The 55,799-nt window shown below is 39.7% G+C and carries 52 protein-coding genes; 29 read left to right on the plus strand and 23 right to left on the minus strand.

Going from position 1 to position 55,799, the window contains the following annotated elements:
* Positions 1 to 108: 108 nt before the first annotated feature.
* From hemF to I6F66_RS16885, 6 genes are all read right to left on the minus strand, one after another.
* Positions 109 to 1,059 carry an oxygen-dependent coproporphyrinogen oxidase gene (gene hemF, locus I6F66_RS16860; protein WP_197209491.1) on the minus strand — a complete coding sequence of 317 codons (951 nt, stop codon included), beginning with the start codon at positions 1,057 to 1,059 and terminating at the stop codon, positions 109 to 111.
* A gap of 1 nt (position 1,060) precedes the next feature.
* The gene (locus tag I6F66_RS16865) at positions 1,061 to 1,624 is read right to left on the minus strand and encodes an L-threonylcarbamoyladenylate synthase (RefSeq protein ID WP_197209492.1); all 564 of its coding nucleotides are present in this window, start codon (positions 1,622 to 1,624) and stop codon (positions 1,061 to 1,063) included.
* Between the two features lie 25 nt (positions 1,625 to 1,649).
* On the minus strand, positions 1,650 to 2,225 hold the full coding sequence (locus I6F66_RS16870) for a type I DNA topoisomerase (protein WP_166421555.1): 576 nt from the start codon (positions 2,223 to 2,225) through the stop codon (positions 1,650 to 1,652).
* A 114-nt stretch (positions 2,226 to 2,339) separates the two neighbouring features.
* On the minus strand, positions 2,340 to 2,813 hold the full coding sequence (locus I6F66_RS16875) for a DUF494 family protein (protein WP_197209493.1): 474 nt from the start codon (positions 2,811 to 2,813) through the stop codon (positions 2,340 to 2,342).
* A gap of 1 nt (position 2,814) precedes the next feature.
* Positions 2,815 to 3,906 (minus strand): DNA-processing protein DprA, encoded by a 1,092-nt coding sequence (gene dprA, locus I6F66_RS16880; protein ID WP_197209494.1) that lies wholly within the window; start codon positions 3,904 to 3,906, stop codon positions 2,815 to 2,817.
* A gap of 31 nt (positions 3,907 to 3,937) precedes the next feature.
* Positions 3,938 to 5,056, minus strand: coding sequence for a LysM peptidoglycan-binding domain-containing protein (locus I6F66_RS16885; RefSeq protein ID WP_197209495.1), 1,119 nt, complete (start codon positions 5,054 to 5,056; stop codon positions 3,938 to 3,940).
* A gap of 117 nt (positions 5,057 to 5,173) precedes the next feature.
* On the opposite strand from I6F66_RS16885, the gene def reads away from it, so the two are divergent.
* The 4 genes from def (at position 5,174) to trkA (ending at position 9,406) form a co-directional block, all read left to right on the plus strand.
* On the plus strand, positions 5,174 to 5,677 hold the full coding sequence (gene def, locus I6F66_RS16890) for a peptide deformylase (protein ID WP_197209496.1): 504 nt from the start codon (positions 5,174 to 5,176) through the stop codon (positions 5,675 to 5,677).
* A 24-nt stretch (positions 5,678 to 5,701) separates the two neighbouring features.
* Entirely contained in the window at positions 5,702 to 6,655 is a 954-nt protein-coding gene (gene fmt, locus I6F66_RS16895; RefSeq protein ID WP_197209497.1) for a methionyl-tRNA formyltransferase, read from the plus strand.
* Entirely contained in the window at positions 6,648 to 7,943 is a 1,296-nt protein-coding gene (gene rsmB, locus I6F66_RS16900; protein ID WP_197209498.1) for a 16S rRNA (cytosine(967)-C(5))-methyltransferase RsmB, read from the plus strand. Before fmt ends, rsmB begins: the two co-directional genes overlap by 8 nt.
* A gap of 86 nt (positions 7,944 to 8,029) precedes the next feature.
* Positions 8,030 to 9,406 carry a Trk system potassium transporter TrkA gene (gene trkA / locus I6F66_RS16905; RefSeq protein ID WP_004335170.1) on the plus strand — a complete coding sequence of 459 codons (1,377 nt, stop codon included), beginning with the start codon at positions 8,030 to 8,032 and terminating at the stop codon, positions 9,404 to 9,406.
* An 81-nt stretch (positions 9,407 to 9,487) separates the two neighbouring features.
* Here trkA and I6F66_RS16910 read toward each other — a convergent pair whose 3' ends face one another.
* The 8 genes from I6F66_RS16910 to I6F66_RS16945 form a co-directional block, all read right to left on the minus strand.
* On the minus strand, positions 9,488 to 9,703 hold the full coding sequence (locus I6F66_RS16910; RefSeq protein ID WP_007584177.1) for an EF-hand domain-containing protein: 216 nt from the start codon (positions 9,701 to 9,703) through the stop codon (positions 9,488 to 9,490).
* A gap of 77 nt (positions 9,704 to 9,780) precedes the next feature.
* Complete coding sequence (locus tag I6F66_RS16915; protein WP_004335174.1) at positions 9,781 to 9,993, minus strand: calmodulin; 213 nt, start codon at positions 9,991 to 9,993, stop codon at positions 9,781 to 9,783.
* Positions 9,994 to 10,132: 139 nt separating this feature from the next.
* Entirely contained in the window at positions 10,133 to 10,345 is a 213-nt protein-coding gene (locus I6F66_RS16920; RefSeq protein ID WP_004335175.1) for an EF-hand domain-containing protein, read from the minus strand.
* 464 nt (positions 10,346 to 10,809) lie between these two features.
* Complete coding sequence (locus I6F66_RS16925) at positions 10,810 to 11,469, minus strand: flagellar brake protein (RefSeq protein ID WP_165729282.1); 660 nt, start codon at positions 11,467 to 11,469, stop codon at positions 10,810 to 10,812.
* 44 nt (positions 11,470 to 11,513) lie between these two features.
* Complete coding sequence (locus tag I6F66_RS16930; RefSeq protein WP_121953916.1) at positions 11,514 to 12,965, minus strand: TrkH family potassium uptake protein; 1,452 nt, start codon at positions 12,963 to 12,965, stop codon at positions 11,514 to 11,516.
* Positions 12,966 to 13,061: 96 nt separating this feature from the next.
* Positions 13,062 to 13,676 (minus strand): YigZ family protein, encoded by a 615-nt coding sequence (locus I6F66_RS16935; RefSeq protein WP_008171987.1) that lies wholly within the window; start codon positions 13,674 to 13,676, stop codon positions 13,062 to 13,064.
* 88 nt (positions 13,677 to 13,764) lie between these two features.
* Positions 13,765 to 15,087, minus strand: coding sequence for a Xaa-Pro dipeptidase (gene pepQ, locus I6F66_RS16940; protein WP_197161599.1), 1,323 nt, complete (start codon positions 15,085 to 15,087; stop codon positions 13,765 to 13,767).
* A gap of 149 nt (positions 15,088 to 15,236) precedes the next feature.
* On the minus strand, positions 15,237 to 17,123 hold the full coding sequence (locus tag I6F66_RS16945; RefSeq protein ID WP_165729280.1) for a transglycosylase SLT domain-containing protein: 1,887 nt from the start codon (positions 17,121 to 17,123) through the stop codon (positions 15,237 to 15,239).
* Between the two features lie 193 nt (positions 17,124 to 17,316).
* Here I6F66_RS16945 and fadB point away from each other — a divergent pair, with 193 nt between their 5' ends.
* From fadB to tusA, 3 genes are all read left to right on the plus strand, one after another.
* Positions 17,317 to 19,476: a fatty acid oxidation complex subunit alpha FadB gene (gene fadB / locus I6F66_RS16950; protein ID WP_165729279.1), complete on the plus strand. Its 2,160-nt coding sequence runs from the start codon at positions 17,317 to 17,319 to the stop codon at positions 19,474 to 19,476.
* 4 nt (positions 19,477 to 19,480) lie between these two features.
* Positions 19,481 to 20,650, plus strand: a complete 1,170-nt coding sequence (gene fadA / locus I6F66_RS16955) for an acetyl-CoA C-acyltransferase FadA (RefSeq protein ID WP_007584192.1) — start codon at positions 19,481 to 19,483, stop codon at positions 20,648 to 20,650.
* 316 nt (positions 20,651 to 20,966) lie between these two features.
* The gene (gene tusA, locus I6F66_RS16960) at positions 20,967 to 21,206 is read left to right on the plus strand and encodes a sulfurtransferase TusA (RefSeq protein ID WP_007377644.1); all 240 of its coding nucleotides are present in this window, start codon (positions 20,967 to 20,969) and stop codon (positions 21,204 to 21,206) included.
* Between the two features lie 7 nt (positions 21,207 to 21,213).
* Here the strand turns inward: tusA and I6F66_RS16965 are convergent, their stop codons facing one another.
* The 8 genes from I6F66_RS16965 to dnaA all read right to left on the minus strand — a co-directional run bounded on the left by I6F66_RS16965 (position 21,214) and on the right by dnaA (position 31,671).
* Positions 21,214 to 21,909: a hypothetical protein gene (locus I6F66_RS16965; protein WP_197142508.1), complete on the minus strand. Its 696-nt coding sequence runs from the start codon at positions 21,907 to 21,909 to the stop codon at positions 21,214 to 21,216.
* A gap of 66 nt (positions 21,910 to 21,975) precedes the next feature.
* A complete protein-coding gene (locus I6F66_RS16970) occupies positions 21,976 to 22,425 on the minus strand; it encodes a hypothetical protein (RefSeq protein WP_197142510.1) in 450 nt (149 codons plus the stop codon).
* A 75-nt stretch (positions 22,426 to 22,500) separates the two neighbouring features.
* Positions 22,501 to 24,570, minus strand: coding sequence for a glycine--tRNA ligase subunit beta (gene glyS, locus I6F66_RS16975; RefSeq protein ID WP_197161615.1), 2,070 nt, complete (start codon positions 24,568 to 24,570; stop codon positions 22,501 to 22,503).
* Between the two features lie 2 nt (positions 24,571 to 24,572).
* Positions 24,573 to 25,475 carry a glycine--tRNA ligase subunit alpha gene (gene glyQ, locus I6F66_RS16980; protein ID WP_007584197.1) on the minus strand — a complete coding sequence of 301 codons (903 nt, stop codon included), beginning with the start codon at positions 25,473 to 25,475 and terminating at the stop codon, positions 24,573 to 24,575.
* Between the two features lie 141 nt (positions 25,476 to 25,616).
* Entirely contained in the window at positions 25,617 to 28,043 is a 2,427-nt protein-coding gene (gene gyrB, locus I6F66_RS16985; RefSeq protein WP_197209499.1) for a DNA topoisomerase (ATP-hydrolyzing) subunit B, read from the minus strand.
* Positions 28,044 to 28,055: 12 nt separating this feature from the next.
* A complete protein-coding gene (gene recF / locus I6F66_RS16990; protein ID WP_197209500.1) occupies positions 28,056 to 29,150 on the minus strand; it encodes a DNA replication/repair protein RecF in 1,095 nt (364 codons plus the stop codon).
* Between the two features lie 15 nt (positions 29,151 to 29,165).
* Positions 29,166 to 30,269, minus strand: coding sequence for a DNA polymerase III subunit beta (dnaN, locus tag I6F66_RS16995; RefSeq protein WP_010555149.1), 1,104 nt, complete (start codon positions 30,267 to 30,269; stop codon positions 29,166 to 29,168).
* Positions 30,270 to 30,282: 13 nt separating this feature from the next.
* Positions 30,283 to 31,671 (minus strand): chromosomal replication initiator protein DnaA, encoded by a 1,389-nt coding sequence (gene dnaA, locus I6F66_RS17000; RefSeq protein ID WP_010555148.1) that lies wholly within the window; start codon positions 31,669 to 31,671, stop codon positions 30,283 to 30,285.
* 518 nt (positions 31,672 to 32,189) lie between these two features.
* On the opposite strand from dnaA, the gene rpmH reads away from it, so the two are divergent.
* The 20 genes from rpmH (at position 32,190) to glmU (ending at position 51,298) form a co-directional block, all read left to right on the plus strand.
* Positions 32,190 to 32,324, plus strand: coding sequence for a 50S ribosomal protein L34 (gene rpmH, locus I6F66_RS17005; protein WP_004335215.1), 135 nt, complete (start codon positions 32,190 to 32,192; stop codon positions 32,322 to 32,324).
* A gap of 7 nt (positions 32,325 to 32,331) precedes the next feature.
* A complete protein-coding gene (gene rnpA, locus I6F66_RS17010; RefSeq protein WP_007377653.1) occupies positions 32,332 to 32,754 on the plus strand; it encodes a ribonuclease P protein component in 423 nt (140 codons plus the stop codon).
* 129 nt (positions 32,755 to 32,883) lie between these two features.
* A complete protein-coding gene (yidD, locus tag I6F66_RS17015) occupies positions 32,884 to 33,159 on the plus strand; it encodes a membrane protein insertion efficiency factor YidD (protein ID WP_197209501.1) in 276 nt (91 codons plus the stop codon).
* Positions 33,160 to 33,167: 8 nt separating this feature from the next.
* Positions 33,168 to 34,805 (plus strand): membrane protein insertase YidC, encoded by a 1,638-nt coding sequence (gene yidC / locus I6F66_RS17020; protein ID WP_165729273.1) that lies wholly within the window; start codon positions 33,168 to 33,170, stop codon positions 34,803 to 34,805.
* Between the two features lie 135 nt (positions 34,806 to 34,940).
* On the plus strand, positions 34,941 to 36,305 hold the full coding sequence (gene mnmE / locus I6F66_RS17025; RefSeq protein WP_007584209.1) for a tRNA uridine-5-carboxymethylaminomethyl(34) synthesis GTPase MnmE: 1,365 nt from the start codon (positions 34,941 to 34,943) through the stop codon (positions 36,303 to 36,305).
* Positions 36,306 to 37,411: 1,106 nt separating this feature from the next.
* The gene (mioC, locus tag I6F66_RS17030) at positions 37,412 to 37,861 is read left to right on the plus strand and encodes an FMN-binding protein MioC (RefSeq protein WP_024591277.1); all 450 of its coding nucleotides are present in this window, start codon (positions 37,412 to 37,414) and stop codon (positions 37,859 to 37,861) included.
* 428 nt (positions 37,862 to 38,289) lie between these two features.
* Positions 38,290 to 40,179, plus strand: coding sequence for a tRNA uridine-5-carboxymethylaminomethyl(34) synthesis enzyme MnmG (gene mnmG / locus I6F66_RS17035; protein WP_010555145.1), 1,890 nt, complete (start codon positions 38,290 to 38,292; stop codon positions 40,177 to 40,179).
* A 15-nt stretch (positions 40,180 to 40,194) separates the two neighbouring features.
* Positions 40,195 to 40,815 carry a 16S rRNA (guanine(527)-N(7))-methyltransferase RsmG gene (gene rsmG / locus I6F66_RS17040; protein ID WP_007585988.1) on the plus strand — a complete coding sequence of 207 codons (621 nt, stop codon included), beginning with the start codon at positions 40,195 to 40,197 and terminating at the stop codon, positions 40,813 to 40,815.
* A 14-nt stretch (positions 40,816 to 40,829) separates the two neighbouring features.
* Complete coding sequence (locus I6F66_RS17045; RefSeq protein WP_004335235.1) at positions 40,830 to 41,615, plus strand: ParA family protein; 786 nt, start codon at positions 40,830 to 40,832, stop codon at positions 41,613 to 41,615.
* A 20-nt stretch (positions 41,616 to 41,635) separates the two neighbouring features.
* Positions 41,636 to 42,559 carry a ParB/RepB/Spo0J family partition protein gene (locus I6F66_RS17050; protein ID WP_197181269.1) on the plus strand — a complete coding sequence of 308 codons (924 nt, stop codon included), beginning with the start codon at positions 41,636 to 41,638 and terminating at the stop codon, positions 42,557 to 42,559.
* Positions 42,560 to 42,701: 142 nt separating this feature from the next.
* The gene (locus I6F66_RS17055; protein WP_165729265.1) at positions 42,702 to 43,082 is read left to right on the plus strand and encodes an ATP synthase subunit I; all 381 of its coding nucleotides are present in this window, start codon (positions 42,702 to 42,704) and stop codon (positions 43,080 to 43,082) included.
* Positions 43,083 to 43,097: 15 nt separating this feature from the next.
* Positions 43,098 to 43,955: a F0F1 ATP synthase subunit A gene (gene atpB / locus I6F66_RS17060; protein ID WP_197209502.1), complete on the plus strand. Its 858-nt coding sequence runs from the start codon at positions 43,098 to 43,100 to the stop codon at positions 43,953 to 43,955.
* Between the two features lie 61 nt (positions 43,956 to 44,016).
* Complete coding sequence (atpE, locus tag I6F66_RS17065) at positions 44,017 to 44,259, plus strand: F0F1 ATP synthase subunit C (protein ID WP_007585980.1); 243 nt, start codon at positions 44,017 to 44,019, stop codon at positions 44,257 to 44,259.
* A 41-nt stretch (positions 44,260 to 44,300) separates the two neighbouring features.
* Positions 44,301 to 44,771, plus strand: a complete 471-nt coding sequence (atpF, locus tag I6F66_RS17070) for a F0F1 ATP synthase subunit B (RefSeq protein ID WP_004335264.1) — start codon at positions 44,301 to 44,303, stop codon at positions 44,769 to 44,771.
* A 16-nt stretch (positions 44,772 to 44,787) separates the two neighbouring features.
* Complete coding sequence (gene atpH / locus I6F66_RS17075; protein WP_007585978.1) at positions 44,788 to 45,321, plus strand: F0F1 ATP synthase subunit delta; 534 nt, start codon at positions 44,788 to 44,790, stop codon at positions 45,319 to 45,321.
* Positions 45,322 to 45,335: 14 nt separating this feature from the next.
* Complete coding sequence (gene atpA, locus I6F66_RS17080) at positions 45,336 to 46,877, plus strand: F0F1 ATP synthase subunit alpha (RefSeq protein ID WP_007585976.1); 1,542 nt, start codon at positions 45,336 to 45,338, stop codon at positions 46,875 to 46,877.
* A gap of 60 nt (positions 46,878 to 46,937) precedes the next feature.
* The gene (gene atpG / locus I6F66_RS17085; protein ID WP_007585974.1) at positions 46,938 to 47,798 is read left to right on the plus strand and encodes a F0F1 ATP synthase subunit gamma; all 861 of its coding nucleotides are present in this window, start codon (positions 46,938 to 46,940) and stop codon (positions 47,796 to 47,798) included.
* Positions 47,799 to 47,831: 33 nt separating this feature from the next.
* Positions 47,832 to 49,217 carry a F0F1 ATP synthase subunit beta gene (gene atpD, locus I6F66_RS17090; RefSeq protein ID WP_007585971.1) on the plus strand — a complete coding sequence of 462 codons (1,386 nt, stop codon included), beginning with the start codon at positions 47,832 to 47,834 and terminating at the stop codon, positions 49,215 to 49,217.
* 13 nt (positions 49,218 to 49,230) lie between these two features.
* Positions 49,231 to 49,653 carry a F0F1 ATP synthase subunit epsilon gene (locus I6F66_RS17095; protein ID WP_007377666.1) on the plus strand — a complete coding sequence of 141 codons (423 nt, stop codon included), beginning with the start codon at positions 49,231 to 49,233 and terminating at the stop codon, positions 49,651 to 49,653.
* Positions 49,654 to 49,939: 286 nt separating this feature from the next.
* The gene (gene glmU / locus I6F66_RS17100) at positions 49,940 to 51,298 is read left to right on the plus strand and encodes a bifunctional UDP-N-acetylglucosamine diphosphorylase/glucosamine-1-phosphate N-acetyltransferase GlmU (protein WP_197209503.1); all 1,359 of its coding nucleotides are present in this window, start codon (positions 49,940 to 49,942) and stop codon (positions 51,296 to 51,298) included.
* A gap of 27 nt (positions 51,299 to 51,325) precedes the next feature.
* On the opposite strand, the gene I6F66_RS17105 is transcribed toward glmU, so the two are convergent.
* On the minus strand, positions 51,326 to 52,168 hold the full coding sequence (locus I6F66_RS17105; protein WP_165740119.1) for a LytTR family DNA-binding domain-containing protein: 843 nt from the start codon (positions 52,166 to 52,168) through the stop codon (positions 51,326 to 51,328).
* Positions 52,169 to 52,312: 144 nt separating this feature from the next.
* Here I6F66_RS17105 and I6F66_RS17110 point away from each other — a divergent pair, with 144 nt between their 5' ends.
* Positions 52,313 to 53,542 carry an acyltransferase family protein gene (locus I6F66_RS17110; protein ID WP_197209504.1) on the plus strand — a complete coding sequence of 410 codons (1,230 nt, stop codon included), beginning with the start codon at positions 52,313 to 52,315 and terminating at the stop codon, positions 53,540 to 53,542.
* Positions 53,543 to 53,625: 83 nt separating this feature from the next.
* On the plus strand, positions 53,626 to 55,419 hold the full coding sequence (locus tag I6F66_RS17115) for a choice-of-anchor I family protein (protein ID WP_197209505.1): 1,794 nt from the start codon (positions 53,626 to 53,628) through the stop codon (positions 55,417 to 55,419).
* Positions 55,420 to 55,799: the final 380 nt, after the last annotated feature.

Raw genomic sequence — 55,799 nt, forward strand, 5'->3', positions numbered from 1 at the left:
GCTTAAGTTACAAGCCATCCTGGAAGGCTACGATTTAGCAAAATCTCTTGAGCCAGACTTGTGATCAAGAGACAGCTAATTAGCGCCATTTTGATTACTGTATAATTATTATAATTGCCATTCTCTGGCTATCAGCTCACTTGGCTGACTAGTTAACCACTCTTGCGGGCGTAAGTAATACTGATATAGATTAGCTTCTGGGCTACTTGGCTCTGGTTTATAGTTATATTCCCAGCGTGCAAGTGGTGGCATAGACATTAATATAGACTCTGTACGCCCGCCACTTTGTAGCCCAAACAACGTTCCTCTATCCCACACTAGATTAAACTCAACGTAGCGTCCGCGACGATAAAGCTGAAAATCACGTTGTTGCTCTGTGTATTCATCATTTTTGCGACGTTCTATAATTGGTAAGTAAGCATCTAAAAAGCCATTCCCCACCGATTGCATAAACGCAAAGCTCTTTTCAAAGCCAAGTTCGTTTAAATCGTCAAAAAATAAACCGCCTACTCCGCGCGTCTCATCTCTGTGCTTTAAATAAAAGTACTCGTCGCACCATGTTTTGTATTTTGGATAAACCTCGCTGCCAAATGGCGCACAAATATCGTGAGCAACTTGATGCCAATGCTGTACGTCTTCTAATACTGGATAGAAAGGAGTGAGATCAAACCCGCCACCAAACCACCATATTGGCTCTTCGCCTTCTTTTTCGGCTATAAAAAAGCGCACATTGGCATGACTTGTTGGTACATGAGGATTTTTTGGATGGATAACTAACGACACACCACATGCATGAAAGCTTCGCCCTGCAAGCTCTGGTCTATGTGCTGTTGCAGAGCCTGGCATTGAAGCGCCAAATACATGAGAGTAATTAACTCCACCTTGCTCTATTACAGTACCATTTGTAGTTACACGCGTACGACCACCACCGCCTTCGGCTCGCTGCCAGTTATCTTCTATAAATTTAGCGCTGCCATCTGCGGTCTCTAAACCTTGGCAAATGGTGTCTTGCAAAGCCATAAAGTATGCTTTTACTTGATCTAATAATTCGCTTTGCATATTAACCTCTAAATATTTTGCCAGTCATGGCGTCTTTTATTGTGCTTGGCTGAGTATTACCACCTAACGGTTCGTCAACGTAAAAACCAACTTGCTCTGCAAATTGCGCTTTAGCTTGCTCAATACTAATAACAGTTTTTTGCCCTGTTAAGTTTGCACTGGTTGATACTAGCGGCTTACCAAACTCTTGGCATAAACGTTTTACTGTTGGATGGTTTGTTACCCTTACTGCAATGGTATCAAACTGCCCAGTTAACCATTTAGGCGTATTTTTAGAAGCAGGCATAACCCATGTAATTGCTGCAGGCCAACTGGAAAAAATATCAGCGCGTTTATCCATTGGTATTTTTGCATCGTCTACGTATTTTAATAACTGCCCGTAATTATCAGCAATTAAAATAAGCCCTTTTTCAACTGGACGCTGCTTAATAGCTAATAGCGCTTCAACGGCTTGTTGATTATCTGGATCGCAACCTAAACCATATACAGCTTCTGTTGGGTATAAAATAACTTCGCCTTGCGTTAAGCATGTTATTGCAGTGGGCGTATTTGAAAGGTCTGACAAAGTAGTCTCCAGATATAATTAAACGTTATTCAGTTGGGGCGAGCTTATGCATGCAACTTTTTTGTGGGCATTGCAATAATGTACCGTTTGCCATATTTCTTTCTATGACGATTGGCCAATTACATTGTGGGCAAGGGTGTTCGACCGGTTTGTTATTAAGTGTGTATTTACAACTTGGGTAGCAATCACAAGAGTAAAATACTTTACCAAACTTATTACTACGCGCAACTAAATGACCTTTTTTACATTTTGGGCAGCTAGGCAAAGTGTCTTCGCTTTGTTTTTCTTCATTTTCGTTAGCAATGTAATGACACTCTGGATAACCCGTACATCCAATAAACATACCGTAGCGACCATTTTTAACCACCAGCGGTTTGCTACACTCAGGACATGCTGAATCTTCTAATATTTTGATTTCATTACTATCGTGATGTGCCAACGGTCTAATAAAATCGCATTTAGGATAACTTGCGCATCCTAAAAAAGGGCCTGATTTACTATTGCGGATCACTAACTCTGAACCACACTGTGGGCATATCTCGTATTCTTTTTCGAGGGCGTGCTTGTTCGCCGAGAAAAGCGAATGGTCGATTTTACTCATAGTGATCCTAATAGGTTGGTGAATTTTCGCCTAATATACCCAAACCACTTAAAGATACAAGCAATGCTGTGCTTATCCGTTTAAGTAATTTGAGTACAATCAAGATAATTTACTCTAATGAAGAAGTTCGCTGGGTTCATCAAAAATCAAATCTTCCATTTGCTCATACGCCTCCTCAGAGCCAGGAACATTAAACAAAATCATAAGCACAATCCATTTTAAATCCTCTAAGCTTATGTTTGTTTTATCGAGTGAGGCTAAACAGTCCATTACCATTTCACGAGTCACATTGTTAATAACGCCTATTTGCTCAATAAACATTAAAAAGCCACGACACTCAGCACTGAGCCTTTGGCACTCGCTATCGGTAAATATACGCACTGCATCTTTAGGGTTAGCTATTAAATAAGGAGATTCGTCACTGTGTTGTAAGTCGGCCAGTTGCTCTAGCCAATCGAGGGCTTTAAATATCTCAGGCTTATTAAAACCTGCGCGTAATAACTCATCGGTTAGCTCATTTTGCTCGGCAAATATATCCGCTTCGCTATGAATGTAATTTTCAAAAAGATATAAAAGAATATCAAACATATTACCTTCCTGCGCTTAACTTAATATAACCATCTAGCACGCGCTCAATCTGATCGTCTAATTCTAAATCGAGCAATCTAGCGAGTACTTTGTCTATTGGCCACTGCGTACGACGTACAATGTCGTCTACGCTGGTTACCTCAAAGCCAATACTATTTAAAACCTCGCATTGAGAATTGGCTTGAATCGGTTGCTCTTTATTACCTAAGTTACTGTCGTAAGTAAAACTCACCTCATCAAGAACGTCGGCTACGTTTTCTACTAGCTTAGCGCCTTGCTTTATTAAAAAGTGACTTGCCTGCGCTAACGGGTTTTTAATAGAACCCGGTACTGCAAACACCTCTTTATTTTGCTCAAGCGCATAACGTACTGTTATTAACGAACCGCTTTTAATTTCAGCCTCAACAATAAGCACTCCCAACGATAACCCAGAAATAATACGATTACGACGCGGAAAGTTATGAGCATTAGCCGCCGTTCCTGGTAAAAACTCACTCACCAGCAGGCCGCTTTCTAAAACTTGGTCTGTTAATAGTTTATGGCGTTTTGGATAGTAAATATCAACCCCAGTACCGAGCACTGCTATAGTTTTACCCGTACCAGCAAGAGAGCCCTTATGCGCTGCTCCATCTATTCCCCGTGCCATACCTGAAGTAACTGTAATACCAGCCAAAGTTAACTCGTATGCAAATTCTGAGGCTATTTCAAGCCCGGTGGGTGTCGCATTACGACTTCCTACTATTGCAATTTGCGGCGTAGCTAATAACGAGACATCGCCCCTGCAAAATAGTAATAAAGGCGCGCTGGAAATCTGACGAAGATCCTCAGGATAAAGCGCATCAAAAATACAGACTACGGTAATGCCCTGCTGCGCAATTAATTGCTCATAATGATTTACTTGCTGCCAATTGGTGTTGAGTAAATTACTCGCTTGATTAGCAGTTAATCCAAGCTGTAAAAGCTTGTCATGGGGTAAGTCGAATAGCGACCCAAGGGAATAGTTTGTAGATAATGCTAAAAGGGTTTTTATACCCAACCCTTTACACATATAAAAGGCAAGCCAGTGGGCTAGCTTGCCAGATGACTGATCCATGCTCTCTCCTAGAGCACCGACTCGCTACTTCTTAATGAATAACTGCAATATCTCCAATGCGAATTGGGTGCTGGTTTTTAGTTATTAATGCATAACTTACTTTGTCATACACTTTAAAGACAATTAGCTCGCCAACTTTTTCTTTAGGCATAGTCCACGTTGTATTTTCTTCGTCAGACTCACCACCAAATAATTGGCTTGCATCAGATAAAAGCTTCTCGTATTTACTAGAATCTTCTGGGTAACGAGGGCCACGAGGACCATCAATAACCGTTGGCGATTGACGTTCTAGATCTAATACATGACCTTCTTCTATATTTTTTTCACTGCCTAAGTTTAGCACCACAACATCCATTGTGCTGAATTCTCTAACGTGGCGTGGCGAAGCAATAATATTACCTGTTACAGGCTCAGAGGGACGGTGTATATTAAAGTACGCTGGAAGCATTTGACCTTCCATTGCTGGTATTAAAAAATCACCTTGTTGAATTTCTCGTTTCACCGATTCAACGCGTAACGACGACGGTACACCATTGTGTTCATCACCCGTTCTAAATGCACGTGCGACACCCACGTAAGATGCACGTGTTGCTAATACTTCACCGGTTAGATCTGTGTAAGGGTCACCCTTATGGTAAATGGCATACGCTTTATGAACTTGTAAGTCGCCTTTAGCATATAAAATGTGGCCTAACGTTTGTGTTTTAGTATTTTCGTTAGCACCTAAAATATAAGGCTTACCTTTAATATCATCACTGTTCATTGCTTGCTCGTAACTGATATAAGGTTTAATCATTTCAAGCGGCAAAGTAGTAATAGCATCACGCCCTTTTGGTGTAATCCTCCCTTGAGGAGATAATTTTCTATAGCCTTTATTGATCACTAAACGTGGGTTTCCATCTGCATCGTATATAAGCGCTAATGCATCACCGGGGTAAATTAGGTGCGGGTTGTCAATTTGTGGATTCATTTGCCAAAGTTCAGGCCAGAGCCAAGGCTCATCTAAATAGATGCCAGAAATATCCCAAAGCGTATCGCCTTTTTTTACAACATACTGTTTTGGTGCATCTTTTTTTATTTTAAGTACATCAGCGACTGCGGGGAATGCAGCGCTTAATGTGAGCATGATTGCAAGTAATGGAGATTTCATTGAGCTTCCTTGTATTGTTTTTTCATTATTATTGCCCAAAACCTGTTAAAGGTGAACGCGAATGGCTAAAATAAGAGCATACAATACCCTAAATTAAGCACAAGTGAAAAGGTAACTATGGCTAGGTTAGAAGTTTTAAGATTTCCAGATGAGCGTTTACGTACTATAGCAAAAGATGTTGCACAAGTTGACGACACAGTACGTCAAATTGTAAAAGACATGCTAGAGACAATGTACGATGAAAATGGCATTGGGCTTGCTGCCACGCAAGTAGATATTCATCAACGAATAGTCGTTATTGATGTATCAGAAGAGCGCGATGAGCCACTGGTATTAATTAACCCACAAATTATCAAAAAAGACGGCTCTACCGTTAGCGAAGAAGGCTGTTTATCAGTACCTAACTCGTACGCAAAAGTAGACCGCGCAGAAACAGTAACAGTCGCTGCACTAAACGAAGACGGTGAAGAATTTGTATTAGATGCAGATGAATTACTGGCTATTTGTATTCAACACGAACTAGATCACCTTCAAGGTAAGCTGTTCATTGATTACTTATCTCCATTAAAGCGCCAACGTATTCGTAAAAAGCTTGAAAAAGAAGCCAAGTTTGCAGACTAGTAATAAGCACCTTAGGAAAACTCAGTGACTCAACCATTACGCATTATATTTGCCGGTACGCCGGACTTTGCCGCACGTCATTTACAAGCGCTGATTCAAAGCGAACACCAAATAGTGGGTGTATATAGCCAGCCAGATCGCCCTGCAGGTCGTGGTAAAAAATTAAAAGCCAGTGAAGTTAAAGCGCTAGCGCTTGAGCACGACTTACCGGTTTTTCAGCCTCAATCATTAAAAAATGATGAAGCACTAGCTGAGCTAACAAGCTTAAACGCCGACATTATGATTGTTGTAGCGTATGGCTTAATTTTACCTAAAGCTATATTAGAAGCCCCACGGTTAGGTTGCTTAAATGTGCATGGTTCTATATTACCGCGCTGGCGCGGTGCTGCACCTATTCAACGCGCAATTTGGGCAGGCGACGAGCAAACTGGCGTAACAATAATGCAAATGGATGAAGGGCTAGATACCGGCGATATGCTACATATAAGCCGCTGCCCTATTAGCGCCACCGAAACCAGCGAAAGTTTATATACAAAACTTGCTGAGCTAGGCCCAGACGCGTTGATTGAAACCATTAATAAATCAGCTAATGGTGAGATCACCCCTGAGCCTCAAAATGATGAACTTGCTAACTACGCTAAAAAGCTTTCTAAAGAGGAAGCTAATATCGACTGGTCAATGAGTGCGCTGCAAATTGAGCGAAACATTCGCTCTTTTAATCCATGGCCAGTGTGCTTTACCCAAATGGGTGGGCAAACAGTAAAGATTTATCAAGCGCAGGTTGTGCAGCAATTAGGTAATCCTGGGCAAATTTTATCAAGCGACAAAAATGGTGTAGTAGTGGCATGTGGCGAACATGCTTTATGTATTACGCAATTACAACCGCAAGGTAAAAAACCAATGGCAATTAACGACTTTTTAAATGGTCGTAGTGACTGGGTTACTCCTGGCACAATATTAGGCGAAAACAATGAGTAATGTTCCAAACGTACGAGCGCTGGCCGCTGAAACTTTATATAACGTAGTTGATAAAGGCGCATCGCTTAATCAAGAACTTCCATTTGCAAGCCAAGGCTTGCCGCCTAAAGATAAAGCGCTGCTACAGCAAATTTGTTACGGCGTTTTACGCTACTTACCGAGCCTTGAAAATTACTGCCAACACTTAGTAGAGCAGCCATTAAAAGGTAAACGTAGAATATTTCAGTTTTTATTATACGTGGGTATTTATCAGTTACAGCATATGCGCGTACCACCGCATGCTGCCATTTCAGAAACGGTAAACGCACTGGCTCAACTGCGCGCTTTAGGATTAAAAGGGCTAATAAACGCTATTTTACGTAGTTTTCAGCGCCAACAAGCAGAGCTTGAAGAAAAAGCAAAGCTGATCCCTGTGTGCTTATACAACCACCCAAATTGGTTTATCAAACAAGTTAAAGAAGCCTATCCAGATAGCTGGGAAGATATACTTGCAGAAAACCAACAACAAGCACCTATGTGGTTACGTGTAAATCAATCGCAATTTAGTACGCAAGAATACAGCGATATGCTTAGCGCTAACGACATTGAACACACCTTAAACCCAGACTTTATAGATGGGATTAAGCTTGCCAAACCACGCGATGTATTTTCGTTGCCTGAGTTTGATACGGGTGCATGTTCAGTACAAGATGCAGCAGCCCAACTTGCAGCACGCTTTTTAGAACCTAAAGCAGATGACTACATTTTAGATGCCTGTGCAGCACCTGGCGGTAAAACATGTCATATATTAGAGCTTGCTGATGCTGATGTACTTGCACTTGATAGCGACTCAACTCGCCTTGAACGCGTTAAGCAAAACTTAACGCGTATTGGCTTAGGTGCAGACCTACAATGTGGCGATGCCTCACAACCACATACTTGGTGGGACGAAAAATTATTTGATCGTATTTTGCTTGATGTGCCTTGTTCAGCCACTGGCGTAATTCGCCGTCACCCTGATATAAAATGGTTACGTCGCGCATCAGACATCGAAGACTTAGCTAAATTACAAAGCGATATTCTTGATAGCATTTGGCCACTGTTAAAACCAGGTGGCACATTGGTATATGCTACGTGTTCGGTTCTTCCACAAGAAAACCAACAGCAAGTTGCTAAGTTTTTAGCTAATAACGATGATGTAGAACATATACCTCTACACGAAAATGATACCGTAACAACTCCAGGTTTGCAGTTACTGCCCGGTGAAAGTGATGGATTTTATTACGCTAAGCTAGTTAAAAAAGCCTAATAGCCGTACACTAAATAGTTAGCCATTTATGAAACATTAAATGGCTATTTTTTTAATTAAATTATGGTCAATACCACGGGTAAATAATGAAAATAATTATACTCGGTGCCGGGCAAGTTGGTGCTACGCTTGCTGAAAACTTAGTTGGCGAACAAAACGAAATTACCGTTGTTGATATAGACGGTAACCGATTACGTGAACTTCAAGATAAGTACGACTTACAAGGGGTTATGGGCCACAGCGCGCATCCTGACGTATTACGCCGTGCAGGCGCTGAAGATGCCGATATGATTATAGCGGTAACCAGTTCAGATGAAGTGAACATGGTGGCATGCCAAGTGGCATACAGTATTTTTAAAACGCCCACTAAAATTGCCCGCATTCGCTCAGAGCAATATTTAAAATACCGCGAAAAGCTTTTTCAAAACGATGATTTACCAATCGATCATTACATTGCCCCAGAAGCACTGGTCACTAAGTATATTCGCCGTTTAATTGACTACCCTGGTGCTCTGCAAGTATTGCAGTTTGCCGATGGCATGCTCTCGTTAGTCGCCGTAAAAGCTTACTATGGTGGTTTATTAGTAGGTTATGCGTTATCTGCACTTAAAGAACATATTCCTAATGTAGAAACTCGTGTTGCCGCTATTTACCGCCAGGGTAAAGCAATAAAACCACTGGGTACCACCGTTATTGAAGCCGACGACGAAGTATTCTTTATTGCCGCTACAAAACATATACGCGCAGTAATGAACGAGCTACAAAAACTTGAGCGTTCGTACAAAAAAATTATGATAGCTGGTGGCGGTAACATTGGGGCAGGCCTTGCCCGCTCACTTGAAAAAAACCACACCGTTAAACTAATTGAACGCAGCAAAGAACGTGCCGAGCAACTCTCAGAAATGCTCGATAACACGGTCGTTTTTTGTGGTGATGCATCTGATCAAGAACTACTTTCAGAAGAACATATAGAACAAGTTGATGTATTTATTGCCGTAACCAACGACGATGAAGCAAACATTATGTCGGCCATGCTTGCAAAGCGTATGGGCGCACAGAAAACCATGGTGCTTATTCAACGTGGAGCTTACGTTGATTTAGTACAAGGCGGCGAAATAGATATTGCCATATCACCGCAACAAGCCACTATATCAGCGTTATTAACGCACGTACGACGTGGTGATATTGTTAATGTGTATTCACTACGTAAAGGTGCGGCAGAAGCTATTGAAGCGGTTGCCCATGGTGATGAAAACACATCTAAAGTGGTTGGTCGTGCAATTGCCGATATAAAACTTCCGGCGGGTACCACTATTGGCGCAATAGTACGTAATGACGATGTACTGATAGCCCACGACGATACAATTATTATGTCGGGCGATCATGTCATCATGTTTTTAATCGACAAAAAACACATTACCGTTGTAGAAAAACTATTCCAAGTAAGTGCTATCTTTCTTTAATTAGTTCCTTAAATTAGTTAATTGAACACACAAAAAAGCCGCTGACTAAGGCGGCTTTAATGGAGTATGCTTAAATATTGATTACTGTACTTTTGAAAACTCTTCTTTAGAGATTTCACCATTACCATCAGTATCCAAATCATCAAAAATCTTTACAAGCTGAGGGTTAACCTTCGCTTCTTCCATTGTAATAGCACCGTTACCATCTGCATCAAAAGAGGCAAAATCTACTGCGGCATATGCTGCTGATGAAGATGCTAAAACGATAACTGCAAGTGTTGTATTTAATGTTTTCATAATAATATTCCTAGTAATATGGGAAGTCCTTTTCAAAGATCCCTGACTGTGAAAAATGTTTAATCTGAAAAGATTAATTAGTAATTAGCGAATTCTTCTTTAGAAAGCTCGCCGCTACCGTCGGTATCTAGCTCAATAAATTCAGCCATTAAATCTGTATCGACTGCCGCTTCGCTTGGGCTAATTGTGCCGCTACCATCGATATCAAGGCTGTCAAAATCTGATGCTGCAAATGCAGCGGAAGAAGATGCTAGTACTATAAGTGCTAATGCTTTATTTAAATGTTTCATAACTTAATCCTTCAATGTTCTATCAAAAAAATTGCTTCGTTTAACTTAAAACGTAATTTTTCACTTCCTTGTTATCCTCTTTCGTAAGCTCCCTTGCCTACTTAGGTGTCTTTGGCAACTCAGGATAAATACTTTTTAATTAAGCTTCTGAAAATTCTTCTTTTGATAACTCACCATTTTGGTCAGTATCAAGCTCAGAAAACATGCTCATTAGCTTTGCATCAACTGATGCTTCTGCTTGGCTAATTGTGCCACTGCCGTCTACATCCAGTGTGTCAAAATCTGTTGCAGCAAAAGCGGCTGAAGAAGATGCAATAGCGATAAGTGCTAAAGTTTTATTAATGCTTTTCATAATATGTATCCTTCAAATTTATGTGTGTGCGATTAAGTATTTCACTTTGAATCACGATTTCGTTCAGTACACTTAGACTATTACAACTTAGATGCCAACATTTAAAAGCTATTAATTTTCAATAAGTTAAATATAAAACGTACAACAAGAAGGCGTTTTTAGAATAGTTATTGTTGCCCTTTAGCAACACGTTTTAAAGAGATGACATTAAAATCATTAAAAACATATAGTTATGTTTATATAAAAAGATACATTTTTAAGTGTACGGTTTTAAAAGGAGGGATTTTAAAGAATAATTGAGATAAATTTTAACGAGGAAGCTTTAATAACAAAAAATAAGCTGTAAAAAATAATACGTAATCAGTTGTTTTATTTAAATAATAATTTTAATTATGAAAGAGAAAAAAACATTTTATAAATACTGACGTAAAATGCCTTTTTGTTGCAAATAAGCGAAAACCTATTTATTCAACGGTAGGCTCAAGCGCAGAAGGGTCTATAAAATGCTCTTTCATAAAGGCTTTCATTTCATCCTCGCTTGCTAGTAGCTTAATTCCACAGTGCACACCTGCGGCATGCTCTTTAACACTGCAAATTTCACCTTCAAAATCTTTATCACTGCTATTAAGTACGACAGTGCATTGCATATCTTTAATACTTTCAACTTGCTGATCGCCTCTAATATCAAACATTACACCAGTGAGTGAAATGTCTTTAATAAGGCCTTCAAGTACCCTATCGTCACTTAGTTTTAGCTTTGCAGGTAATAAGGTAGGTATGCGTGTTTGTGAGCGTAGCGCAAATAACTGCACTTGCTTTGGAAAGTTTATAAACACGAGTTTAGCGGGATGAGAGGCTACCGACATAATTTGCTGGCGAAACGCAATAACTTGCCCACCACTACCTTCAATAAGCGCTCTTACAACAACCATTACGCCATCACGTAAATAGTCACTCGCCACAGGTAAACGCTTTGCATTGGGATAATTTAAAATAATAAACTGTTTATCGAGTAAACCAACTAATTCAGTTTTAACACGCTTACTGCTTGTAGGTGTTAATATTTCTAGGTCGACTAAGCTGCCTACACTTATATGCTTTAGCTTTTCTAAATTTGTTGGCATATCCCTTTCCCACTAACTTGTATTTTAAAATTCAAATGGCTCGTTTAACCACGCCAAAATGTAGGCGTAAATAGTACTAATAAAGTAAATATTTCTAAACGACCAAACACCATTGCAATGGTAAGCAACCATTTAGCACCATCGGTTATAGCGCCATAATGCGATGCTACATCACCCAGACCTGGACCTAAGTTATTTAAACAAGCCGCAGTGGCTGAGAACGCAGTTATGTTATCCATACCCGTGCCCATAAGCGCTAACATAATAATAATAAACACCAACGCATACGCAGAGAAAAATCCCCACACGGCTTCTACTACTTTGTCTGGCAACGCCTTTCGACCCAGCTTGATTGAATATATAGCCCGTGGGTGCACCAAACGATTAAGCTCACGCACACCCTGCAAGTACAGTAAGAACACGCGCACTACTTTCATACCACCACCAGTAGAGCCTGCACAACCACCAATAAAGCTCGAAAATATAAGTAAAATAGGTAAAAACAAAGGCCATGTTGAAAAGTTATCAGTAGCAAAGCCTGCTGTTGTACTCATAGAAACAGCTTGAAATAATGCCTGATCGAGGGTTTCATCGCCATTAGCAAATATTTCATTAGAGGAAAGTACGGTAAAACAAATAACCACCAGCGCTAATTGAATACACAAAAACACCTTAAACTCAGGGTCTCGAATATAAACTTGTACGTTTCGACTCGCCACTGCAGCGTAGTGCAGGGAGAAGTTAACAGCGGCAATAATTAAAAAGAACACACAAATAAAGTTAATTACAGGGCTGTCAAAGTGCCCCATGGAAGCATCGTAAGTAGAAAAACCACCTATCGCGACCGTTGAGAATGCATGACATATCGCATCAAACCACTCCATCCCTGCTGCCCAATAAGCCAGCATACAAGCAATAGTCAGCGACACATAAATATACCAAAGGTGCTTTGCTGTATCGGCAATTCGCGGGGTCATTTTGGAATCTTTTACAGGCCCAGGTATTTCAGCGCGATATAACTGCATACCACCAACACCTAGCATGGGGAGTATAGCGACAGCGAGTACGATTATACCCATACCGCCAAACCACTGGAGTTGCTGGCGATAAAACAACACCGACTTAGGTAAGTACTCAATACCGGTAAGTACTGTAGCGCCGGTGGTTGTTAAGCCAGAGAATGCTTCAAACACCGCATCGGCGAGTGATAAATTAGGTTCTTGTAAAAATATAAGCGGCAAGGACGCAAACGCCCCAAGTACCAGCCAAAACAAAACAACAATTAAAAAGCCTTCACGTGCTTTTAAGTCACCGTTTTCATGGCGGTTTGGGTAGTAAGCCATCATGCCAATAACAACACTAAAGATAAATGCTAAAACAAAAGGAACACCACCACCGTCTTTATATATTAAAGACACCAGTGCCGGAGGCACCATGGTAATACTAAACAGCGCAACAAGTTGGCCAAGAATTTTTATGATGGTACGAAATTGCATTTAGCTTGTCGCTTTTATTATTAGTAAATTCAGGCTGAGTAGTATCAACCAAATTAAATAGGGTCAGTATGCATTACATGCAATTTGTGTAGGTTATTACTCTTTAATAGTTAACTCAACTGCGCCGTGACTTAAATCAAAAATATCTTTGATTGCTTGCTGAGCTTCGCGGCTATCTATTGTAATCACCCATTCAATATTAGCAGTAAATTGCTTATCAATATTAAGCACTTGATACTTTGTTTTTAATAACTGCTCAATCGCACCTTGCATGCTGTACTCGCTACTCCCTGTAATTTCAACACTGGGAACTTTAAGTACCGTTTGCAATTTTACTAATGCATTATTTAATGAGCCACCATAAGCACGTACTAACCCGCCCGTGCCTAATTTTATGCCGCCAAAGTAACGTGTAACAACAGCTGTGATTTCGCCAAGGCCTGAACCCACCAGCACATTTAACATAGGTTTTCCTGCAGTGCCATTTGGTTCACCATCGTCCGAAAAACCATAAACATGGCTGCCACCGGGGTTGCCTGCCACATGTGCCCAGCAGTTATGACGCGCATCGCTATACTTTTCTTCAATGCTTTTAATAAATGCTTTAGCTGAATTTAAATCGGGGGTATGTGCAATGTGAACTATAAACGTACTTTTTTTAATTTCTTCTTGATGAAAAACGTCAGTAGCGGGATATTTATATTCAGACATATTTTAAACTTGTAAAAAGGGGGCCAAAAGGCCCCTTTAAATAATGTACGTATTTTAACGTGTATAAACTAATTAGTGTTAACTAGAATTAATCGAGCGCTAAATCTCGTGTCATATTCTCTAAGCTATCTTCGTGAACAATAATGTTATCTTCAATACGAATACCGCCAAATGGTTTAAATGACTCAACCTTTTCCCAATTAATAAATTGCTTATTATCGGTTTGCGCTAAATCACCAAGCAGTGAATCAATAAAATATAAGCCTGGCTCAATGGTAAACACTTGGTTTTTCTCTATTCGACGAGTACAACGCAAGAACGGATGCCCTTCTGGCGATGGCTGATGAGTGCCTTTTTCGTCACTCATAAAGCCGCCCATATCATGCACTTGTAAACCAAGGTGATGCCCTAGACCATGCGGGAAGAAAGTAGAGGTAATTTTACGCTCAACAATTTCCTCAGCAGGTAAATTAACAATTTTAAAATCACTTAGAATTTGTGCTATACGGTTATGGCATTCAACGTGTAAATCACCATAAAGCATACCCGGCTTTAAACCTTTACCTAATTCAATTTGTTGAACCGTCATAGCTTGCACAAGCTCAGCAAACTCACCCTGCTTTTTAAAATCATAAGTTCGGGTAATATCAGCAGCGTAACCATTAAAGTTTGCACCGGCGTCAATTAAAAATGAGTTATGCGTGTGTGGCGCTTTTGGATCAAAATGCGTGTAATGCAAAATAGCGCAGTTTTCGTTAAGCGCAACAATGTTGCCGTACGGCATTTCATTTTCGCTTTGACGTGTAGCCATTAAGTACGCTTGTTGAATATCGAACTCACTGCCGCCATTAAAAAATGTATCGCGCGCAGCTTTATGCCCATCTACTGCAATGCGGTTAGCGTTGCGTAAACATTCAAGCTCGTACTGCGTTTTATAAGCGCGGTGGTAATGAAAATAGTTAAGTACAGGCTCAGGGTTCATAATACTAAAACCAAGTGCTTGCGCTACTTCAATATATTCGCCCATGTAAGCGTATTTAGCTTTGTCGTATGGTAATAACTTTTCAACTTGATCAGGCTGAAGTAATAGCTCTATATCAAAGTACTCAGCCCAAAAGTCGCGAGGCTCGTCTGGTACTTTATGCCAAAAATCTACTGGACGATAAAATATTAGTTTTGGTTTGTCGCTGCCATTTACCACAATCCAGCAATGAGGATTATCAATAACCGGTAACCACGCTTTAAACTGTGGATTAACTTTAAATGGATAATACATATCATCTAAAAACTGGCGCTTAGCTTGGCCTGAATGAATTACTAATCCTTCTAACCCTTCGCTATTACAAATTGTACGAGTACGCTGTTGCAGTGTTGCAATATGTTCGGCGTATAAAACGGCTAATTTATCCATTGTTAATCCATCTGTTAAATTTAACTTGCTCTGAGTCTACCACTTAAACACTAAACGCTCAAAAAAGGGGGATATTTAACATGTAAACATCCCCCTTATTAATACCTATACCTATCGTGTTAAGTTATTGGTCGATTGGTATCATATATTCAACCGCCCATTTTCATTTCGAGTAGCGGCGCTAATACATTACCTTCTCGGCCCATTCTTGTATGGTAAACCTGTCTGTACGCAAATACATTTTTTACGTAATCACGGGTTTCGCGATACGGAATAAGCTCTACCCATAACTCAGCCGGAATAGCGTCATCAGGTAACCAACGCTTTATACGGTGATAACCCGCATTATAAGAAGCTGTTGCCAGCACTTCATTGCCATGGTTTTTCTTTTTTAAGTATTGTAAGTAACTCGTACCCAACCTAATATTTGTTTTAGGTTGATATAAACGACTACTTGTCACACTGCCTTTATTTACATACTCAGCAGTACTAGGTAATAACTGCATTAAACCACGTGCATTAGCATGCGAGCGTGCATCTGGCGCAAAAGAGCTTTCGCGCCTTGCAATAGCAATACTCCAGGCAACATCTATTTTGCTACGTTTACTGTAGCGCTCAAATACATCTTGGAAAGCAAACGGAAAGCGTTGCTCTACGTTATCCCACGCTTTAATTTTTGCTAAAGTAAAAATAGTGCTGTCGTGCCAACCTAAATCGGTAGATAACTGTGATGCTGCTAGCTTTTCTTCATCGCTAGACGTATCCGTTAAATAATTCCACTCACGGCGCGCCGACGTAAAGCGCTCAATATCGTAAAGTGCTTTTGCGCGCTTATAACCTGGTGCATTCCTTACTTTATCTACAAGTACCTTATCAACAGCTAAAGGTTGATTATTTAAATCAACAGGTAAACCCAAACGCGCAGCTGCTAAAAAGCCGTAATAATCACGATTAGCCGCTACGGTTTTCCAAATGTCGTCGGCTTTTTGTTGCTCACCACGTTTTGCATAGCTGTAAGCTAACCAATATTGTTGGCCAAGGCTTAAGTTTTCTTTACCTGTAAAAAACGCAGCGATACCTTCCCAATCTTGGGTTTTGAGCATATTGCCCAGTTGCCATTGAATAAGCTTGCTGTCTAGTCGCTCTTTTGGCACTTTATTTAGCCAAAAGCTCGCTTGTTTATGCCCGCTTGAAGCAAGCGACAATGCAAAAGTGTAATACACACCCGCTTTTTCCTCATCACTGTACTTAAATATTTTTTCTAACTTTTCCCACGCCTTCAAAGCAAGCTCTTTATCGCGCCATATTAAACGCTTAACACCATAAAGTGCTATTTGGCCTTCTTTAGCTGACTTATTTTTATATCTATATAATCCAGCTGCAGCGCTTGGATCTTTACGTACTTTTAAATATAAATCTGCTAAGTAGCTTTCATTTTTAGGTAACAGCGTTTTTAAATAAGGTAGTAAGCTTTGCGTACCGCCATCAGCGGCAAGTGTAACGCGCTTCCAAACGGTTTCTTCTTTCATGTAGCCTTTTTTACGCCACTGTGAAAATAAACTATCGCACTCATTTGGCTGCGACTTACCCACAGCCCATAGGTCGGTTACCTGATTAAATATTGCTTTTTCAGGTGCGCCCAAATCAAGCTGAAAATCTAAATAAGTACAGGTAAGCCCAGTATTAGACGTTTCACGGTAATTACGAATATAAGCTGCTTTTTTATTTTTCTTTTTTAAATACTCTAACCATGCTTTACGTACCGGCCACTCAAGCGGAGTATGTTGATATATGTTTAAATAGTCTTCTATCTCTGCTTGATACTTAATATTTGGATGGCGCTGCCAATATGTTTTTTCAACGTAAGGTTTCAACGGATGATTTAAGCCACTAACCGCTTCTTTAAAGTCTTGGTAGCTTCCGTACCTTACTTTTTTTTCGGCATCTAAAAATGCCTCGTTATCGATACTTGCCTCGGCAGAATAAAGAGGGAAAATGAATGCAGCTGCCGCAACACTTAATAAATATTTTTTCATAATGTCCTTTAATAAAAAATTAAAGTAGTGAATAAAAACTTTTCAACCACCTTAGCACCAAACCAGCTATATTTTAACCAGTCGATTGTAACCGAGTTAAATTTTTCGTTGCATTTTTAATTTAAAGCAAGCACACTGATTGAAATGCAAACTCATCGTACCAGTCTTAGTTCGTCAACTAGGGAGAATAATAATGTTATATAAAAGCGATTCCTTTGAAGTTAGCTTCCTAAAGGAAAGCATCGCCGAGTTTAAGTTTTGTGTTGCAGGTTCTGTAAACACATTATCTCAAAAAACTCTTTCAGATTGCGCGGCAGCATTAAAAGAATTAGCCGCTAATACTGATATCAAAGGCATGATTTTTACCAGTGATAAAGAGCACTTTATTATTGGTGCCGATATCTTCGAATTTTTACCAACGTTTACTAAACCAGAAGCAGAATTAGTAACGTGGATCAAAAATGCAACAGACGTTTTTGATGCAATCGAAGATTTACCATTCCCAACCCTAACCGCTATAAACGGTATGGCACTTGGCGGTGGTTGTGAGTGGGCACTTGCTACCGATTATCGTATAGCAAGCGAAACAGCTAAAATGGGCCTACCAGAAGTTAAGCTTGGCATAATGCCAGGGTTCGGTGGCACAGTGCGCTTACCACGTATCATTGGCGCCGATAACGCAATGATGTGGATTACCTCTGGCGCAGAAAATCGCGCAGCAGATGCCCTTAAAGTAGGTGCGTTTGACGCGGTAGTTAGTACTGACAAACTTTTAGAGTCAAGTGTATCAACGCTTGAACTTGCGATTGCTGGCAAGCTAGATTGGCAAGCAAAACGTAACGTAAAACTACAGCCACTTAAATTAAACCGTGTTGAGCAAGGCATGAGCTTTGCTATGGCAGAAGGTATGGTAATGGGTAAAACCAAAGGCCACTATCCTGCACCGGTTATGGCTGTACGTACTATTAAAGCAGCGGCAAACTGTACTCGCGATGAAGCAATGGCAATCGAAAATGCCAACTTTGCTAAATTAGCACGTACACCAGAAGCAGCAGCTCAAACAGGTATATTCCTAGCTGACCAATACATTAAAGGTAAAGCACGTAAATTTGCTAAGCACAGCGATGTAGAAATTAAACAAGCAGCTGTATTAGGTGCAGGTATTATGGGCGGCGGTATTGCATACCAGTCTGCTTATAAAGGCACACCTATTATAATGAAAGACATCCAACAAGATGCGCTTGATTTAGGTATGGGTGAAGCGTCTAAGTTATTAGGTGCAAAAGTTAAGCGTGGCCACATGCCAATGGAAAAAATGTTGGCAACTCTTAGCAAAATCAAACCAACACTTAACGATTCAGACCTACAAAGCGCCAACATTATTGTTGAAGCCGTTGTAGAAAACCCTAAAGTTAAGCAAGCAGTACTCGCTGATCTTGAAAAGAACATGCCAGAAGGCACTGTACTTACTTCAAACACATCGACTATTTGTATTGATTTACTAGCACAAGCGCTAGATAAGCCAGAAAACTTCTGTGGTATGCACTTTTTCAATCCAGTGCCAAAAATGCCATTAGTAGAAATTATTCGTGGTGCTAAGACCTCAGATAAAACAATTAATGCAGTAGTTGATTACGCGCTTAAATTAGGTAAATCACCAATTGTTGTTAACGATTGCCCAGGCTTTTTTGTAAACCGTGTTTTATTCCCTTACTTTGCAGGTTTTAGCAAATTAGTGGTTGAAGGCGCTAACTTTGCAAAAGTAGATAAAGTAATGGAAAACGTATTTGGCTGGCCTATGGGTCCGGCTTACTTACTTGATGTTGTAGGTATTGATACAGCGTTCCATTGTACTGGCGTAATGGCTGACGGTTTCCCTGAGCGTATGGCTCGTGCTGATAAAGACCCTGTGACTATTTTTGCCAACGAAAAACGTTTTGGTCAAAAGAACAAAGCCGGTTTTTACAAATACGAAACAGATCGTCGCGGTCGTCTTAAAAAGTCTCATGACGAGACAGCAGTTGAGCTATTAAGCCCAATTACAGACGCACCAAAAGAATTTGATAAACAAGAAATCATCGACCGTTGTATGATTCCAATGATTAACGAAGTGCTACTGTGTTTGCAAGAAGGCATTGTTGCCTCTCCGCAAGAAGCAGATATGGCATTAGTTTATGGTGTTGGTTTCCCTCCATTTAGAGGCGGCGCGTTCCGTTACTTAGATCAAACTGGTTTAGCTAACTTTGTTGCAGCAGCAGACAAATACGCTCACCTAGGTGCGATTTACCAAGTATCTGAGCAAACTCGCAAGTGGGCCGAAGAAGGTCGTGTTTTCTATAAGGTGGAAGGTTAATATCATGAATAATCCAGTAATTGTAGATTGTATCCGCACACCAATGGGTCGCTCTAAAAGTGGCGTATTCAAACATAAACGTGCTGAAGACTTAAGCGCACATTTAATGAAAGGCTTACTTGATCGCAACCCAGCAGTTGATCCAGCATCAATTGACGATATTTATTGGGGTTGTGTACAACAAACATTAGAGCAAGGCTTTAACGTAGCACGTAACGCAGCATTACTTGCCGGTATCCCACACAGCGTACCTGCTGTAACGGTTAACCGTTTATGTGGCTCGTCAATGCAAGCATTGCATGACGCTGCACGCGCAATAATGACCGGCGCTGGCGACACTTACCTAATTGGTGGTGTTGAGCACATGGGTCACGTACCTATGACTCACGGCAACGACTTTCACCCAGGCTTAGCAACAACGATTGCACAAGCATCGGGCTCAATGGGTTTAACAGCAGAATACCTTGCAACGCTTCATGGCATTAGCCGTGAGCAACAAGATGAATTTGCTTACCGTTCACATCAACGTGCACAAGCGGCAACTGTTGAAGGCCGTTTTCGTCGCGAAATTTTAGCAATGGAAGGTCACGCAGCAGATGGTTCGCTTATATTAGTTGAAGACGACGAAGTAATTCGCCCAGAAACAACAGTAGAAGGCCTATCAAAACTTCGCCCTGTATTTAATCCTGCATCGGGTACGGTAACAGCCGGTACGTCTTCTGCACTTTCTGACGGCGCATCTGCAATGTTAGTAATGAGCGAAGAAAAAGCTAAAGAACTTGGCTTACCAATTCGTGCGCGTATTAAAGCAATGGCAGTCGCTGGTTGCGATCCATCAATTATGGGTTACGGCCCAGTACCAGCAAGTAAAAAAGCACTTGCTCAAGCCGGTATTACAATTGATGACCTAGGCGTAGTAGAACTTAACGAAGCCTTTGCAGCACAATCATTACCTGTAATGAAAGATTTAGGGTTAATGGATGTTGTTGACGAAAAAGTGAATTTAAATGGCGGCGCAATCGCACTTGGTCACCCTCTGGGTTGTTCGGGTTCGCGTATTAGCACATCGCTTATTCACTTAATGGAAGACAAAAATGTACGATACGGTTTAGCAACTATGTGTATTGGTTTAGGCCAAGGCATTGCCACTGTATTTGAACGTGTTCAAGACTAATTAGTTTTAAACATGTAAAACCATCTTGGTGATTAAAAAGGCGGACTGATTTTATTCAGTTCGCCTTTTTTATTAGCTTTAATTAAGTGAAAACGACCCTTTATCAAACAAGCATGTAACAGCGTAATTATGTGATCGGGCGTATTATTAAATAAAGTCTTTTGCAGCAATAAAGTTTCAAATAATATGGGCATATTAAGATAAGTAAAATAGTTAAATTACACTTAAAATTGCGTTAAACTCCCAAACTTATTAATTGCTATACCTAAGCACTCGCGTACACAGCAATCACTTTAATTAAACAGGTCAATTTATTATGAGCTTTGATAACCCCGATCACCAATTAGATGCCATAGGCCTTCGCTGTCCAGAGCCAGTAATGATGGTACGCGCTGCTATTCGTAAAATGAGTGATGGTGAAACGTTATTAATAACTGCTGATGACCCATCAACAACTCGCGACATTCCGAGCTTTTGTACGTTTATGGATCACACGCTGGTGGCTAAAGATGCAGAAGAAGCACCTTATAGGTATGTGGTGAAGAAAGGGCTTTAAGTTATATTTAACTATTCTCAAGTTGTATTTTTAAACAATCCTTAGTCTTTTTAAATATTTCTGTATCTAAAATATGTTCTTTATTTTCCTTATCAATATGAATTGCGCTGACGTCAATACCCATATCAGTATCACGGGGCATATTGTGAATCATTTTTATATGACGGCTTAGAAGATCTAAGTTACCTTTTATTTCATTATTTTTTATATGCGAGAAATAATAACTATATTCACTTAGTATCAGTAAGCGGTCTCTAGTTAAGTTAAATAGGTAGGATATTTCTCGCTCCCATTTATTCATTTGAATACCATATTTTTTAGTATTGTCATCGTCAATATTAAAATTTATTTTATAATTACAGTAATATTTTCTTGCATCAACTTGCAGTTTAACTAACTCTTCTAAAGCGTCTATATTCGCTAAAGCTTTATATAACTTTTCTCTAAAAAGCTTATTATCATAATCTTTTTTCCATTTTGGAATTGAGTAAAATGCATAAAGGGCAGCACAACCGCCTGCTATACTCCCTAAACTTGCTAAGAAGTTTAAAACATTATTCATAATATTACCTAAGCTATACTCATTAAGTAGCAACCAAATCAAAATAATTAAGAATATTAGCAATGCTATTGATAAACCAGCGGTTTCAATTAGTAATAGCTTGCTATATCTATTCACTGTTTTGTTATTACTATTCTTCATTCAACGTCCTTGTCGCAAATCTATAAGCTCACTCGGGCAGCTAAAAACTGACGACTTTTAGCTTAGCTATTTTTTAGTTATCGTCACTTTCGGCTCATCATAGTCACTGTAATCAATGCTTACTATGTAGGTGCCTTTTATCGCTGGCGTGTAGCTAAAGTAGTTATAAATAGTATTACAGTCTGCAATAGCTGGCTGGCCGAGTGTTAGTTTTTGCCCTGCTGGTTGTGCGTCGCTGTAACCACAGTTGTAACCTTCACTAAAATCGGCATCGGCTATTTTAAATTCGTACACTTTACCAGGCGTCGAAAATTTCACTTCTGCTTGATAAAGCGCAGGGCCAACTGGTGCAAACTGATACTGGGGTTCTGCATCCCACAGTGTAAAGTCGCCACGTAAGTAAATTGTGCGGTCAAGCTCTTGCTGTGGTAATACATCGTTAATCGAAATTTGGCTTGTACAGGCAGTAAGTAAACCAGCAATTGCTAAGGTTAAAATTCGTTTCATAGAAATCATCAATGGGGTTTCCTTTGCATACAGTGAAAACTAAAAAGCCAGCAAAACGCTGGCTTTTAAAATTGCTAATCGGTGTTATTTTTGTAAAACAGAAATATCTGCAATACCTAAAAACAATCCGCTTAACTGGCTTAGCAGCGCAAGACGATTTTGCTTAACAGCTTCATCGTCGGCCATAACCATTACGTTGTCAAAAAAGTTATCAACACTTTCGCGAATACCTGCCAATTGGCTTAATGCTTCTTGGTAGTTTCCATCTGCGTAAAGTGGTGCAAGGTCAGTGGCAAATTTTGCTACTTGTGATGCTAATACTTTTTCAGCGTCGTCGCTTAATAAGCTCTCATCAACACTACCTTGGCTGGTAATGTCGTTTTTAGCCAGAATATTACCTACACGCTTATTAGCTGCTGCAAGCGCTTCTGCTGCGTCTAATGTACGGAAGTGGCTCACAGCTTTAACACGGCGATCAAAATCAACAGGTTTAGTCGGACGACGTGCAAGCACTGCTTGAATTACGTCTACTTCAATACCTTCGTCTTGATACCAAGCACGGAAGCGCCCTAGCATAAATTCAAATACATCAGCTGATACATTTAAGTTAGTTAACTTGTCGCCAAACAATGTTTGCGATTTAGCTACTAGGTCTAAAATATCAAGTGGTAGTTCTTTTTCTACCATAATGCGAAGTGCACCAATAGCAGCACGACGAAGAGCAAATGGGTCTTTGTCACCTTTAGGTGCTTGGCCTATACCAAAAATACCCACCAGCGTGTCAAACTTATCAGCAATCGCTACTGCGCAGCTAATTAAATTTGTAGGTAAGTTGTCGCCTGCAAAGCGTGGCATGTACTGCTCGTTTTGCGCTATGGCTACATCCTCGGCTTCACCGTCATGGCGAGCGTAATGCATTCCCATTACACCTTGCACGTCGGTAAATTCCATTACCATTTCAGTCATTAAGTCTGTTTTACTTAATAGACCAGCGCGCTCTGCTAGTACTTTATCAGCACCTAATTGCTCAGCAATATAACCTGCAAGCTCACTAATACGCGCAGACTTATCTTTAAGCGTACCAAGTTGCTTTTGGAACAATACGCTATCAAGCGATTCTAGTCGGCTTTCTAGAGTTTTCTTTTTATCTGTTTCAAAGAAAAACTGTGCATCAGCTAAACGTGGGCGTACTACTTTTTCGTTACCAGAAATAACGACGCTTGGATCTTTACTTTCGATGTTAGATACAAACAAAAACTTATTTAAAAGTTTGCCGTTTTGATCTAATAACGGGAAATATTTTTGATCGTCTTTCATGGTGTAAATTAACGCTTCGGCTGGTACATCTAAAAATGCTTCTTCAAATGTTGCCGTTAAAGTAACTGGCCACTCTACAAGTGATGTTACTTCTTCTAGTAAATCTTCATCCATTGCAACAACAGCGTTAACTGCTTTTGCAGCCTCTTCTATTTGCGTACGAATTTGTGCTTTACGCTGTTCGTAATCGGCAATAACGTAAGCCGATTTAAGTACGTCAAAAACGTCGTCTGCATGGTTAATACTAATTTTTTCTGGGTGATGAAAACGATGACCTTGAAGCTGGTTAGTTATTTTCTTACCAAGGATCTCGCCTTCAAGTAGCTCATCACCAAATAAAATAGTGACTGTATGCACAGGACGAATAAATTGTGTTTTATTCGCGCCCCAACGCATTGGCTTAGGAATTGGTAATTTAGCTAACGCTTTAGTAATTGCACCTGTCATTAGCGATTTGGTTTCTTGCCCTGCTACTTTAGCAATGTGCAATAACCATGCGCCTTTATCAGTCTCAAGTGTTTGTGCATCTTTTACTTCAATACCACAACCACGTGCCCAACCCATTGCTGCTTTTGTTGGATTACCGTCACCGTCAAATGCGGCTTTAGTAGCTGGACCACGTTTTTCAACTTCTTTGTCTTGTTGCTTAGCTTCAAGCGCTTTTACTTGTAAACCTAAACGACGAGGCGATGCATACCAGCTTACGCCTTGGTGTGCTAACTCTAATGTTTCTAGCTCTGCAGTTAAGTTTGCAGCAAAGGCTTCTGCTAATTTACGCAGTGCTTTTGGTGGCAACTCTTCTGTGCCAATTTCTACTAATAAATTTTGTGCTGACATACTTACTTATCCTTACACAGCGGGAAACCAAGCGCTTCGCGTTTATCATAGTAACTTTGTGCACACGCTTTTGATAACGCACGAACGCGTAAAATATAACGTTGACGTTCGGTTACCGAAATTGCGTGGCGTGCGTCTAGTAAGTTAAATGCGTGCGATGCTTTCATTACTTGCTCGTAAGCCGGTAGTGGTAAGTTTGCTTCAATTAACTTTTGGCTCTCTGCTTCACATTTATCAAACTGAGCAAATAAGTCTTCTACGTTTGCGTGTTCAAAATTGTAAGTAGACTGCTCTACTTCATTTTGATGAAACACGTCGCCGTAGGTTACGCGCCCTAGTGGACCGTCTGCCCATACTAAGTCGTAAATACTATCTACGCCTTGAATGTACATTGCTAAACGCTCTAAGCCGTAAGTGATCTCACCCGTTACTGGTGAACACTCAATACCGCCAACTTGCTGAAAGTAGGTAAACTGCGTTACTTCCATGCCGTTTAACCAAATTTCCCAACCTAAGCCCCAGGCACCTAATGTAGGTGATTCCCAGTTGTCTTCTACAAAGCGAACTTCGTGAGTTAGTGTATCGATACCCATAGCCGCTAAAGAGCCTAAATAAAGCTCTTGGATGTTATCTGGTGATGGCTTTAAAACTACTTGAAACTGGTAGTAGTGTTGTAAGCGATTGGGATTTTCACCGTAGCGGCCATCGGTAGGACGACGACACGGTTGCACGTATGCACTCGCCATTGGCTCTGGACCAATAGACTTTAAAAAAGTTTGCGGGTGAAATGTCCCTGCCCCCACTTCCATATCAAGTGGTTGAATAATGACACAGCCTTGCTGCGCCCAATAATCCTGTAAAGCCAGGATCAAACCTTGAAAGGTTTTTACGTCATATTTTTGCATATTTGGCTTTTACTATCTAAGAAGTAGCGTGAAAATTACCCTTAGTATACCGTGTGTACACTCAGGTTTTAAGCAGTTTGTGTAATTGAAGAAAATAAAAAAGGAGCCATTAGGCTCCTTTTTCTATGTAAGCAATATTTTTTACACGTCTAAGTTAACTACACGTAGTGCGTTCTTTTCAATAAACTCACGACGAGGCTCTACTTGGTCACCCATTAAGGTCGCAAATAATTGATCCGCGCCAACAGCATCTTCGATCGTTACTTGTAACATACGGCGAGCACTAGGATCCATTGTGGTCTCCCAAAGCTGGCTTGGGTTCATTTCGCCCAGTCCTTTATAGCGTTGAATATAGATCCCGCGCTTCGATTCTGTGATCAACCATTCCAAAGCATCCACAAAGTTATCAACAGGTTTTGTTTTCTCACCACGTTGAATATATGCACCTTCGCTAAGGATGTTTGCGATGTTAGTACCAGTCACAGCAATGCGTTGGTAGTCACGTGACGCAATAAAGTCATAATGAAGTACGTGTGCTTTATCTACACCGTGCTGACGAATATTCACAACCGGGTAATACATATTACGCTCAGCATCATGCTCTGTACCAGCATGGAAAATAGTCGCATCTTCATCACGTGCAATCAGGTTGTCAACCAACACTTTAGTCCAAGCAATTACTTTAGCTTCATCTGAAAGGTCATCAGTTTTCAATTCTGTTTGATAAATTAAACGCTCCATTACCGTGTTAGGGTATTTACGCTTTAAACGCTCAATTACTTTAACTGTGTTTTGATAATCGTGAACGATTTCTTCTAGTGCTTCACCTTCAAGAGCAGGTGCATCTGTACTTGCATACAACGCTGCACCATTAAGAGCAAGCGATGTTAGGTATTCAACTAATGCAGGGTCATCTTTAATATAACGCTCTTGCTTACCTTTTTTCACTTTATAAAGTGGTGGTTGAGCAATGTAAATATAGCCGCGCTCTACAATTTCAGGCATTTGGCGATAGAAGAATGTTAATAGTAACGTACGAATGTGAGAACCATCCACGTCCGCATCGGTCATGATTATAATGCGATGGTAACGTAATTTCTCAGGATTATATTCGTCACGACCAATACCACACCCTAATGCAGTAATTAGTGTTGCTACTTCTTGCGAAGATAACATTTTATCAAAACGTGCTTTTTCTACGTTTAAGATTTTACCTTTAAGCGGAAGAATAGCTTGGTTTTTACGGTTACGTCCCTGCTTGGCTGATCCGCCAGCAGAGTCCCCTTCCACTATGTATAGTTCAGATTGGGCTGGATCTTTTTCTTGGCAATCAGCTAGCTTACCAGGTAAGCCTGCTAAGTCCATTGCACCTTTACGACGTGTCATTTCACGGGCTTTACGCGCCGCTTCACGAGCACGTGAGGCATCAATAATCTTACCTACAACAATTTTGGCATCAGTTGGGTTTTCTAATAAAAACTCAGTGAATTTTTCAGCCATTGCTTGTTCAACTGCAGACTTAACTTCACTTGAAACTAGCTTATCTTTAGTTTGTGATGAGAACTTAGGATCAGGAACTTTAACACTAACAACAGCCGTTAAGCCTTCACGGGCATCATCACCGGTAGCATTGCTGGTTGTTTTAGCTTTTTTGTTAAAGCCTTCTTTTTCCATATAGTTATTAAGTGTACGTGTTAGCGCTGATCTAAAACCGGCTAAGTGAGTACCACCATCACGTTGTGGAATATTATTGGTAAAACAGTAAATATTTTCTTGGTATGCATCATTCCACTGCATTGATACTTCAACGCTAATACCATCTTCTTCACGCTCGTGAGTAAAATGGAATACACCTTTATGTATAGGTGTTTTATTACGGTTTAAGTATTCAACGAAAGCTTGAATACCGCCTTCGTATTTAAAGTGGTCAGATTTATTTTCTTCACGTTCATCATTTAAAATGATGCTCACACCTGAATTTAGGAATGAAAGCTCGCGTAAACGCTTAGCTAAAATTTCGTAATGAAAATCTAAGTTTGTGAATGTTTCACCACTTGGCCAAAAGCGTAGTTCTGTACCAGTCGTGTCAGAGTCGCCAATAACAGCTAGAGGTGCATCTGGAACACCCATAGTGTAAAACTGCTCATGAAGTTTACCTTCACGGCGAACTGTAAGTTTTAGTTTTTCTGAAAGTGCATTTACAACAGAAACACCAACACCGTGTAAGCCACCTGATACTTTATAAGAGTTATCATCAAACTTACCACCAGCATGAAGTACCGTCATAATAACTTCGGCTGCTGATACGCCTTCTTCTTCATGAATAGAAGTTGGGATACCACGACCGTTATCTCGTACTGAGACAGAACCGTCTAAGTGAATCGTTACGTAAATATCATCACAATGACCTGCTAAGGCTTCATCGATCGAGTTATCAACGACCTCAAACACCATGTGGTGTAAGCCTGTGCCATCATCGGTGTCCCCAATATACATTCCAGGACGCTTTCTTACTGCGTCTAATCCTTTAAGTACTTTAATACTCGACGAGTCATAATTCTCAGACATGGTTAATCCCACTTATCTTGTTATTAGGTTGCCATGTTTCACGTGGAACATTTGTAGTTCTCGTTGCATGGGTTCCACCACAGCAGAAATACTTTCAGACAAAATTGAAGAGATAAAAATTTGAGAACTACAGTGAGCAAGTAATTGACCCACTTTCTCTTTTGTATCTTCGCCTAACTCTGAAGGTAGATCATCTATTAGCAATATAGATTGCTTATCTGTCTCTGACTCAATTAAGCTATTTTGCGTAACTTTTAACGCATACAATAGTAACTTTAATTGACCGCGTGAGAACGTATTCTCTACACTGTTGCCAGCGACACTAAAACTAAAATCAGCCTTATGAGGGCCTTTACTTGTAAACCCTTGGCGAGCATCTCGCTCAAAGTTTTGCTCTAACGCATCTGCAAGAGATTCGGTCTCTTTCCAACCTGCGTTAAAGGTCATTTCTAAATCACGTACAAGCGTTAATTCTGCACACATTTTATCAAAAAATTGCTGCTTAAACCTACTTATATACGCCAATCTTAATTTATTTATTTCTTCAGCCAGTCTAACAAATTCTTTGTCCCAAAACTTAATTTGGTCAAAATAATTCTTGGGCTTAGTTTTTAACAATGCATTACGTTGTTTAAGTACTTTATTGAACGATTGCCATAAAAAAAAGAACTCATGTTCCACGTGGAACAAACCTAAATCTAAAAATTTTCTGCGCTCTTTAGGCCCACCAAAAAATAAAGAATAGCTCTCTGGTGTAATAATTTGCACTGGCATGAGTTGAGCTAGTTCGGATATTTTACGGCTCGCCTTACCTTTAATTTTTAAATTAGTTTCACCCGTTTGGGTTTTACTAATACCAATTGGAATAGATAAGTCGTGTATTGTTTTGCGCCCGTGAATTACAAACTGCTCTTGCTGATGCGCGATAATACTTTTGTGTTTTGGAGTACGAAAAGATTTGCCGTGAGAAAGGTAATAGATAGCCTCTAAAAGGCTGGTTTTTCCGCTGCCGTTTTCACCATATATTATATTAACGCCGTTAACTGGTTCTAGCGTCAGCGCCTCAATATTACGAAAATATTTGAGGCTCAAATGACTTAAGCTCATTATGTATTTATAGTCTTATAAACGCATAGGCATAACAACGTACATTGCTTCTTCATCGCCTGCACCTTCAATTAATGCACTGCTGTTTGAGTCGGCTAATGTAAATAGTACGTCTTCTGTTTTTAATGTGTTTAGTACGTCTAATACGTAAGACACGTTAAACCCTATTTCTAGGTCAGCACCTTCGTAACTTACTTCAACAACTTCTTCAGCTTGTTCTTGCTCTGGGTTGTTGGCCGTAATTTTTAATAAACCATTTGACAAGTTTAAGCGTACGCCACGAAACTTTTCATTAGATAAAATAGACACTCGTTGGAACGCATTACGTAACCATTCTCGGTTAGCTGTAATTACTTTGTCGCCACCACGGGGTAATACACGACGGTAATCTGGAAAACGCCCATCAACCAGTTTACTTGTAAATGTAAACTCAATATCAATAATACGGATATGGTTAGCACCAAACTGAATTGTTACCAATTCATCGTCAGCTACCATAAGGCGCATAATTTCTTGCACACCTTTGCGAGGTATAATTAATTGACGCTGAGTATTAAGCGATTGCGTTAATTGCTTTTGCGCTATAGCTAAACGGTGACCATCTGTTGCTACTGTTTTTATATCGGTATTATCTACTTCAAACGACATACCATTTAAGTAATAACGTACGTCTTGATTTGCCATCGAAAAATGCGTGCTTTCGAGTAACTTACGAAGCTCTAAACGAGTTAGTTGAAATTCAACCTCTCCGTCCCACTCTTCTAAATTAGGAAAATCATCAGCCGATAAAGTCGTTAATGAAAAACGGCTTTTACCACTGGTTAAAAGTAATTGATGCTCTTGCAAGCTTAAAGTAATGTCTGAACCATCTGGTAGACTTTTACAAATATCGAGTAACTTTTTAGCGGGTAACGTTAGTTTTGTATCGGCAATATCATCACCTACAAATACGCCAGAAACTAATTCAATTTCAAGGTCAGTACCCGTCATTGAAAGTTGTCCGTTTTCTACCACTAACAAAACGTTAGATAAAATTGGCAACGTGTGTTTGCGCTCTATTGCGCCCGAAACTTGCACCAATGGCTTTAAAAATTGTTGTCTTGATATTGTTATTTGCATAATAAAGTCAGCCCTAAGATGACAATGTTCTTATTAAATTTTGGTAATCTTCTTTAATTTCGTGGCTTTCGTCACGTAGTGATTTTATCTTACGACATGCATGTAATACGGTCGTATGATCGCGTCCACCAAATGCGTCACCAATCTCAGGTAAGCTGTGATTAGTTAATTCTTTAGATAACGCCATAGCTACTTGGCGCGGCCTCGCTATAGAGCGGCTGCGGCGCTTAGATAACAGGTCTGATATACGAATTCGATAGTACTCAGCAACAGTGCGCTGAATATTGTCTATGGTAACCAGTTTATCTTGCAAGGCAAGTAAATCGCGTAGCGCTTCTTTTACAAAATCGATTGAAATAGGACGACCGGTAAAGTTCGCATTAGCGATTACACGGTTAAGTGCACCCTCTAGCTCACGAACATTTGAACGTAATTTTTTGGCAATAAAAAAAGCAACTTCGTGTGGTAAGTTAATCTTACTTTGCTGGGCTTTTTTCATTAAAATAGCAACGCGTGTTTCAAGCTCTGGTGGCTCAATCGCAATTGTTAATCCCCAACCAAAACGTGATTTAAGCCTGTCTTCAACGCCTTCAATCTCTTTAGGGTAACGGTCAGAGGTTAAAATAATTTGTTGGTTACCTTCGAGCAATGCATTAAAGGTATGAAAAAACTCTTCTTGTGAACGCTCTTTGTTAGCAAAAAATTGAATATCATCAATCATTAATGCATCAACACTGCGGTAATAACGCTTAAATTCTTCTATCGCATTATTTTGAAGTGCCTTTACCATGTCTTGAACAAAGCGTTCTGAATGCATGTAAACAATTTTAGCATCTGGCTTATTTGCCATAATGCCATTACCTACCGCATGTAATAAGTGAGTTTTACCTAAACCAGTGCCACCGTATATAAATACAGGGTTAAAAGCAGAGCCAGGATTGTCGGCAACCTGTGTGGCCGCAGCTTTTGCTAATTGGTTTGATTTACCTTCAACAAAGCTATCAAAAGTATAGTTTTCTTTAATGTTAGATTTGTAACCTGACTTAGGTGCAGGTTCAACAACTGGCTTTTGCTCGCGAGGCTGTTGTTTTGCTGAAGCGTGTGCACTTGGTGCCGATTGAGTTTCTATAACCGGTGCAGCTTGTGCATTTAATAAAGGTTTACTACCTACATCAAAACGTAGTTTTGGGGCTTCAACACCACAAATTTCTACTAGTAATTCGTTAATTCTATTTAGGTACTTTTCTCTCACCCAATCAAGCACAAAGCGATTAGGTGCATAAATCGTCAAGGTATCTTCGGTACTTTCTGCTTGTAGCGGTCTTACCCACATACTGAATTGCTGCGAAGGCAGCTCATCTTGCAATACATATAAACAACTTTGCCAAACCGACAGATACACAGTTAAACTCCCAGAGATATAATTTTTATTCCCGCACATCATTAATGATTATAAATCATACATTTATTGCGTTCAAATGGTCCAATAAGCGACCCAAGACCCCGTATTATGAAGACACTTTATCCACAAGTAAAAGATTGATTTTTATAAAATTGTTGATATCGATGTATAAAACCATTAACAAACTGATTTAAAACAGTTTTTATTTTAGATCCTGAGAGGAGATCATAACAAAATAACACCAAGATCGCGAACCAAATTTACGATCTAATTTACTTTTCCCCCGCTTTTATTCACTTTTTATACAGGGGCTGTGGAAAACTTCTTATTTATGATGATCCTAACAGATCGCCTTATATGATCTCTTATATAGTAGTAGGTGGGTTATATACCCTTAACGTAATTATGATTGACTTTACATTACTTACTCTATAATATCTCGCGCTCGCAATGGCACCTATGCCAGGATCGCGACCTGTATAGGATGTTTTAACTTTAACCGATCGGATGAGATTGTTATGAAAAGAACTTTTCAACCTAGCGTTTTAAAACGCAAACGTGCACACGGCTTCCGTGCTCGCATGGCAACTGTAAATGGCCGTAAAGTATTAGCACGTCGCCGCGCTAAAGGCCGCAAAGTTCTTTCTGCTTAATTTATAAGTGGAAGACTTTAGCTTTGGCAGGGAGTTACGTCTGTTAACTCCCTCGCATTACTCTCGCATATTTAATGAACCCGCTCGGGCTGCAACTCCTTTCTTTACTCTATTAGCTAAACCAAATGACCAAGATAAACCTCGGTTAGGTCTTACTGTTGCTAAAAAACGTGTAAAAAAGGCATGCCAACGCAACCGTATTAAACGTCTCGCTCGCGAAAGTTTTCGTTTAAATCAACACAGCATCGATAATATTGATATTGTGCTTATGGTTAAAAATGGTATTGATGAGCAGTCTAATGAAGAAATAACCAAACAACTTACTAAATTATGGCGAAAAATTAACGAACGCTGTAAACCAGGTGCACCTAAACCGCCACCTTTTAAGAAACGCCCAAACAAATCAGCTAAATCTAACAAACAAACCTAATTGCAATAGAATTGCAGGGTTAATTAATGTATCTTTAGCTCACCTTTTAATCATGCATTTAAATTTTCTAATTGAGTCTTTAAATACATGATATCTATCTCACTAAACTTAAGTAGGGGCATAAACATCATGAGGTTACTTAAACCACTTGTTGCTTTACCAACTTTTTGTTTAGTGTTATTTATCCGCGGTTATCAAAAGTGGATTAGCCCGCTGTTAGGTCCGCATTGTCGTTTTAATCCAACCTGTTCTAGTTATGCTATTCAAGCAATTAAATTGCATGGATCGGTAAAAGGTAGTTGGTTAGCTTTAAAACGCATATTAAAATGCCATCCTTTACATTCAGGTGGAGAAGACCCCGTCCCTGAAAAATTAACCCATATTAACCACCAACACGAGAAATAAGAGCTGTTATGGAATCGCAACGCACGTTTTTATTAATTGGCCTAATGCTAGTGTCGTTTTTATTGTTCCAAGAATGGGATAATGATTACAACAAGCCTAAAGTCGATCCAAGTGCCACAACACAAACACTACAAGCAAATTCACCAGAGTCAGATGATTATATTCCTTCATCGTCAGATTCAGGTTTACCCGCTTCAGCAACTTTAGCTAAACGTTCTGTAATTAATATCACTACTGACGTTTTTAAAGTTAAAATTGACACCAAAGGCGGTGATATTGTTGAAGCAGATCTTCTTCAGTATGAAGATACCAAAGGTAGCGACACACCTTATATGCTTCTTGGTGAGCTTATTGAAGGTAGACAATACTTTTCACAAAGTGGCTTAATTGGCTTAAATGGCCCTGATGCATCAGCTAATGGTCGCCCTACTTATAGTACCGAACAAAAAACATATACCTTAACGGGTGATGAGCTTCGCGTTCCACTTCAGTTTACTGATAGTAATGGTGTTAACTTTACTAAGACGTACGTATTCAAAAAAGGTCAATATGATGTTGGTTTAGAATACAAAGTTAACAATACAACAAGCACACCACTTCAAGTACAGCTATACACGCAAATTAAGCGTACCGTACAAGAAAAAGGCAGCATGGTTGACCAAAACTATTTAGGTGCTGCATACGGTACTGATGAAGAACCTTACGAAAAGTATAGTTTTTCTGATATGGCTGACAAAAACCTAAATAAAAGTACACAAGGTGGTTATGTTGCCTTTATTCAGCATTACTTTGTAAGTGCTTGGGTTCCAATGCAAGATCAATCAAATACAATTTATAGCTTAATTACAAAAAGTAATGCCGCTATTATTGGTGCTAAAGACCCTGCTGTAAATATTCAAGCTGGTAGTGAGCAAATACTAACTGCTACTTATTATATGGGCCCGAAAGAGTCAGATATTCTTGAAGCTATTCACCCAGACCTAGACCTAACTGTAGATTACGGTTGGTTATGGTTTATTTCGCAACCTTTATTTGTATTGCTAAAATGGCTACACAGCATTTTAGGTAACTGGGGTGTAGCAATTATTGCCATCACTATTATCGTAAAATCGTTAATGTACCCACTTACTAAAGCGCAATACACTTCAATGGCAAAAATGCGTGCCCTACAGCCTAAAATGGCAGCCCTTAAAGAAAAGTTTGGTGATGACCGTCAAAAGTTCGGCCAAGCAACAATGGAAATGTACAAAAAAGAAAAAGTTAACCCAATGGGTGGCTGTTTCCCTATTTTGCTACAAATGCCAATTTTCTTAGCCTTGTTCTACGTATTCTTAGAGTCTACTGAACTTCGCCATGCTGAATTCATTTTTTGGTTAACTGACCTTTCTGCACAAGACCCGTACTACGTACTACCAATATTATTTGGTGCGAGTATGTTTGTGACGCAAAAGCTACAACCTATGACGGTTACTGATCCAATGCAGCAAAAAATGATGACCTTTATGCCGGTTATCTTCTCTGTATTCTTCTTATGGTTCCCATCTGGTTTAGTTCTTTACTGGTTAGTGTCTAACCTTATTTCTATTGTCCAGATGTTAATCATCTACCGTGGCATGGAAAAGAAAGGAATTAAAGTAAGAGGCTAACTAAGCTCCTACTTATATAAAGGCGACTTCGGTCGCCTTTTTTATTGCCTGTTTTTCACCACAGCTATTCGCTACAAATAAATCGATAGGTTACAATACGGGCATAAAGTTACTCATCGTTGGCAAATTAATAGCATGATCAATCAAGATACAATTGCAGCACAAGCAACAGCACCTGGACGTGGTGGTGTTGGTATTATTCGCGTTTCAGGTAGCCTTGCTAAAAGTGTCGCCGAAAAAGTAGTAGGTAAAATACCTAAAGTTCGCTACGCCGATTATGTACCATTTAAAAGCCTTGCTGGCGAGCAACTTGATCAAGGTATTGCCATTTACTTTGCAGGTCCTAACTCATTTACTGGTGAAGACGTACTTGAATTACAAGGCCACGGCGGTCCTGTAGTACTGGATATGTTACTTAAAGAAATTAGTAAAATAGAGGGCGTTCGTTTAGCAAAGCCCGGTGAGTTCTCAGAGCGCGCATTTATGAATGACAAGCTTGATTTAACACAAGCAGAAGCTATCGCCGACTTAATTAATGCCACTAGCGAGCAAGCCGCTAAAAGCGCCCTACAGTCTCTCCAAGGTGAATTTTCTAAGCACATAGAAACACTCGTAGAAAAAGTAATTCACTTACGTATGTATGTAGAAGCGGCAATAGATTTTCCTGATGAAGAAATTGATTTTTTATCAGATGGTAAAGTGTCAGGCGACTTAGACGCGATTATTACTCAGCTTAACACTGTAACCAACCAAGCCAAGCAAGGCAGTATCATGCGCGAAGGTATGCGTGTTGTTATTGCAGGTCGCCCTAATGCGGGTAAATCAAGCCTGCTTAACGCTCTAGCCGGTCGTGAAGCCGCAATCGTAACAGAAATAGCCGGTACCACTCGCGACGTACTACGAGAGCATATACATATAGATGGTATGCCACTGCATATTATAGATACCGCAGGCCTTCGTGAAAGCCCTGACCGCGTAGAACAAATAGGTATTGAGCGTGCATGGGATGAAATAAACCAAGCCGACCGCGTTTTATTTATGCTTGATGGCACTGATACTATAGATACTGACCCGCACAAAATTTGGCCTGAATTTATGGCAAAATTACCAGAAGGTATGGGGGTTACGGTCATCAGAAATAAAGCTGATTTATCGGGCGACATAGTCGGCATGGAGCAAGAACAACAATACCCGGTTATCAGCTTAAGTGCTAAAAACGCTGACGGCATTGAACTTGTACGCGAGCATTTAAAAGCCTGTATAGGCTTTCAAGGTGCAACAGAAGGTGGCTTTATGGCGCGCCGTCGTCATTTGGATGCACTAGAAAGTGCTGCGTATCATTTAGAAACGGGTAAAACACAGTTAGAAATGCACATTGCTGGTGAAATACTCGCTGAAGAACTGCGTTTAACACAGCAGTATTTGAATGAAATAACCGGTGAATTTACCTCAGACGACTTACTTGGCAAAATATTTAGCTCGTTTTGTATTGGTAAATAAACACCTTATTACAGATATATTTTTATTATAAGAGCACTTAGATGCTCTTTTTTTATGTAAAATATTCTGCTGTAAAATATGTATTTATACACCTGATGCCTGCAAATTACTGCCAATAAAATCATATCCAAAACTACCTTTGTTACGTGCTAAGAGAGGTCCGATTATATAGAGTAGGCAATACTGAGAGTGCTTATTGGGGGAATTAATAGCACAAATTACACCTATTATTAAGACTAAAACCAATGCCTTTTCAAACAACCGCACGCTTTAATAGCGTTATATGTCATACAAAAAGTAGTTATAAATGGCTTCCTTATACTTACTTTAGCTCACAAAAATGCACTAAAACACACCTCATACACGCAAAAGATGATGCTATTCGCTCAATTAAAGAGCTAAAAAACACTGATTAGTACTCTAAAAAGCTTACTTTTGACAACATATAATTTGATGATCACTGTGATTTTTAAATAAAATAACTCAACTGCTAAGTATTCAAAACTTTTTATCTGCTTACTCCACCAGCAAAATTAATAAAAATAGCAGCTCTAAATTCGCATAAAATTAAAAATACCGAGATCACTTATCCACAATACCTAATTTTCAGCTCAAATAAATACCAAAGCTAGGTAAATCAGTCGCAAAAACCTCATGATCAATTGTAATTTATCTATTTATGAACTTATTTTTAATTAATTTCATTAGATCTGCTTTATTAGATCATTTTTAAAAATTATTTTCGATCTAAATTTAAGGTTATCAACAGGCTTTATATCCACATTATGATCAACATGTATTTTTAATTGAGATATTTACAATTTAATTTTTTACTGACAAGTAATATCAATAACTTAGCGAATATAAAACAACCTAAAAAAACAGTTTAAGCAGAGCTTTCCCCACTGTTATCAACAACTTGATCAGAAGATTACATTTAAAGATAATTTGTTAAACACTATATTATCAACAACTTAAAGACACAATTTTGAATGAGTGTAAAATTACCGCAAAAATAGTTATACAAAAAAGCACTCTTAACTTTACTGTTATCCTCACTCAGTTATCATAGGCGGCAATTAAAACCAATGTGATCACTAATATTCATGAGTTCAGTAAATCTTATTGTCGGCAGCCAAATGGGATCAGCCGAGTATGTTGCAGAGCAATTAAGCGACGCGCTTAATAACCTTGGTATTACTACGCAACTACATGATCAACCTGAATTTAGCGATATTGATCAGCAAAATACCATTTGGTTAATCTGCACATCAACTTATGGTGCAGGTGATTACCCTGAAAATCTTATTAGTTTTGTTGAAGATGTAACTCAAGCAGATGATTTATCTGAATTAAAATATTCAGTAATCGCTTTAGGCGACACTAGTTATGACACTTATAACCTAGCAGGACGTAATATAGATGCCTTATTAACTCAAAAAGGCGCTATAAAAGTAGCAGAACGTTTAGAGCTTAATATTCTCGATGAAGCACTACCAGAAGACACTGCATTAACATGGTTAGACTCTTGGATAGCTCAAACAGGCATAAAATAGATAGATCAAGTAAAAAGTTATATATAAAGTTACCCACAATTTACTAATAATTTAATAGGTTTTGTGGATAAAGATTGAATAAACTGCGTTTTAAAGCATGCTTATCCATTGGATAAGATCCAACTGATTCAACCCTGTGCATAAAGCGCCTTTTTGATCAGAGCTTATTTGCTGGATGATCCGATCATATTAACACCTTTAGATCTGATCTAATTTCATGTTTTAAATGAAGATCTAAACCTTATCAACAGAAAAGTCGATCAGTAGTAGTAATAGTAATAAAAGATCTCTTTAAAAGATCCTTTATATTATTAGAGATCACATACTTAGATCTTGCCCTTTGTTTAATCATTTATCTTCTGCCAATTTCTAGGTAGAATACGCTCCCTTTTGAAGTTTACCGGTTTGATTTAAGTAGGATCCCATTAATGATTTTTCACGAAAATTTTGACGTTATCGTAGTAGGTGGTGGACATGCTGGCACTGAAGCCGCATTAGCAGCTGCCCGTATGGGGATGAATACCCTGCTACTGACTCACAATATGGATACCCTTGGTCAAATGTCTTGCAACCCAGCAATTGGTGGGATTGGCAAAGGTCATTTGGTAAAAGAGATCGACGCTCTTGGTGGTGCAATGGCACAAGCCATTGATAAAGGCGGGATCCAATTTCGTACACTAAATTCTTCAAAAGGACCTGCTGTTCGTGCTACTCGAGCACAAGCAGATCGCGCTTTGTACAAAGCGGCTATTCAAACAACATTACAAAACCAAGATAACCTTAAGATTTTTCAACAATCATGTGATGATCTTATTGTTGAAAACGATCGTGTTACTGGCGTAGTAACTCAAATGGGTTTACGTTTTAGTGCACCAAGTGTTGTTTTAACCGTGGGTACTTTTTTAGGCGGCTTAATTCATATTGGTTTAGAAAATTATAAAGGCGGTCGTGCAGGCGATCCTCCTTCAATCGCTTTAGCTGATCGCTTACGTGAACATCCATTTAGAGTTGATCGTTTAAAAACAGGTACACCTCCACGTATTGATGCACGTACTGTTGATTTTACAAAAATGGAAGCACAGCCAGGTGATACACCAACTCCTGTGTTTTCGTTTATGGGTAAACAATCAGATCACCCACAACAGATACCGTGTTACATAACTTACACAAACGAAAAAACACATGATGTTATTCGTAAAAACTTACATCGCTCACCTATGTACTCAGGTGTTATTGAAGGTATTGGTCCACGATACTGCCCTTCAATTGAAGATAAAATTGTTCGTTTTGCAGATAAAGATAAACATCAAATATTTGTTGAGCCTGAAGGTTTAACATCATACGAATTATACCCAAATGGTATTTCGACTAGTTTACCGTTTGATGTACAACTTGAAATTGTGCAATCGATTACAGGTTTTGAAAATGCACATATTTGTCGACCTGGTTACGCAATTGAATATGATTACTTTGATCCACGTGATTTAAAACAATCTTTAGAAACTAAATTTATTGAAGGTTTATTTTTTGCGGGTCAAATTAACGGTACAACTGGTTATGAAGAAGCGGGTGCACAAGGCTTAATTGCAGGTATGAATGCTGCACTAAAAGTACAAGGCAAAGATTCTTGGACACCACGTCGTGATGAAGCTTACGTTGGTGTATTAATCGACGACTTAGCAACACTGGGTACAAAAGAACCATACCGCATGTTTACCAGTCGTGCCGAATACCGTTTATTACTTCGTGAAGATAATGCTGATATTCGTTTAACTGAAAAAGGCCGTGAACTAGGTTTAGTTAATGACGAACGCTGGCAGGCATTTAACGAAAAAATGGAAGTAATCGAAAAAGAGAAGCAACGCATTAAAGATACGTGGATTCATAAAGATCACGCCGTTGTAGAACAAGTAAATGCATTACTGAAAACACCGCTTACACGTGAAGCAAGTTTAGAAGAATTACTTCGTCGCCCAGAGATTCGTTATAACGATCTTATGGCTATAGAAGGATTAGGATCTGAATTTACAAACAAAGCGGCACTTGAACAAGTTGAGATCCATACTAAGTACGCAGGTTATATTGCGCGTCAACAAGATGAGATCAACAAACAGCTTCGTCATGAGCAAACAATTTTACCAAAAGAGTTTGATTATAAAACCGTATCTGGTTTGTCAAATGAGGTAGTTGCCAAGCTTATTGAGTCGCGTCCTGACACTATTGGTCAAGCATCGCGTATTTCTGGTATCACCCCAGCGGCGATTTCGCTATTATTAGTGTATCTGAAGAAGCAAGGCTTATTACGCAAATCCGCGTAACGGTAAGGGTACATAGTGTTACAGCAACAATTAACTACATTGTTAGCGCAAACTGATATTGCGCTAACAGAAAAACAACAGCAACAGCTAGTTCGTTACGTCGAGTTATTGAATAAGTGGAATAAGGCTTATAACTTAACCTCAGTACGCTTACCTGAAGAAATGATGATTAAGCATATTATGGATAGCTTAGTTGTTGCGCCTCACTTACCCGGTCATCATTATATTGATGTTGGAACGGGTCCTGGATTACCGGGTATCGTATTAGCAATTGCATTACCTAATACACATTTTGTGTTATTAGATAGCTTAGGTAAACGTGTACGATTTTTAATGCATGTTAAACATGAGCTTGGTCTTGATAATGTAACCCCGGTTCAGTCAAGAGTTGAAGAATATCAACCAAGTGTTAAATTAGACGGCGTACTAAGTCGTGCTTTTGCTTCATTACAAGATATGGTTGACTGGTGTTCGCACTTAATCGATCATTCGGGTAAATTTATAGCACTTAAAGGCGTGTTCCCTAGCGAAGAGCTAGAGTCACTACCTGCAGGCGTTAAGTTTGAGCAAAAAATTGCATTAGAAGTACCTAATTTAGATGCACAACGACATTTAATTATTCTTTCTAAAGACTAGGGATCAGAGACACCGTGGCAAAAGTCATCGCATTAGCAAATCAAAAAGGTGGAGTGGGTAAAACTACAACCGCTGTTAACCTCGCTGCGTCTATGGCTGCAACGAAACGTAAAGTGCTGTTAATTGATCTCGATCCGCAAGGTAATGCGACTATGGGGAGTGGCGTAGATAAGTATGGCGACGTGCCAACTATTTACGACTTACTTATTGAAGATAAACCTATAGAAGACGTTATCATCAAAGAAACGTCTGGTGAATACCATATGATTGCTGCAAACGGTGATGTTACCGCTGCAGAAGTTAAATTGATGGAATTATTTGCCCGTGAAGTGCGTTTACGTAACGCACTTGAAAAAATTCAGGACCAGTACGAATTTATTTTTATCGACTGTCCGCCCTCTCTAAATATGTTAACTGTTAACGCAATGGCCGCAGCTGATTCTATTTTAGTGCCAATGCAGTGTGAGTATTATGCACTTGAAGGGTTAACCGCATTAATGGATACGATTACGCAGCTTGCTAAGTTAGTGAATCCTAGCTTACAAATTGAAGGTATACTTCGTACTATGTACGACCCGCGTAACCGTTTGGCAAATGATGTATCAGAACAATTAAAACAACATTTTGGCGATAAGGTATACCGTACGGTGATCCCGCGTAATGTTCGTTTAGCGGAGGCACCTAGTTTTGGTACTCCTGCTATGTACTATGACCGGGCATCAAGTGGTGCTAAAGCATATTTAGCACTCGCTGGTGAAATGTTACGCAGAAAAGAAAAAACAGCGTCCGTTGTCGCCTAACTTTGAGGTAAAAAAATAACATGTCTGCTAAAAAACGAGGTTTAGGCCGAGGACTCGATGCACTTTTAAGTTCGTCAAAGCCTGCACCAAGCCCAAGCAAGGAACAAGACACATCAAACGTTTCTGAGGCTGTGCAAAATGCTGCGGCTAATAATAGTGAATTACAAAAACTCCCAATAGAGTTTTTACACTCGGGTAAATACCAACCTCGTAAAGACATGTCTGAAGAGGCGTTAGAAGAGCTTGCTAGTTCTATTCGCTCACAAGGTATTATTCAACCCATTGTTGTGCGCCCTATTGCACACAATAGCTTCGAAATTATTGCTGGTGAGCGTCGTTGGCGCGCTGCGCAAATAGCTAAGCTTGAAACAGTGCCTTGTATTATTAAAGATGTACCTGATGAAGCTGCCGTTGCGATTGCACTGATAGAAAATATTCAGCGTGAAGATTTAAATGCTATGGAAGAAGCGGTTGCACTTAATCGTTTACTTATAGAATTTGAACTAACACATCAGCAAGTAGCCGATGCCGTTGGTAAATCACGTACAACAGTAACTAATTTACTGCGTTTAAATAATTTAAATAACGATGTAAAAATTCTGTTAGAACATGGCGATATCGAAATGGGCCATGCTCGTTGTCTGTTAGCTCTTGAAGGTGAAGCGCAGTCAGATGCTGCTCGTTTAGCGGTTGCTAAAGCACTAACCGTTCGAGAAACTGAAAAGCTCGTACGTTCTATCTTAGAGCCTGTACCTGCTAAAGAAGTAACCGAAAAAGATCCTGATGTTAAGCAGTTAGAGCAACAACTCGCTGAAAACCTAGGTGCCAAAGTTGAGATTAACTACAATAAAAAAGGCAAAGGTAAGCTTGTTATTTCTTATACTAATTTAGATGAACTTGACGGCATTTTAAATCATATCAATCACGACAATACCCACCATTAATTTATTACATGTCTGAAAAGGGACATTTGTAGCTATTTCGTGTTACAAAGCGTCTACTCAAGTTGCAAAACTGGCAGGATTAAGTATAATTTCGCCAGTTTTCACACCCTAACAATTAGAACGCAATAAAGGTTAACTAAACGTGACTGACAAGTTAGCAAGTCCATATCGACTTGCCGTATTAAAGTTAATTTGCCTTCAGGGTGTTGTAGCATTAGTTGCTGCTGTAATTATTTTTTTTAGTTCGGGAGTCAATGCAGGGCTTTCATCACTTGTTGGTGGAGCTGTAGCAGTACTTCCGCACTTTGTATTTGCGCTTTATGCATTCAGATATATGGGTGCAAGCCGAGCAAATCAAGCGTATGCCTCGTTGAAACGCGGCAACGGATTAAAGTTTATGCTAACAATTGTATTGTTTGCGCTAGTACTGAAGCATTTTCCGGTAATTTTATTACCTTTTTTTAGTACTTATATACTGGCGCTATTTACTGGATTGTTCGCCCCCGTTTTTTTTAAACATTAACTTTTGGGATATAACATGGCAGCAGAAGAAGTTACTCTATCTGGCCATATCCAGCACCATTTGACCAATGCTAAGATGTGTTCGACCGATACAGGTCTCGCCTTCAACAAAGCATGTACGGATAGTGGTTTCTGGACATGGCATATAGATACCCTCGCATGGTCTATCGGATTAGGTCTATTATTTTTATGGATCTTCCGTAGTGCCGCTAAAAAATCAACACTAGGTGTACCTGGTAAGTTTCAGTGTTTTATTGAAATAATCGTAGAATTTGTTGGCGACAACGTACGCGATACTTTCCATGGTAAAAGCAAGCTTATTGCACCATTAGCCTTAACGATTTTCGTTTGGGTGTTCTTAATGAACTTAATGGATTTAATACCAGTTGATTTCATTCCAGCACTTGCAGGTTTCGTTGGTGAGACTGCATTTGGTATGGATTCACACGATGTGTACATGAAAATTGTACCAACGACTGACATTAATATGACTTCAGCGCTAGCGCTGGGTGTATTTATACTAATGGTTGGCTTTTCAATCAAAATAAAAGGTATTGGCGGGTTTATTAAAGAGTTAACGCTTCATCCGTTCAGCTCAAATAACATGTTTGTTCAAATTATTTTGATACCATTTAACTTATTACTTGAACTGATTGCACTCGTTTCTAAACCGTTTTCATTAGCACTACGTTTGTTTGGTAACTTATATGCTGGTGAGTTGATTTTCATCTTGATCGGCGCTATCGGTTTTATGCAACTACCGTTGCACTTTGTTTGGGCTGTATTCCATATTCTAGTTATTACATTACAAGCATTCTTATTCATGATGCTTACGATTGTATACCTAAGCATGGCAAGTTCAGATAATCACTAATTTTTAGATTTACAATTTTACTTTTACTTTTAACTTTACAATTGAAACTTTGGAGAAATAAATGGAAGCTTTAGAATTATTAACAGGCTTAAAATACATCGCAGTAGCTTTACTAATCGGTTTTGGTGCAATCGGCACAGCAATCGGTTTTGGTAACATGGGCGGTAAATTCCTTGAAGCATGTGCGCGTCAACCTGAGCTTGCACCTTCGCTACAAGTTAAAATGTTTATCCTTGCTGGTCTAATCGATGCTGTAGCAATGATTGGTGTTGGTATCGCTATGGTATTGTTGTTCGTACTTTAATTTTATTCTTTGAACAGCTTACTATTTAAGGAGGAGCGGTTGTGAATTTAAACGCCACTCTTATCGGTGAATTGATTGCGTTTACGGTGTTCGTATTATTTTGTATGAAATACGTATGGCCACCACTAAACGGTGCAATTGAAGCTCGCCAGAAAAAAATCGAAGATGGTTTAGCTGCCTCTGATAGAGCCGAAAAAGACTTAGAACTTGCGCAAAAGAAAGCTGCTGAACAGCTTAAAGATGCAAAAGCTCAAGCGGCTGATATCATTGATCAAGCTAAAAAGCGTGCAGTGCTAATTGTTGACGAAGAAACACTTCGTGGTCAGCAAGAGCGTGAAAGTATCATTGCTCAAGGGCACTCTGAAGTTGAGTCTGAACGTAATCGCATAACAGAAGAACTACGTAAGCAAGTAGCAACTCTGGCAGTGATTGGCGCAGAACGTATTTTAGAGCGTGAAATTAATCAAGCCGCACATAGTGACATCGTTGAAAAACTTGTCGCTGAGCTGTAATTAGGAGGGTATGAGCATGTCTAATTTGACTACTATCGCTCGCCCATACGCTAAAGCGGCTTTTGAACTTGCCGTTGAGAAAGGCACTCTAGAAAGCTGGAATGATATGTTGTTCTTTGCAGGCCATGTAGCCAGCAATGAGCAAGCCTCGTCTGTTTTAGCGAGTATGCCTACAGCTACTGCACAAGCTGAATTATTTATTCAACTTTGTGCTGAGCAGCTCAACGAACAAGGTCAGAACCTAGTTAAGGTGATGGCTGAAAATGGACGTTTGACAGCTCTACCTGAAGTTGCACAGTTATTTGCTGAATTTAAAGCAGAATACGATAAAGAAATCGAAGTAGATGTGATTTCTGCAACTCCTCTTGTTGCTGCGCAACAAGAGTCATTGGTAGCGGCACTTGAAAAACGTTTCGCACGCAAAGTTAAGCTGAATTGTAGTGAAGACGCGTCAGTGGTTGGTGGACTTATTATTAGGTCTGGCGACACTGTAATCGACGGTACTATTCGCGGTAAATTAAACCGCTTAGCTACAACACTACAATCGTAATTGGGAAAAAGAGCATGCAACTTAATTCCACTGAAATTTCAGATCTGATCAAACAACGTATTGAGAAGTTCGAAGTTGTAAGTGAAGCTCGTAACGAAGGTACTATTGTATCTGTTACTGACGGTATCATCCGCATCCACGGTCTTGCTGACTGTATGCAAGGTGAAATGATTGAGCTTCCTGGCAGCCGTTATGCTATCGCACTAAACCTTGAGCGCGACTCAATTGGTGCAGTAGTAATGGGTCCGTACGCTGACCTTACTGAAGGCGTAAAAGTATATACAACTGGTCGTATTTTAGAAGTTCCTGTTGGTCCTGGTTTACTTGGTCGTGTTGTAAACACACTAGGTGCTCCAATCGATGGTAAAGGCGCTCTAGATAACGACGGGTTTGAACCTGTAGAAAAAATTGCACCAGGTGTAATCGAGCGTAAATCTGTAGATGAGCCAGTTCAAACTGGTTATAAATCTATTGATGCGATGATTCCAGTTGGTCGTGGTCAACGTGAACTTATCATTGGGGATCGCCAAACAGGTAAAACTGCACTAGCAATCGATGCAATCATCAATCAAAAAGACACAGGCGTTAAGTGTGTGTACGTTGCGATTGGTCAAAAAGCATCTACTATTGCAAACGTAGTTCGTAAATTAGAAGAGCATGGTGCACTAGCAAATACTATCGTAGTTGTTGCATCTGCTTCTGAATCTGCGGCACTTCAGTACTTAGCACCGTTCGCGGGCTGTACTATGGGTGAATACTTCCGTGACCGTGGTGAAAACGCATTAATCGTATATGATGATTTGTCTAAGCAAGCAGTTGCTTACCGTCAAATTTCATTACTACTTAAGCGTCCACCAGGCCGTGAAGCATACCCAGGTGACGTATTCTACCTTCACTCTCGTCTTTTAGAACGTGCATCGCGTGTAAACGCAGATTACGTTGAAAAGTTCACTAATGGTGAAGTGAAAGGTAAAACTGGTTCATTGACGGCATTGCCAATCATTGAAACTCAAGGCGGCGACGTTTCTGCGTTCGTACCGACTAACGTTATCTCTATCACCGATGGTCAGATCTTCTTAGAAACTGACTTATTCAACTCAGGTATCCGTCCGGCAGTAAATGCTGGTATCTCGGTATCGCGTGTTGGTGGTGCTGCACAAACTAAAATCGTTAAGAAACTAGGTGGCGGTATTCGTCTAGCCCTAGCTCAGTACCGTGAATTAGCTGCGTTTTCGCAGTTCGCGTCTGACCTTGATGATGCAACTCGTGCTCAACTTGAGCATGGTGAGCGTGTAACAGAGCTAATGAAGCAGAAACAGTACGCGCCAATGTCTGTTGCTGATATGTCTTTGTCGTTATTTGCTGCTGAAAAAGGCTTCCTTCAAGACATCGAAATCGCGAAAATCGGTGACTTTGAAGCAGCTTTACTTTCGTATGCAAATAGCACATACGCAGAGCTTGTGGCTCAAATCAATGAAACTGGTAACTTGAATGCCGAGATCGAAGCGCAGCTTAAAGAACTTCTAACGAAGTTCAAGTCTACGCAAACTTGGTAATTTAGTTATTAATGGTGCGCTTTAGGAAACTAAAGCACACCTTGATTCGGAGAGAGAGTCATGGCCAGCGGAAAAGAGATTAAAAGCAAGATCGGGAGTATTAAAAATACTCAAAAGATCACTAGCGCAATGGAAATGGTTGCTGCGTCTAAAATGAAAAGGGCGCAAGAACGCGTTGCTTCAAGCCGTCCATACGCTGACAAATTACGTGAAGTAATTGGTCGTGTTGCTCAAGCAAATCTTGATTTTACTCACCCGTTCTTAAAAGATCGTGAAGTGAAACGAGTTGGTTATATTGTTATCTCTACAGACCGTGGTCTGTGTGGCGGTCTAAACTCAAACGAGTTTAAGAAAGTTGCACTTGATGTTAAAGCGTGGAAAGAAAAAGGTGTTGATGCTGAATTTGCTACTTTAGGTAGTAAAGCAGCTGGCTTCTTTCAACGTTTTGGTGGTCAACTACTCGCTAAAAAAGCGGGCCTAGGAGATAAACCTTCAGTACAAGACGTTATTGGTCCTGTAAAAGTTATGCTTGATGCATTTTCTGAAGGCAAAATAGACCGTTTATTCTTGGTATATAACAAATTCGTTAATACCATGAGGCAAGAGCCAATTATAGATCAGTTACTCCCTTTGCCAAAAGCTGAAGAAGAAGTATCTGCTCACACATGGGATTACTTATACGAGCCAAATCCAGAGGCTATTTTAGAGTCTTTGTTAGTACGCTTTATTGAGTCTCAAGCATACCAAGGTGTGGTAGAAAATGCTGCCTCTGAACAGGCTGCTCGTATGGTTGCAATGAAAGCTGCAACTGATAACGCAGGTGACCTTATGGACGAGCTACAGCTTGTTTATAACAAGGCTCGCCAAGCAGCAATCACACAAGAAATTAGTGAGATTTGTTCTGGCTCAGCAGCAGTTTAATGCTTCGGGTAAAGATTAACGAGAGGAATAGACATGAGTTTAGGTAAGGTCGTCCAAATTATCGGCGCCGTTGTGGATATTGAATTTCCACAAGATAGCGTGCCAGCGGTATACCACGCACTAAGAGTAACAGATGGCGATTTAGCTGGTTTGACTCTAGAAGTTCAACAGCAGCTAGGTGGCGGTGTAGTGCGTACTATCGCTATGGGTACTACTGATGGTTTACGTCGTAGTGCTTTAGTTATGAATACAGGTGAATCGATTCAAGTTCCAGTTGGTAAAGCAACACTTGGTCGTATCATGAACGTACTTGGTGAGCCAATCGATGAAGCGGGTCCAATCGGCGAAGAAGACCGTATGTCTATTCACCGTGCAGCACCTTCATACGAAGAGCAATCAAGTTCAGTTGAACTTTTAGAAACTGGTATCAAGGTTATCGACCTTGTATGTCCGTTTGCTAAAGGTGGTAAAGTTGGTTTATTCGGTGGTGCCGGTGTTGGTAAAACCGTAAACATGATGGAACTTATCCGTAACATCGCAATCGAGCACAGCGGCTACTCAGTATTCGCAGGTGTTGGTGAGCGTACACGTGAGGGTAACGATTTCTACCATGAGATGAACGATTCAAACGTACTTGATAAAGTATCGCTTGTATACGGTCAGATGAACGAGCCTCCAGGTAACCGTTTACGCGTAGCGTTAACAGGTCTTACTATGGCTGAAAAGTTCCGTGATGAAGGTCGCGATGTACTTTTCTTCGTAGATAACATCTACCGTTATACTCTTGCTGGTACAGAAGTATCTGCACTACTTGGTCGTATGCCATCAGCGGTAGGTTACCAGCCTACACTTGCTGAAGAAATGGGTGTGCTTCAAGAGCGTATCGCTTCTACTAAGACGGGTTCAATTACATCAATCCAAGCGGTATACGTACCTGCGGATGATTTAACGGATCCATCTCCAGCAACTACCTTTGCTCACTTAGACGCAACAGTAGTACTTTCACGTGATATCGCATCACTTGGTATTTACCCAGCGGTAGACCCACTTGATTCATCTTCACGTCAACTTGACCCACAAGTAATTGGTCAAGAGCACTACGATACAGCACGTGGCGTTCAAACAGTTCTTCAGCGTTATAAAGAACTTAAAGACATCATTGCAATCCTAGGTATGGACGAGCTTTCTGACGAAGATAAGCAACTTGTATCTCGTGCACGTAAAATCCAACGTTTCCTATCTCAGCCATTCTTCGTGGCAGAGGTGTTTACAGGCGCGTCTGGTAAATACGTATCACTAAAAGATACAATTTCTGGCTTTAAAGGCATCTTAAACGGTGAATTTGATGATATGCCAGAGCAAGCGTTCTACATGGTTGGCTCTATCGAAGAAGCTCAAGAAAAAGCCAAAGGCATGTAACTAGGAGGGTAGTATGACAGCTATGACTGTACATCTTGACGTAGTAAGCGCTGAGCAGAGTTTGTTCTCTGGTCTTGTTGAATCGATTCAAGTATCTGGTAGTGAAGGCGAGCTGGGTGTAAACCTAGGCCATGCTCCACTACTAACTGCCCTTAAACCTGGTATGGTACGTTTAGTTAAGCAATTTGGTCACGAAGATGTGATATATGTTGCTGGCGGTACATTAGAAGTTCAACCAAATCACATCACGATTCTTGCAGATACTGCGGTTCGTGGTGAAGATTTAGATGAAGATTCTGTACAAAAGGCTAAACGTGAAGCTGAAGAACATATGGCGAATTCGTCAGCTGTTGAGTTTGACTATCAGCAAGCGGCTACGCGACTGGCAGAAGCAGTTGCTCAGTTACGCGTAATTCAGCAATTACGTCACAAGTAAGCCTATCCGGTTTGTAAAAAGCCCACTAGTAAGTGGGCTTTTTTGTGCCTGTTACTTTTGTATTTACACTAAATACCTTAGTCCGATTATTATCTACACTTTTACACTTATATCCTGCCGGAATCCTCGCTACAATAACGTCATCCAATTAAGTGTGTTTTTTCAGTCAAGATTCAGTACTAATAAACTAACCTACTGAGTATTTGCACAAGAAGTGATTTACGTAATCTTCTGATCAAACATAAGACTTATTTAGCTAAAACAACGAAAAAAGGAAATTGTTTTAATGGCTCTAACAACTATTATTCTTGCTGCGGGTAAAGGTACTCGTATGCGCTCTGCTTTACCTAAAGTTTTGCACAAAGTTGCAGGTAAACCAATGGTGCAGCACGTTATTGATAATGCGATGGCATTAGGTGCAACGACTACAAACCTAGTTTACGGACACGGCGGCGAACTATTACAACAACAACTTGCCGATAACAATGTAAATTGGGTACTTCAAGCTGAACAACTTGGTACTGGCCACGCAGTAGCGCAAGCCAACTCTCATGTTAATGATGAAGACACGGTATTAATTTTATACGGTGATGTACCACTAACAAAGCAATCAACACTAGAGCGTTTATTAGCCGCAACACCTAAAAATGGTTTAACTGTATTAACGGTAAATTTAGTAAACCCAAATGGCTATGGTCGAATGCTTCGTGCCGGTGGTAAGTTAGTTGGTATTGTTGAGCAAAAAGATTCAAGCCCAGAACAGTTACTTATTAACGAAGTAAATACAGGCATTATGGCTGTTAACGGTAAGCTATTAAAAACATGGTTAGGTAACTTATCTAACAATAATGCACAAGGCGAGTACTACTTAACAGATATCGTTGCAATGGCTCACAGTGAAGGCGTAGAAATCACTTCAGCTCAGCCAGACCATGCAATGGAAGTTGAAGGCGCAAATAACCGCGTACAACTTGCAGGCTTAGAGCGCGCTTATCAAGCATGGCAAGCAGAAGAGTTAATGTTAAATGGTGCAACACTTGCTGATCCTGCGCGTATTGATGTGCGAGGAACAGTTACCACCGGTGAAGATGTACTTATCGACGTAAACGTTATTTTTGAAGGCACAGTCACGCTTGGTAACAACGTACAAATTGGCCCTAACTGTGTCCTTAAAAATTGTAGCATTGGCGATAACGTTATTATTAAAGCTAATACGCTGATTGAAGATGCGACAGTTGCAGATAAGTGTACGCTTGGTCCTTATGCTCGCCTTCGCCCAGGCGCTGTAATGGAAGAAGACTCACACATTGGTAACTTTGTTGAGATGAAAAAAACCCGACTAGGTAAAGGCTCTAAAGCCAACCACTTAAGTTATTTAGGTGATGCTGAAATTGGCGAAAAAGTGAATATTGGCGCTGGCACTATTACCTGTAACTACGATGGTGTTAACAAAGCAAAAACTATTATTGGCGATAATGCCTTTATTGGTTCTAATTCATCACTCGTTGCCCCAGTAAATATAGGCGCAACTGCAACAATTGGTGCAGGCTCTGTGATCACCAGTACCGTTGAAGATGACCAATTAGCAATTGCACGCTCTAAACAGCGTAATTTAACGGGTTGGAAACGCCCAGTTAAAAAATAACAATAGAGGCTACTTAGGTAGCCTTTTTTATTTTAGTTGAAGTTTAAATTGCTCTTTATAGCGTCTAGACAAGTTAAGTACTTTACCTGTTGTTAGTTTTATTTCACTGTCGCCACTGGGTAGTGGTGTAATGGACTCCACTTTATCGAGTTTTACGCCATGGCTGCGGTGAATTCTACAAAACCCCTGCACTTCAAGTTGTTTACTTAATGCTGTAAGCGTTGCCCTTAACGGATATATACGTGAGCCTATATGTAGGTTTACATAATTACCCGATGATTCAAGCCAATCAACATCCTCTATTTTTATAATGAATTCTTTTCCGAGCTTTTTAACTAATAGGCGGTTTATGGTCGATGTTGTTTGCTGCTCACTTTCTTCAATTGAAGAGGCTTCACCTAGTAACTGCTGCACCACATATTGATATACTTTGATAAGTACGATGAAAAACACAAAGCTTATAGCGTCTTTCTGGTATTCATAAATAAGCTCAAACCAGCTAAGTCCAAAGTTGTAAGACCCATCATTCAACAAATATATGAATTTACGAACCCCTACCATAATACCAACGTGTAACACGCTAAATATAATAGAGACACCAAAGTACATACCTAATGAGGCCGTAATATTTTGCCAATTAAAAGATAAGTGTCTTAAAAACCAAATTAAAATAGGGAATATAAGCAAAGTACTCAAGGCACTTGAATACTCCCAAACAAATGGCTCCCACATTAAAAAAGTTAAAGCCCCTTCTCTTTGGGCTTCCATTATTTGGGTTGTAGCGTTTACTGTATTATTAATTAATACGTAAGCACACAGTAATAATGATGCGTAAATGCTTTGAAAACGTTGAAAGTGCTGTAGGTTCATAAATGTATGCTTATTGCTGACGTGGCACGCTTATCCCTGTATACCACCTTTTATCACTATTGCTTGTAATATAAGCACTTATAGATAGTTTTAGCGAGATCTTTAGGTATGAATAACGCATAACATACATAAAGTAGTAAAAGCATGAGCACTCAAGTACAACAACCTTCATTAGTTAATTCGCGTAAATATTATCTTGATTGGCTTAGGGTAATCGCATTTGCGTCGCTAATTTTTTATCACATTGGCATGTTGTATAGCGAAAACTGGGGGTTTCATTTTAAGAGTAATTATACATCACAGTATGTTGAATATTTAATGTTGGTGTTTTCACCTTGGCGCATGTTGCTCATTTGGTTTATATCGGGCGTAGCACTGCGTTTTATGATTGATAAAGTAAGCAGCTTTAAATCTTGGTTACATTTCACCTTATACCGTTCTATTTTTTTACTATTACCCTTGCTGGTGGGACTATGGCTAATAGTGCCTTTACAGCTGTTTGCAGAAATGTCACAGCACGGTGTTATTGATATTAGCTATTGGCAATTTTATTTAGCTTTTATAGAGACAAACAATACGCTTTTTATTAATTATCAGTCTGGAGTGTGGCCGAATGTGGATGTAAATCACTTATGGTATTTGCGCTCGTTGTTGCAATTTATGCTGATCATTATCGTTTTAACTCTTTTTGCACGCTTGCCTTTTCTTACGCCTTTAAAAACATTTGTTAAAGGGGATATGTCATTTGGGCTTTTAATTACCTTGCTCACTATTGCCGTACTATTTACAAGCCATTACTTAACTGGCGATTCAATCAGAGAGACTAACGGCTTAATACTGCTACTCGCAGGATACATACTTGCCAAAAACACTTACTTTTGGAACTGCTTAAATAAAAACTTGGTATTACTAGCTTTGAGTTTTGCGGTTTTGTTTGTACTTATAATATTAAGTTATCAGAAGGTGTTTACTCTTCCTCATTTTATTTTAAGCGCTAGCTACAATATTCAACGTGTTGTAGGTGTATTTTTTGTACTCGCGTTCGCTCACCGATTTTTAAATTTTAATACTTACTATTTAAAACAGCTCAATGTATGGGTGTTTCCCTTTTATTTATTGCATCAAAGCATTTTGATTATTTTGTGTTTTTTACTACAGCCTTTAAGTTTAGGGCCTGTTGCTGAACCATTCATCATTATTACAGGGACTTGGTCTTTTTGCGGTGTTATTACATGGGGTATTACACGTATTGATGTACTTAGACCTTTGCTAGGGGTTGCAATTAAACGAGAGTATTCCCCGACTGTAAAAATTCTTGGTTATACGGCCGCTTTAATTTTAATAACTCCGCTAGCGTATAAGCTAATTACTTAGGCTGAGGGGCTGTATTAAAACTGCCATAATCTTGTCATGCCTGTGTGTTGATATTTAGCAAATACAATACTAAGGAAAATTACATGTTTAAAAAATCAATTATTGCGCTGTCACTTATATCTGTTCTTACTGGTTGCTCACTTGATGGTGACGATGGTCAAAACGGTTCTCAAGGATTACAGGGAGAGCAAGGCACAGATGGAACTAATGGGCTAAATGGTATAAATGCAAACTCAGCATTAAATATTAACCTTGTGGGTAGAGGTGTACTAAATGCACAAAGCCCAGAAGGAGCAGCTGAAATAGTTGCATATCAAGCATCTAAAAAATGGATTTACGCTATTAACAGTTCAGGCGATGACGCTGTTGTTAATATTTTACCCGCCGACACCTTTGATACTGCCGCACTCGTTAAAGATAACGAAGGGGTTATAAACGGCACAAATTTAACATCCGTTATTACGTTGCCTTTAAACGAGTTCACCCAAGGCGATGCAAACAGCATTGCTATTGATGAAAATAACAATCTACTTGCAGTGGCAATGGCTGCTGAAAGCACGGGTGATACAGGTCAAATTGCTTTTTACGATATAAGCGGCGACTCACCTGTATTTATTAAAAATGTTACAGTCGGATTTTTACCAGACATGGTGACGTTCACCCATGATGGCGCAAAAGCAGTGGTTGCTAACGAAGGTGAACCAAGTGATGACTACAGCGTAGATCCTGAAGGTTCTATTAGTATTATCGATATAACAAATAATGTAATAGCCGATACAGCAATAAATATTGATTTTAAAGCCTATAACAACAAACAAACCGAACTAGAAGCGCAAGGGGTAGTTTTTGCAAACCCAAATGGTCGTACTATTAACGGTAATCTAATAAATACCACCGTAGCTATGGATTTAGAGCCCGAGTACGTTAGCATTTCTAAAGATAACAAATATGCTTATGTATCTATTCAAGAAAACAATGCACTTGCAATAGTTAACCTACAAGACAACAGTCTTGAGCTAAAGGGCTTAGGCTTTAAAGATTGGTCAAGCTTACAACTTGATGCCTCAGATAAAGACGGCGGCGTGAATTTTAAATCATACCCAGGGCTCTATGGTATGTACCAGCCCGACACTATCTCAAGCTTTAGTTGGAAAGGCGCTAACTTTATAGTCACTGCCAACGAAGGTGACGCAAGAGAATACTTTTTTGATACAACGGATGAAGCAGACTGTATAGCAAAGGGCGGACTTGATTACGATAAAGACGATGGCTGCTTAGCTTATATAGATGAAAGCCGCGTTGAAGACTTAACGCTTGCTACTAATTTTGATTACTTAAATAATGACGATGATGATATTGGTCGCTTAAAAGTAACAACAATAAAAGGCGATACCAATAACGACGGACAATACGAATCGCTTTACGGCTATGGCGCACGTTCTTTTACTATTTGGGATAGCAATGGGCTGGTGGTTTTTGATTCAGGTGACGATATAGCACGTATAACAGCATCTGTGCATGGTGAATCATTTAACAATAATGAAGATGAAAACAAAGGTGACTCACGTTCAGATGATAAAGGCGCAGAGCCTGAAGCGCTGACTATTGGTAAAATTGACGATCGTACATTTGCTTTTGTTGGATTAGAACGTATGGGCGGTATTATGGTTTACGACATTACTAATCCATACAATGTGCAATTTGAAGACTACTTCTATAATAGAGGCTTAATTAAAGGAGCGAATATTACAGGCGATTTAGCACCTGAAGGAATGGTATTCGTTTCAGCAGAGCAAAGTGCAACAGGAAATCCACTCTTAATTGTTGGAAATGAAATATCAGGCTCTATTGCCGTATGGGAAATAGCATCTAAATAAATCTTTAATTTTAAATAAAGCTGTGTGTTGTTTGTTTAACATACAGCTTAGTTTAAACCTTACTAATACATCATCAATTGATACATAAATTATGAGTGTTTTTTAAACTAAAAGTATCCTGCAGCCCTTTATTTGTATAGCTTTCATACTAAATTCATTTAATTGTCAAAAAGCTGAAATAAAACATTGACCCCCGCTCGAATCTCCCTATAATGCGACCCCACTGAGACAGGAAACGCCAACGCATAGCGAGACACGAACTACTCAGAGAGTTAAGTAAAACTTCGGTTTTAAATCTTCCAAAAAGAAAGTTTAAAACTAAGTGTTGACTCGAAAAATAAAGGGTGTATTATTCGCATCCCTTGAGACGCTAAAGCGAC

This window comes from Pseudoalteromonas sp. NZS100_1 (assembly GCF_015864285.1).
Classification (GTDB): Bacteria; Pseudomonadota; Gammaproteobacteria; order Enterobacterales; family Alteromonadaceae; genus Pseudoalteromonas; species Pseudoalteromonas arctica.

Excerpts from the sequence above, each read along its gene's own strand:
- gyrB (WP_197209499.1), bottom strand. The coding sequence starts at position 28,043 with ATGTCTGAGAATTATGACTCGTCGAGTATTAAAGTACTTAAAGGATTA.
- glmU (WP_197209503.1), top strand. The coding sequence starts at position 49,940 with ATGGCTCTAACAACTATTATTCTTGCTGCGGGTAAAGGTACTCGTATG.
- mnmG (WP_010555145.1), top strand. The coding sequence starts at position 38,290 with ATGATTTTTCACGAAAATTTTGACGTTATCGTAGTAGGTGGTGGACAT.
- mioC (WP_024591277.1), top strand. The coding sequence starts at position 37,412 with ATGAGTTCAGTAAATCTTATTGTCGGCAGCCAAATGGGATCAGCCGAG.
- I6F66_RS16935 (WP_008171987.1), bottom strand. The coding sequence starts at position 13,676 with ATGTCTGAATATAAATATCCCGCTACTGACGTTTTTCATCAAGAAGAA.
- I6F66_RS16920 (WP_004335175.1), bottom strand. The coding sequence starts at position 10,345 with ATGAAAAGCATTAATAAAACTTTAGCACTTATCGCTATTGCATCTTCT.
- I6F66_RS17095 (WP_007377666.1), top strand. The coding sequence starts at position 49,231 with ATGACAGCTATGACTGTACATCTTGACGTAGTAAGCGCTGAGCAGAGT.
- I6F66_RS16965 (WP_197142508.1), bottom strand. The coding sequence starts at position 21,909 with ATGAAGAATAGTAATAACAAAACAGTGAATAGATATAGCAAGCTATTA.
- yidC (WP_165729273.1), top strand. The coding sequence starts at position 33,168 with ATGGAATCGCAACGCACGTTTTTATTAATTGGCCTAATGCTAGTGTCG.
- I6F66_RS16885 (WP_197209495.1), bottom strand. The coding sequence starts at position 5,056 with ATGAAATCTCCATTACTTGCAATCATGCTCACATTAAGCGCTGCATTC.
- I6F66_RS16930 (WP_121953916.1), bottom strand. The coding sequence starts at position 12,965 with ATGCAATTTCGTACCATCATAAAAATTCTTGGCCAACTTGTTGCGCTG.
- atpG (WP_007585974.1), top strand. The coding sequence starts at position 46,938 with ATGGCCAGCGGAAAAGAGATTAAAAGCAAGATCGGGAGTATTAAAAAT.
- I6F66_RS16945 (WP_165729280.1), bottom strand. The coding sequence starts at position 17,123 with ATGAAAAAATATTTATTAAGTGTTGCGGCAGCTGCATTCATTTTCCCT.
- def (WP_197209496.1), top strand. The coding sequence starts at position 5,174 with ATGGCTAGGTTAGAAGTTTTAAGATTTCCAGATGAGCGTTTACGTACT.
- yidD (WP_197209501.1), top strand. The coding sequence starts at position 32,884 with ATGAGGTTACTTAAACCACTTGTTGCTTTACCAACTTTTTGTTTAGTG.
- dnaN (WP_010555149.1), bottom strand. The coding sequence starts at position 30,269 with ATGCAAATAACAATATCAAGACAACAATTTTTAAAGCCATTGGTGCAA.
- atpD (WP_007585971.1), top strand. The coding sequence starts at position 47,832 with ATGAGTTTAGGTAAGGTCGTCCAAATTATCGGCGCCGTTGTGGATATT.
- I6F66_RS17050 (WP_197181269.1), top strand. The coding sequence starts at position 41,636 with ATGTCTGCTAAAAAACGAGGTTTAGGCCGAGGACTCGATGCACTTTTA.
- hemF (WP_197209491.1), bottom strand. The coding sequence starts at position 1,059 with ATGCAAAGCGAATTATTAGATCAAGTAAAAGCATACTTTATGGCTTTG.
- atpH (WP_007585978.1), top strand. The coding sequence starts at position 44,788 with ATGTCTAATTTGACTACTATCGCTCGCCCATACGCTAAAGCGGCTTTT.
- I6F66_RS17105 (WP_165740119.1), bottom strand. The coding sequence starts at position 52,168 with ATGAACCTACAGCACTTTCAACGTTTTCAAAGCATTTACGCATCATTA.
- dprA (WP_197209494.1), bottom strand. The coding sequence starts at position 3,906 with ATGGATCAGTCATCTGGCAAGCTAGCCCACTGGCTTGCCTTTTATATG.
- atpB (WP_197209502.1), top strand. The coding sequence starts at position 43,098 with ATGGCAGCAGAAGAAGTTACTCTATCTGGCCATATCCAGCACCATTTG.
- glyQ (WP_007584197.1), bottom strand. The coding sequence starts at position 25,475 with ATGCAAAAATATGACGTAAAAACCTTTCAAGGTTTGATCCTGGCTTTA.
- glyS (WP_197161615.1), bottom strand. The coding sequence starts at position 24,570 with ATGTCAGCACAAAATTTATTAGTAGAAATTGGCACAGAAGAGTTGCCA.
- trkA (WP_004335170.1), top strand. The coding sequence starts at position 8,030 with ATGAAAATAATTATACTCGGTGCCGGGCAAGTTGGTGCTACGCTTGCT.
- I6F66_RS17110 (WP_197209504.1), top strand. The coding sequence starts at position 52,313 with ATGAGCACTCAAGTACAACAACCTTCATTAGTTAATTCGCGTAAATAT.
- rpmH (WP_004335215.1), top strand. The coding sequence starts at position 32,190 with ATGAAAAGAACTTTTCAACCTAGCGTTTTAAAACGCAAACGTGCACAC.
- I6F66_RS16910 (WP_007584177.1), bottom strand. The coding sequence starts at position 9,703 with ATGAAAACATTAAATACAACACTTGCAGTTATCGTTTTAGCATCTTCA.
- fadA (WP_007584192.1), top strand. The coding sequence starts at position 19,481 with ATGAATAATCCAGTAATTGTAGATTGTATCCGCACACCAATGGGTCGC.
- pepQ (WP_197161599.1), bottom strand. The coding sequence starts at position 15,087 with ATGGATAAATTAGCCGTTTTATACGCCGAACATATTGCAACACTGCAA.
- recF (WP_197209500.1), bottom strand. The coding sequence starts at position 29,150 with ATGAGCTTAAGTCATTTGAGCCTCAAATATTTTCGTAATATTGAGGCG.
- fadB (WP_165729279.1), top strand. The coding sequence starts at position 17,317 with ATGTTATATAAAAGCGATTCCTTTGAAGTTAGCTTCCTAAAGGAAAGC.
- I6F66_RS16875 (WP_197209493.1), bottom strand. The coding sequence starts at position 2,813 with ATGTTTGATATTCTTTTATATCTTTTTGAAAATTACATTCATAGCGAA.
- atpA (WP_007585976.1), top strand. The coding sequence starts at position 45,336 with ATGCAACTTAATTCCACTGAAATTTCAGATCTGATCAAACAACGTATT.
- tusA (WP_007377644.1), top strand. The coding sequence starts at position 20,967 with ATGAGCTTTGATAACCCCGATCACCAATTAGATGCCATAGGCCTTCGC.
- mnmE (WP_007584209.1), top strand. The coding sequence starts at position 34,941 with ATGATCAATCAAGATACAATTGCAGCACAAGCAACAGCACCTGGACGT.
- I6F66_RS16870 (WP_166421555.1), bottom strand. The coding sequence starts at position 2,225 with ATGAGTAAAATCGACCATTCGCTTTTCTCGGCGAACAAGCACGCCCTC.
- atpE (WP_007585980.1), top strand. The coding sequence starts at position 44,017 with ATGGAAGCTTTAGAATTATTAACAGGCTTAAAATACATCGCAGTAGCT.
- I6F66_RS16925 (WP_165729282.1), bottom strand. The coding sequence starts at position 11,469 with ATGCCAACAAATTTAGAAAAGCTAAAGCATATAAGTGTAGGCAGCTTA.
- I6F66_RS16970 (WP_197142510.1), bottom strand. The coding sequence starts at position 22,425 with ATGATTTCTATGAAACGAATTTTAACCTTAGCAATTGCTGGTTTACTT.
- I6F66_RS16915 (WP_004335174.1), bottom strand. The coding sequence starts at position 9,993 with ATGAAACATTTAAATAAAGCATTAGCACTTATAGTACTAGCATCTTCT.
- I6F66_RS17115 (WP_197209505.1), top strand. The coding sequence starts at position 53,626 with ATGTTTAAAAAATCAATTATTGCGCTGTCACTTATATCTGTTCTTACT.
- rsmB (WP_197209498.1), top strand. The coding sequence starts at position 6,648 with ATGAGTAATGTTCCAAACGTACGAGCGCTGGCCGCTGAAACTTTATAT.